Here is a 55,884-nt window from a genome sequence, read left to right as displayed (position 1 = left end):
GCACGATCTGCACTCCAACGATCGCACGCATCAGTGTGCTCTTGCCGCATCCGCTCGGACCGAGCAATCCGATCACGCCCCCGCGCGGAATATGCAGCGTCAGGCCATGCAGCACCCCCCTCTTGCCGCGTCGCACGCGCAGGTCATCGACGACGATTGCCGCATCCTCGGTGTGCACCATGGGATGAACTATTCGCTGCAGACCGCGCCGCTGTCAAGTATGGAACGGCTTCGTGACGTCGGCGAAGTGGGAGGCTCCCTCGACTTAGCTTTGAGTGTGGTGGGAAGCGGTTGGGAGCCCGAAGGCCACCGATAGGATGGCTTTTGCACCATCAATGGGCCTGTCCGCCCGCACACATCACAAGGAGTCACTGCCATGAATTGGCTCATCCCAGTTCTCATCGTCGTTGTAATTGCCCTCATCATCGGCATCTACTTCTGGGCGACGTACAACTCTCTCGTCACGCTGAAGGTTCGCGTTGACGAAGCGTGGAGCGACATCACGGTTCAGCTCAAGCGTCGTGCCGACCTCATCCCCAACCTGATCGAATCGGTCAAGGGCTATGCGGCACACGAGCGTGGTGTGTTTGAAAGCGTGACGAAGGCCCGCGCAGAGTCTCTGACAGCACAGAGCCCCGCCGAGGCATCCGCCGCAGAAGGTCACATGCAGAGTGCTCTGAAGAGCATCTTCGCCGTGGCAGAGGCCTATCCGCAGCTGCAGGCGAGCCAGAACTACCTGCAGTTGCAGGGCGAACTGGTCGACACCGAAGACAAGATCCAGGCCTCGCGTCGCTTCTACAACGGTGGAGTGCGTGAATTCAACACCAAGCTTCAGGTGTTCCCGAACAACATGATCGCCAAGAACCTCGGCTTCAGCCAGCGCGACTTCTTCGAGGTCGCTGACTCCGCAGCAATTGCGGAGCCACCGCGCGTTCAGTTCTAACGGCAGGCCACGATGTACAGCGCGATTGCACGAAACAAGCGCAACACGGTCTTCATCATCATTCTGTTCCTGGCCATCATTGCGGGTCTGGGCTGGTTGGCTAATGCGGTCTACGGTCGAGGCGGCTACGGCATCCTGATCACGACCCTGGTGATCGCCGCCCTCTACGCCTCGGTGCAGTACTTTATGGCGGGCCGCCAAGCCATCGCGATGAGCGGTGGTACCAAGCTCGAGAGTAAGGCTGATAACCCGCGCCTCTGGCGCACCGTCGAGAACCTGTCGATCACGACCGGCACGCCGATGCCTGAGATCTACATCATCAATGACCCGGCGCCCAACGCATTCGCCACGGGGCGAGACCCGAAACACGCGATGGTCGCGGCCACTACAGGCCTTCTCGACATCATGGATGACGCCGAACTCGAGGGCGTGATGGCGCACGAACTCGGCCATGTGCGCAACTACGACATTCGAGTGTCGATGATCGTCTTCGGTCTGGTTGTGGCGGTCGGCTTCATCTCGGACATGTTCCTGCGGATGGCATTTTTCGGGCGCAATAACAACAACAACGGCAATCCGGTTGTGATGGTGTTTGGTCTCGCGGCCATGCTCATCGCCCCGCTGGTCGCGAGCATGGTGCAGCTTGCGGTGTCCCGTCAGCGCGAATACCTGGCCGATGCGACGAGTGCTATGACGACGCGTCACCCGGATGCCCTGGCTAGCGCGCTTGCCAAGCTTGAGACCTACGGGCGACCGATGCAGCGACAGAACTCGTCGATGTCGCACCTGTGGATCTCGAACCCGCTGAAGCCGGGCCTGATGAACAGGCTCTTCAGCACCCACCCGCCGATTCCCGAACGTATCGAGCGTCTGCACACCATGGGGCGCACCTTCTAGACGTACCCGGTGCCGGCGAGTGGTCGACCCCAGTACCGTTAGTCGAGCATGTCGAGAGCCCCCGACGTGAGCTCGACACGGTCGATCAGCGATGCACGAGAGTTTCGGCACCCTCCGACGTTCCTGGGCGTTGGTCGCCGCGGGAGCGTCGGCGCGGTGACGGTGTGTCGGGCCGTTCTAGACTGAGTCCGTGACTGAACCAATGGGCAGGACCGGGCGGGGTGCTCTGTTCGGTGGCCGAAAACGAGCACCTCGCACCGTGGCTACACCGCTGACCTCACCACCGTCGATCGAGGATTCAATTCCTCCGGGCATCCGACTGGCCGGAGCCTGGTCGTGGCGTTTGCTTGCCCTGTCCGCTGCGATCGCAGTGTTCATCTTTCTCATCATGCAGCTGCGACTCATCGTGATCCCCCTCTTGATCGCGGTGCTGATTTCGGCCCTCTTGCTTCCGATTGTTTCTTTTCTCAGTCGCCACCGGTGGCCGCGCGGGCTCGCCGTTGCAGTGGCCATGGTGGGATCCATCGCGGTCATCGGCGGACTGATCACGCTCGCGGCGATGCAGATCAGCCGCGGGTCGGCCGGATTGAGCGACAGGTTGGCCGCCTCGATTGCGTCCCTGAAAGACTTTCTTCTCACGTCTCCGCTGCAGTTGACCGAGGAGCAACTCAACTCATACGTTCAGGATATTTTCAAGGCGCTGCAGTCCGATAGCGCGATCTTCGTCAGCGGTGCGCTCTCGGTCGGCAGCTCACTCGGGCACCTGGTCACCGGATTGCTGCTGACTCTGTTCAGCCTGCTGTTCATTTTGATCGACGGCAAGGGCATCTGGTCGTGGATCGTGCGCATCTTCCCGCGCCGCGCCCGCCCGGCCATTGATGGCGCCGGTCGCGCCGGTTGGGTGACCCTCGGGAACTTCGTCAAGGTTCAAATTCTCGTCGCCACGATCGATGCGATCGGAATCGGAGCCGGCGCCGCGTTGCTTGGGGTGCCCATGGCTATCCCGATCGCCGTTCTGGTGTTCCTGGGTTCGTTCATTCCGATCGTCGGCGCCGTTGCAACTGGCGCCGTGGCCATCGTGATTGCCCTGCTCTTCAACGGACCGATCATCGCCGTGATCATGCTCGGTGTGGTGCTCCTGGTGCAACAGATAGAGGGCCATGTTCTGCAGCCGCTCATCATGGGCACGGCCGTGAAAGTGCATCCGCTCGCCGTTGTGCTTGTCGTTGCCGCTGGCTCGTTGCTGGCCGGAATCCCCGGCGCACTGTTCGCCGTGCCGATCGCGGCAGTGCTGAATGTGATGACCAACTATATTTCGAGTGGGCGCTGGCGCAGTGAGAGTCCGTCCGCCGGTCTAGTGCCCGGGTCCCCGCTCTGGCAGACAGTGCCCAGCCGCCCCGGTTTTCGCCGCACGATGGAAGAGTAGAAAAGAATGACAGAAACCACCCTCATCGGTCCGGCCCTGGCCGAGTTCGAAGCCGCCCGTTCGGTCGTCGCCCGTGTCGCGTCGATCACCCCGATGGAGACCTCCCGATACCTGACCGATTTGCTCGGCCAACCCGTGCATCTCAAGTGCGAGAATCTGCAGCGCACAGGCTCCTACAAGATCCGGGGTGCGTACAATCGGCTCTCCCAACTGACGGAAGCAGAGAAGGCGCGGGGCGTCGTAGCGGCCTCGGCCGGCAACCACGCACAGGGAGTCGCCTATGCGGCGCGGGAACTCGGTATCCGGGCCACCATCTTCATGCCTGTCGGCGTGGCGCTGCCCAAATTGCAGGCGACGCGGGATTACGGAGCCGACGTGGTGCTGCGTGGGCACACCGTCACGGAGCCGCTGCTGGCTGCCGCCGAGTTCGCTGCGCAGACCGGCGCGGTGCTGATCCCCCCGTTCGACCACGCCGATGTCATCATCGGCCAGGGAACACTCGGCCTCGAGATCGCCGATCAGGTTCCGGATGTTCAGACCGTCGTCGTTCCGATCGGTGGCGGCGGCCTCATCTCGGGTGTCGCCGGTGCGCTCAAGCAGTTGGCCGAACGTGAGGGTCGTCAGATCAGAATCATCGGGGTTCAGGCCGAGAATGCGGCGGCCTACCCGCCGTCGCTGGCCGCCGGCGAAGTCACCGCCATCACCATTCAGCCGACAATCGCCGACGGCATCGCGGTGGCCCAGCCGGGCCTGTTGAACTTTGAGATCATCAAACACCTCGTTGACGAGGTCGTGACGGTCTCTGAAGACGACATCGCACGTGCACTCTTGGTGTTGCTGGAACGGGGCAAGCTCGTCGTCGAACCGGCCGGCGCCGTCTCGGTCGCGGCGATCCTCGCCGGAAAGGTCAGAAGCGACGGCCCGACCGTCGCCATTCTCTCCGGCGGCAACATCGATCCTTTGTTGATGCAGCGTGTGATCAGCCATGGGTTGGCGGCATCCGGGCGTTATCTCACGCTTCGAATCATGCTGCCCGACCGTCCCGGCCAGCTGGCACGCATCTCTGAACTGCTCGCCGAGGCCCACGCCAACGTGATCGAGGTGCTGCACACTCGGCACGGTGTCGGGCTGCAGATTAGCGAGGTTGAACTCGATGTCAGCGTCGAGACGCGCGGGCCGGAGCACCGTCAACAGGTCGTCGACGTGCTGCGTGCCGCGGGCTACGATCCGCAGCTGCGCTAGAACGGCGTCGGTACTGTTTCAACGCCAACGCCCTCCCGTCGATGACGGGAGGGCGTTGAAGCGATGCGAACGCGGGGCGTGATTTATGCGCCGGTGAATGTCTCCACATTCGAAATCGACACGGTGATCTCTTTGCCGTTCGGGGCCGTGTAGCTGGTCGAAGCGCCCACCGCGAGACCGATGATCGCCGCACCGAGCGGGCTCTGCTCGCTGTACACGTCGAGATCGCTGTTGCCGGCGATCTCGCGGCTGCCGAGCAGGAAGCGGCTCTCATCACCGGCAATGGCGGCGGTGATCACGGTTCCGGGCTGCACGATGCCGTGGCTTTCGGGTGCGCTGCCGACTTCGGCGGTGCGCAGAAGCTGGGTGAGCGTGCGGATGCGCGCCTCCATCTTGCCCTGTTCGTCTTTGGCGGCGTGGTAGCCGCTGTTCTCCTTGAGGTCGCCTTCTTCACGAGCCGACTCGATCTTTTTCGTGATGTCCTCACGGCCAGTCGTGCTGAGGGTGTCCAGCTCCGTCGTGAGGCGGTCGAACGCCTCCTGGGTCAACCAGGTGACCGTGGTGTCGGTAGTCATGGGTGCTCTCCTCTATTGCGTCAGTTGTTTGCCCAACTGTCCCGCAGATATAGTCGACGCCTCGGCGGGAACCGAGGCGAATATGCCAGTTTAGGTCAGCCAGCAGCGGTAAATCAATCCCGTGTTCGCGAGTTCCGTGGTTCGGATGACCTCGGTGAACGAACGGGTGTAGCTTTCCGAGGCGGGAAGGTCGATGACCTTCCAGCCCACAACGGTGAAACCCTCGTTCAACGCCTCGACGGCGCAGCTCACGGGAGTGTTCTGGGCCACCGAGACTTCAAACGTGACGCTCACGCTGCGTGAGTCAATGATTGTGTGTCGGGTATCGCGCGCATCGATCTGCGTTCCCGGCGAGTCGAGTCCGGCCCACACCACCCAGGCGACAAGGACGACACCGAAGATTCCGGCAAGGGCCCAGAGCAGTCGCCGGTCGCGCACGATTCGGCCGCGGGTTCGCCCATAGCGTTCGTCCAGTCCGGGTTTCTCGGGCACGGGGCGACTCCACACTTCAGATTGAACGATTAGGCTTACCCCTACAGGTTATCGGGCATTCTGGAGGAGTTTCGTGACACGGCGACTACTGGCGGTGCACGCGCATCCCGACGACGAGTCGAGCAAAGGTGCTGCCACCTATGCGTACTACAGCAGCTTGGGCGACGAGGTTCTCGTTGTCAGCTGTACGGGCGGCGAACTGGGCAGCATTTTGAACGACGAACTGGCCGACATCGCTCTGGCTCACCGCGATCTCGCCGGGCTGCGTCGGCGTGAAATGGCGAAGGCTCAAGGTCACCTGGGAATCGACCACCGGTGGCTCGGTTACCGAGATTCGGGCATGAATGAAGACGGTTCGGTGCCGCCGAACTCATTCGCGGATATCCCGGTCGAGATCTCGGCCGAACCTCTCGTGCGCATCATCCGTGAGTTTCGACCCCACGTGCTGGTGACCTACGACGAAAACGGTGGCTACCCGCATCCGGATCACATTCGCACCCATGAGGTGTCGCTGGCGGCCTATCGCGCCGCCGCGGATGCGGAGCGGTACCCGGATGCCGGCACGCCCTGGCAGGTCGACAAGCTGTACTACGACCGCATCTTCAACCTTCAACGGGTCGATGCGATGTACCTCGAGCTGAGCGTGACCGAGCCGGATTCTGAGCTGCTCGAACCGCTGGGCGAGGCCCGCGAATGGATGAAGAACTACCCGGCGCTGGCGACGACGCACGTTCCGGTCGGCGATTTTCTGGAGGCGCGGGATGCCGCGCTGCGCGCCCACGCCAGTCAGGTCGCACCCACCAGCAGTTTCTTCTTCTGGCCGAATGAGCTCATTCGCAAGGCGTGGCCGTTTGAAGATTTTCAGCTCGTCGAATCGAAAGTGAACTCAGTTATGCCTGAATCAGACCTCTTTGCCGGCGTGGAGGAGAACCGATGAACGTTCTCTTCAGCGTGCTGGCCGCAGCAGGTGACCAGACCCCGCCGCCGGACGACCTGGTCACCCCCGGAGTGGTCGGCTTCTTCGCGATTTTCTTCGTGGCCGTCGCCGTCGTACTACTGGGCATCGACATGGTGCGTCGCATCCGTCGCACGACCTACCGCGCAGAGATCAGCGCACGACTCGAAGCCGAAATAGCTGAGGTTGCTGCTGCGAACGCGGCCGACGAGGCCGACACGAAGTAGCGTTCTCGCATCCTGGTCCGTGTGCGTCTACGGGTAGAGCGGATGCGTGGCGATCAGCAGGATCGCAACCCAATGGCAGAGGAACGCCACAGCTGTGAGTGCGTGGAAGATCTCGTGGAATCCGAACACTCCGGGAATCGGGTTGGGCTTCTTCAGGGCATAGATGACGGCACCGACGGAATAGCACAGCCCGCCGACCATGATGAGTGTCATCATCGTGGCGTTGGCCTGGAAGAAGTCGACGATGAACATCAGCGCGCCCCAGCCGAGTAACAGATAGAGCGGCACGTAGAGCCAGCGTGGGGCATTGATCCAGAACACGCGGAATGCGATGCCCAGCAGCGCACCGCTCCAGACGAGGGACATCAGCAGCACCGCCTTCTGCGGCGGCAGGGCCAGCACCGTGATCGGCGTGTACGAGCCGGCGATCAACAGAAAGATATTCGCGTGGTCGATGCGCTTGAGCAGCAATTTGGTGCGTGGCTGCCAATTGAAACGGTGGTAGAGGGCCGAGTTGCCAAAGAGCAGCATCGAGGTGGCCACGAAGACGGCCGAACTCCAGCGCGCGGCGGGGCCATCGGCCAGGATCAGTAAAATGATGCCGGCCACGACCGTCACGGGGAAGATTCCGGCGTGAATCCAACCCCGCCAGGTGGGCTTCAGATCTTCCGGGGAGGGCGAATCAGCCTCAAGCAAAGGAAGGTTGTGGATGTCGTGCTCGGAAGCCATGCTGCAACCCTACGGCAGGGCGCACCGCCCGGCTGATCAAATTCACCCGGGGAAGTGGACTAGCGTGAACACGTGCAGAAACAGCAGGCAGCGTCGGGGCGCGGCATCCTTTATCGGGTGTACGAGCGCCGACTGCGGCGCGGGCTGACGCCCGACGTCGTGCCGAAGCATGTCGCGATGATCATCGACGGGAATCGGCGCTGGGCCAAGCAGCTCGGTTATGACTCGGCCGCGCACGGCCACCGCGCCGGGGCAGCGAAGATGCGCGAGTTCCTGGAATGGTGTGACGACCTCGGCATCTCGGTCGTCACCCTGTACCTGCTCTCGTCGGACAATCTGACGCAGCGTCAGACCGAGGAGCTTTCAGCTTTGTTCGAGATCATTGCCGATCTCGCCGAAGAGCTGTCGCACTACCGGGACTGGGTTGTGCAGCAGGTGGGCTCGAAGGCCGGCTTGCCCGGTCCCCTCGTTGGTGCGCTGGATGCCGCCGAGGCACGTACCGCGGGAAAGAAGGGTCTGCACGTCAACCTGGCCGTCGGCTACGGCGGGCGCACCGAAATCACCGACGCCATGCGCAGCATCGTGGCCTCCCACCACGAGCACGGTGGCACGCTCGACGATCTCGCCGAGACGCTCACCCCCGAACTGATCGGCCAGCACCTCTACACGGGCGGACAGCCCGACCCCGACCTCGTGATTCGTACCTCGGGGGAACAGCGGCTGAGCGACTTCATGCTCTGGCAGAGCGCTCACAGTGAGTTCTACTTCGTCGAGGCTCTCGGCCCGGATCTGCGACCGGTCGACTTTTTGCGTGCCCTGCGTGACTTCGCCAAGCGTCAGCGCCGCTTCGGCGGTTAGCCGCCAACGCGGGTGGAGTGACCCGCATCCGGTGCGGCTCGCGGGGTCTCGACAGGCTCGACCAGCGGGAGCGGTGACGGAGTCCGCAGGCCTCCGCGGATTCAGCGCGCCCCGTTGATCGAGCTCGTCGAGATCTGCTGACGGGGTCTCGACAGGCTCGACCAACGGTTCGGTGACGGAGTCCGCACCCTTCCGCAAATCCAGCCCGCCCCGTTGATCGAGCTCGTCGAGATCTGGTGACGGGGTCTCTGCGGGCTCGACCAGCGGGAGCGGTGCTCTTCGACGGAAATTGACCTCAACCTGGCGATGTCTTGAGGGTGGGGGATAATCAGACGGTGGCGGCCCCTCCGCGGTGCGCCTGCGTTCGATGAAAGGCACACCCGATGGCATCCATGGAGCAGTTCGCTGCCGGCTTTCTTGAGGAACCCGGCTACCTCGACTACGCGCGGGTCGGCCCGATGTCTGCCGCCGTCACTCACGAGGCCGCGGCACAGATCGAGCTTCTGTCGCGGGCGCGCTTCGGCAGCTTGGCGACTCTGTTCACCCAGACCGAGCGCTTTCAGCAGGCTGCCGCGCTCACCACAGGATTTCGCCACGACCAAATCGTCTTTCAGCCCAACACGACAACCGGGCTGATGCATGCCATGTTCGGTCTCACCGGCGGCGGTGTGCTGCTCTCGGCCGGCGACTTTCCGAGTGGTCCATTTGCAGCCGTACGCGCGTCTGAGGCCCTGCATGTGGTTTCGCCCCTCTGGCTCGAGACCGATCACGGCCGGGTCACCCCGAATCAGGTGAAGCAGCAACTCACCGCGACGACCGCTGCGGTGGCCGTCTGCCTGGTCGACGCCCGCACTGGGTACGTCGCCGACCTCGAGGGAATCCGACAGGTCATCGGCGACCGGTTACTGATCGTCGACGCCATCCAGGGCTTCGGGGTGATTGACGCACCCTACGAACTGGCGGATGTCGTGGCATCCGGCGGTCAGAAATGGGCGCGGGCTGGCTGGGGCACGGGGTTCCTGGCGCTCAGCGACCGCGCTTTGGAACGGCTCACCCCCGTGTTCTCAGGGTTCGCCGGCACGGACGAGGACGAGGTCTGGGACGAGGTGGTGCCACCGAGCGACTCGGCCCGCGCATTCCAAGTGAGTAACCCCGACGCCATCGCGCTGGCACGGTTCTCGGCGGCCCTGGAAGAAATCAACGAGGTGGGTGTCGCAGCGATCGCCACCCAGGTGTCCGAGAACGTGACCCGATTGATCGACCTGGCGGACGAATTCACCGTGCCCGTCACCTCGTCGCGCGACGAGCGTGAGCGGGCCGGAATTGTCGTGCTGGAGCCGGTTCCCGAGCAGCTCACGCTGCTGACGGCGTCGCTGCACAACCACGGGGTCAGCACGACGACACGCCAGGGTACCGTTCGGCTGAGTGTGCACGCCCGGCTCGACGCCGAAACCGTTGAGATGCTGCGGGGTGCATTCACATCATTTTCGAGCGCTGCCACCTACTGAAGGCCAGGAAAATCTCGAATCTCTGGTGAACACGCGCGTGTCGTGAGCGAACTCGGATGTTCGAGTCGTAGCGTCGCAGTATCAGGTACAGCGCCTGATCGAGACGGCCACATAAGTACGGCTCGATATTCGCTTGTGGCCAGCTCGCCAACCAAATCCGTACCTCCGGGTACGGGGTGGGAGCGGTTGTGAATCAGACCAGTTCACGTGCAACGTCACAGGCCAGTTCAGGCGCCAGCCAGCTGGAACGCACCTATGTGCTCGATACTTCGGTGCTTCTGTCAGATCCCAAGGCGCTGTTTCGGTTCGCCGAACATGCCGTGGTGCTTCCGGTGGTCGTCATCGCAGAACTCGAGGCCAAGCGGAACGACCCGGAGATCGGCTATTTCGCGCGTCAGGCGTTGCGGATACTCGACGAATTACGCATCGAACACGAGCGGTTGGACTTTCCGATTCCGGTCGGCGAGGGTGGCACCCTGCGGGTCGAGTTGAATCATTCGAATATGAGCGTGTTGCCGTCGGGTTTGCAGCTGGGCGACAACGACTCACGCATCTTGGCTGTTGCGATGAACCTGGCGAGCGACGGGCTCAACGTGACCGTCGTGTCGAAAGACCTTCCTCTGCGGGTGAAGGCGGCGTCGATCGGGCTGGCCGCGGACGAGTACCGGCACGAACTTGCCGTCGACTCCGGCTGGACCGGTCTCGACGAGATCAGCCTGAGTTCCGAGCAGATCAACGAGCTCTACGACGCCGACAGGCTGCAGAGCCGGCTGGTGCAAGACATGCCGATCAATACGGGCCTGGTCATCCACTCGGAGCGCGGCTCGGCGCTCGGGCGGGTCACGGCACGGGGTGAATTCAAGCTGGTTCGTGGCGACCTCGAGGTCTTCGGGCTGCACGGGCGCTCCGCCGAACAGCGTCTGGCGATCGACATGCTGCTCGACCCCGAGATCGGAATTCTGTCGCTGGGAGGTCGAGCCGGCACGGGAAAGTCCGCGCTCGCCCTCTGCGCAGGTCTCGAGGCGGTGTTGGAGCGTGGCCAGCATCGCAAGATCATGGTGTTCCGCCCGCTCTACGCGGTGGGCGGTCAGGAGCTCGGCTACTTGCCCGGCGATCAGGGCGAGAAGATGAACCCCTGGGCGCAGGCGGTGTTTGACACGCTCGGCTCGGTCGTGTCGCCCAATGTGATCGAGGAGGTTCTCGATCGCGGCATTCTCGAGGTGCTGCCACTCACCCACATTCGGGGTCGCTCACTGCATGACGCGTTCGTGATCGTCGACGAGGCGCAGTCGCTGGAACGCAATGTGCTGCTCACCGTGCTCAGCCGGATCGGGCAGAACTCGAGGGTCGTACTGACCCACGACGTCGCGCAACGCGACAACCTGCGGGTCGGGCGCTATGACGGGGTCGCGTCGGTGATCGAGACGTTGAAGGGGCATCCGCTCTTCGCCCACATCACGCTGACGCGGTCGGAACGCAGCGCGATCGCCGCGCTCGTTAGCGAGGTCTTGGACGGTAACGAGCTGGCGTAGAGCGGATGCCGCAGGTACGCGGCCGCGTCGGCGTAGCGAAAACAGGCTGGATTGCTCGCTCTTCGAGGAGCGTACCTGTTTTCGCTACACGACCGACCCGTGGGGCCGGGCTACTTCGCGTGCGGCGGACGCGTCATGCTCAGCACGTCAAGCGCTGTGTCGAGCTGCTCGAGGGTGACCTCGCCACGCTCGACGAAACCGAGGTCGATCACGGCCTCACGCACGGTCATGCTCTGCTTCACGGAGTGCTTGGCTACCTTCGCTGCGGCCTCATAGCCGATCACGCGGTTGAGCGGCGTCACGATCGACGGCGACGACTCGGCCAGGGCACGAGCGCGGTCGATGTTGGCCTCGAGGCCATCGACGGTCTTGTCGGCAAGCACACGCGACGCGTTGGTGAGCAGACGGATCGACTCGAGCAGCGCGGTGCCCATCACCGGGATGGCCACGTTGAGCTCGAATGAACCCGACGCACCAGACCACGCGATGGTGGCATCGTTGCCGATCACACGCGAGGCGACCATGAGCACGGCCTCGGGAATGACCGGGTTGACCTTGCCAGGCATGATTGAGGATCCGGGCTGCAGATCGGGGATCGCGATTTCGCCGAGGCCGGTGTTTGGGCCGGAACCCATCCAGCGCAGATCGTTGCAGATCTTGGTCATGCTCACGGCGATGGTGCGCAGCGCACCGGATGCGTCGACGAGGCCGTCGCGGTTGGCCTGAGCCTCGAAGTGGTCCTTGGCCTCGGTGATCGGCAGCTCGGTCTCGGTGACGAGCAACTCGATCACAAGCTGCGGGAATCCGGCCGGGGTGTTGATGCCGGTGCCCACGGCGGTTCCGCCGAGCGGCACCTCGGCAACGCGGGGGAGCGCGGACTGCACACGCTCGATGCCGAGGCGAATCTGGCGGGCGTAGCCGCCGAACTCCTGTCCGAGCGTGACGGGTGTGGCATCCATCAGGTGGGTACGGCCGGCCTTGACGACCTCGGCCCAGAGCGTGGACTTGGTTTCGAGCGAGACGGCGAGGTGATCGAGTGCCGGAATCAGATCGTCGATGAGCGCACTCGTCACGGCGATGTGCACCGAGGTGGGGAAGACGTCGTTCGAGGACTGCGAGGCGTTCACGTGGTCGTTCGGGTGAACCGTCGAGCCGAGGCTCGCTGTGGCAAGGGTGGCCAGAACCTCGTTCATGTTCATGTTCGACGAGGTGCCACTGCCGGTCTGGTAGACGTCGATCGGGAACTGGTCGTCGTGCTTGCCCGAGATGACCTCGTCGGCAGCAGCAGAGATCGCATTGGCGATGGCGCCGTCGAGCACGCCGAGACGGGCGTTGGCCAGTGCGGCAGACTTCTTGATTCGAGCCAGCGCGGCGATCTGAGCCGACTCCAGCACACTGCCCGAGATCGGGAAGTTCTCGACGGCACGCTGGGTCTGAGCGCCATAGAGCGCATCGATCGGAACACGAACCTGACCCATCGTGTCGTGTTCGATCCGGTAACCGGTCTCTGCGGAGTTGTCCAGCACTGTATTTTCCCTCTCGGTTCTCTCTGCACGCTCTGCGCGTAGAGCCTTAAAAAACTAAATCGTGCCGACGACGATGTCGGCCTCGGCACGCCCCTCAAGCAATTTGTAATTCGCGCCGACGATAGCCAATGTACCGGCTGCCACGGCCTCACTGATCATCTCGGAACGTTCGAGCATCTCGGTGACGGTGTCGCGCAGGTGCTCGCGGCCCACGAGTCCCGCGTCGACGGTTTGCGAGTCGACCGGAGCGGCATCCGTTTGCCCGCTCACCCGGCGCACTGCCGGCACGATCTTCGAGATCAGCCGGGCGATATGGGGCGGCAGCGGGGTGGCGTCAGTTGCCTGCGAGTCGATCGCGGCGCGTACTGCCCCGCAGGAGTCATGGCCGAGCACGACGATGAGTGGAACGTGCAGCACGCCCACGGCGTATTCGAGCGAGCCGAGCACCGACGAGGAGATGACCTGGCCGGCGTTGCGGATGACGAACAGATCGCCCAGGCCCTTGTCAAAGATGATCTCGGCGGCGAGACGTGAGTCGCTGCAGCCGAACAGCGCCGCGTGCGGGGTCTGGTAGACCGCCAATTCTTCGCGCCGGTCCACATCTTGGCGGGGGTGATTAGGGGTTCCGTCGACGAAACGTTCATTGCCGCGCACCATTTCGCGCCACGCTTTGGCGGGGGTGGGCTGCACGTCGTTGGAGCTGCTACTGGGGGTCACCGGGTTCCGTTCGCTTGGATGTCGGGGGCGAGCACACTCGCCAACTCCCTGAATTCATCAGGTGTGGCCGTACCGACCAGCAGATAGGTGCTGGAGCCGGCCTCGGTGGTGAGGGCATAGTCGAAGTTACCGCGGTCTTTCGCTGCGGCAGTGTTGATGTAGACGTCCCACTTCACGCCGTCGACGGTCACGACATCACTCGCAGCCTGCTTCGACAGGGCGTTGGCCAGCCAGGTGGGGTTGGCATCGATCGCCTGAGTGAGACCGATGAACTGGTCTCTCGGGGTGAGTAGGCCGATATACCAGGATGCGACGTCATCGCTGCCTGAGCCGTGCCAGGTCGCTGCGTTCGCGCGCCAGCCGTCGGGCAGCGTCGGGTTCACGATGTGCTCGCTCTGGCCGGACTGCACCGAAGCAGCAATCTGGCTCACGTCGATGTCGCGCTCAATCGGGGTGTCGCTGCGCGGCACGATCAACACAATGACAAGCACTGTGACGACCGTGGCGATCAGCGAGAGCACCAGATTGTTCACGGTTTTGTGGGCTCGGTACTTGCGGGAGTTCTCCGTCAACCGGCTCGCCGTTTCGTCGGGAGTTTCGGGACGGCCGAGTTCGGCGACGACGCGCGGAGCCTTGGGTGCGCGACTCATTCGGCGCTGGCCGCCTGGTCGGCGCGCGCGGCCTGACCGGCCCGGGCCGCATCAAGACGAGCCTTGGCGCCGATCAGCCATTCCTCACAGCGGCTGGCGAGGGCCTCGCCGCGTTCCCAGAGGGCGAGGGACTCTTCGAGGGTGGACGCACCCTGCTCAAGTTCGTTGACGACGCGCACGAGCTCGTCGCGCGCCTGTTCGTAGCTGAGGGCGCCGATGGAGTCTGCAGACGTGGTCATGGTGTCCATTCTATTTCGAGCGTGAGGGGTCGGATGCCGCGGCCGCGGATGTGGGGCCGGCTGCGTCGCCGGCCGTGCTCCCCACCGAGGTCGCGTTCAGGCGTCCGTCGGCCAGATGCAGCAGGAACGCGGTGCCGTCGGGGGCCTGCTCCGGGGAGCGGAGCACCTGGCCGTCGGCACGCTGGGCGATGGCGTAGCCGCGGTCGAGCGTGCCCTGCGGTGACAGGGCGCGAAGTGCCCCCCGCAGCTCGCTGACCTGCGAACCGGCCCGTTCCAACAACCGGCCGGTGAGTTCGACTCCGCGGGCGACGTAGCGGGTGAGGTCTTCCGACCGGGAGTCGATGATCCAGTCGGCGCCGGCGAGCACCGGGCGGGTCCTCAGCTGGCCGATGCGATCGACTTCGTGCGAAATCAAGCCGGTCAAACGGCTGCCGAGGCGCGCACGGGCCTGCTGCACCCGATTGAGCTCGTCGGAGACGTCGGGAACGACGCGCTTGGCGGCATCCGTGGGGGTTGACGCGCGCAGATCGGCCACGTCGTCGAGCAGCGGGCGGTCGGCCTCATGGCCGATGGCGCTGACCAGGGGAGTGGTGCAGGCGGCTGCCGCGCGCACGAGAGTCTCGTCACTGAACGCGAGCAGATTCTGAAAGTCACCCCCGCCGCGGGCGACGATGATCACGTCGACCTCGGGATCGGCGTCGAGGCGTTGGATGGCCGCGGTCACTTCGCCGACGGCACGGTCGCCCTGCACGGCGGCGTAGGCGAGACGAAATTCGACGGCCGGCCAGCGCAGCTGGGCATTGCGGATGACGTCTTTCTCGGCATCGGAATCTTTGCCGGTGACCAGGCCGATGCAGTGGGGCAGAAACGGAAGCGGTTTTTTGCGGGAGGTATCGAAGAGTCCCTCTCCGGCGAGTTGTGTGCGCAGGCGCTCGAGTCGTTCGAGGAGGTCGCCGAGGCCGACATGGCGCAGCTCGAACACCTGCATGGTGAGCGTGCCGCCCTTGACCCAATAGTTGGGCTTCACGAGAGCAATCACCCGATCACCCTGCTTGAAATCGGCGCTGAGGCGCGACTTGACCGACGACCAGACGGTGAAGCTCACCGTGGCATCCTCGTTCAGGTCTTTGAGTTTGCCGTAGACGTTGCCGCCGCTGACCCCCCATTGCGTGATCTCGCCTTCGACCCAGGCGGTGCCGAGCCGTTCGATGTAACCGCGGATCTTCGCCGACAGCAGGCCGACTGGCCAGGGGGTGTCAACGGTGGGTGCGGCATCCGTTGTAACGGCCTCGCTCATCACAGCCTCCTTCTGGGGGACTCTCAGGTGTGCGCAACATAGACTGAGGGCGTGACCATTAGCTCTCATTCGCCTGTCATCGGCCTCGGTATGCCTCGGATTCCGAGCCGGCGCAACAGGCTCAAGGATACCCCCGTCGTCGGACTCAAAAAGGTGCTGCTCGCGGCGCCGCGCGGATACTGCGCTGGAGTCGACCGGGCGGTGATCGCTGTCGAAAAGGCACTTGAGCATTACGGTGCCCCGGTCTATGTGCGTAAGCAGATCGTGCACAACATTCATGTGGTCACCGAGCTCGAGGCGAAGGGCGCCATCTTCGTCGAGGAGGTCGATGAGGTTCCCACCGGCTCGCACCTGGTCTTCAGCGCCCACGGAGTCTCTCCCGCCGTCGTGAACGCGGCCGCGGAGCGTGGCCTCCAAGCCATCGATGCCACCTGCCCGCTGGTCACGAAGGTGCACCGCGAGGCCGTGCGTTTCGCGCGCGACGACTACGAAATCTTGTTGATCGGCCACGAGGGCCATGAAGAAGTCGAAGGCACCGCCGGGGAAGCACCCGAGCACACCACGATTGTCGGCAGCCCCGACGAAGCAGACACCATCGTCGTTCGTAACCCAAACCGAGTCGTCTGGCTCTCACAGACCACGCTCAGCGTGGACGAAACCATGGAGACTGTGCGGCGTCTCCGCGCTCGGTTCCCGAACCTGCAGGATCCGCCCAGCGACGACATTTGCTACGCCACTCAGAATCGCCAGGTGGCGATCAAGAAGGTCGCGAGAGATTCCGACCTCGTGATCGTCGTCGGCTCGGCGAACTCCTCGAACTCGGTGCGCCTGGTCGAGGTGGCGCTTGAATATGGCGCCAAGGCGGCCTACCGGGTGGATTACTCCAGCGAGGTCAAACAGGAGTGGCTCGACGGCGTGAACACGGTTGGCGTGACGAGTGGGGCATCTGTGCCGGACGAACTCGTGCAAGAACTGCTCGCCGACCTCGCCGACGCCGGGTATCGAGATGTGCAGGAGGTCAAAACCGCCGAGGAAGACCTGATCTTCTCGCTGCCGAAGGAACTCCGGACGGGGCGTTCTGGCAAGCAGGATCCGCGGGCTCTCGGGGGCCGTACCAGCGCCGAGCCTGCGGGCACCGGCTGCAACGACTAACTCGACCCATTCTTGATTCTTTGATTCTTTGATTCTTTGATTCTTTGATTCTTTGATTCTTTGATTCTTTGATTCTTGATCGCGAGAGTGCAATTGTTGTTGCTTCACGCTTCGTGAGGCAACAACAACTGCACTCTCGCGGTGGGTTAAGAGTGAGTTGAGACGGTCGGATGAGGCGGCGAGGGCACCGATGACGGGCACCGGGGGACGGCGGCGCCTACGGGCGGCTGTAGAACTGGAGCAGCGTCGGATCCGTCGTCAAAATGATCGACAGAAACACGAAGACCACAACGAATGACACGAAGCCCCCGATGATGGGGAGGTAGAACGCCCGGCGGTGACGGGTGAGCAGCAGCACCGTGAACCCGATGGTGAGCACCCAGACAGCCCACACCGCGATGATTCCCGCGGTGATCAATTCCGGCACGACCGCGGCGGCCTGATAGGTGCCGAGTCCTTCCTGCGTATAGAGCATCTGCACCGCGTCGGGCACCGCCTGCAGGATACCCACCGTCATGAACGTGCCGACCAGACCGAGCAGGAGCAGTCCGTAGGTGACCGGACGGTCCCAGGTCGGCAGTGCCTTCTTCGATCCAGTGCGGCCCACCGGCACCAGCGGAGGTGCCGGCACTGGTGGCTGCTGCCGGGCCGCACCGTGCGGATGGGTCGACTCCGCACGCTGGCTCGAACCCGTGATGTCGCTTCCAGCGTGCGGGTTCGCCCCCGGGGGCGGAGTCCAACTCCACCCCTCAGGGGCAAGCTCGCCGTATTGCGGACGAGGCCGCTGGGGTCGTGGCGCAGCAGTCGCGTCGTCGCCAGCCGGCGGGGTTGCCGGGTTGTCGGCCATCGTCATCCTTGGTTCTAGCTGTTCGAGTGCCCGGCGGAGCCGAGCTGGCGGGTGGATTCGACGACGCGTGCGGCCATCGCCGACTCGGCGACCTTGCCCCAGGCGCGCGGGTCGTAGAGCTTCTTGTTGCCCACTTCACCGTCGACCTTGAGCACGCCGTCGTAGTTCTTCAGCATGTAGTCGGCGACCGCACGCGTGAAGGCGTACTGCGTGTCGGTGTCGATGTTCATCTTCACGACGCCGTTGGCGACGGCTTCGGCGATCTCGGCATCCGTCGAGCCGGATCCGCCATGGAAGACGAGGTCGAGCGGCTTGACGCTGGTGCCGTACTTCGCGGCAAGTCCGTCCTGGATGTCCTTGAGGAGTTCCGGGCGCAGCTTCACATTGCCGGGCTTGTACACACCGTGCACGTTGCCGAAGGTGAGCGCGGCCATGTAGCGGCCGTTGTCGCCGAGGCCCAGGGCCTCAACCATCGCGATTGCATCGTCGAGGGTCGTATAGAGGTTGTCGTTGATGTCGTGGCTGACACCGTCTTCTTCGCCGCCGACGACGCCGATTTCGACCTCAAGGATGGCGTTGATGGCGCGGGTGCGCTTGAGCATCTCGGTGGCGATCTCAAGGTTCTCAGCCAGCGGCACCGACGAGCCATCCCACATGTGCGACTGGAAGATCGGGTTACGGCCCGCCTTCACCTCGTCTTCGGATGCAGCGATCAGGGGCATGACGAAGTCATCGAGCGCGCCCTTGGGGCAGTGGTCGGTGTGCAGGGCGACGGTGATCGGGTAGTTGTCGGCAACGGAGTGCACGAAGCGGGCGAATGCGAGCGCACCAGAGGCGCGGTTCTTCACGGTGTGGCCGGCAAAGTAGTCGGCGCCACCGGTGGTGACCTGGATGATGCCATCGGAGCCAGCCTCCGTCAGCCCCTGCAGCACCGCATTGATTGACTGGGACGAGGACACGTTGAAAGCCGGGTAGGCGAATCCCTTGTCTTTGGCCTTGTTCAGCATCTCGGCGTACTGGTCTGGGGTTGCGATGGGCATTGCTTCTCCTCTGAAATGCGGGCTGGGCTGCCTGATCAGGCTAGATGCCTCAAGTCTATTGACTGTGTGAGTCCCCTGCCTGCCGCTGTGCGTCAGGATGGAGAGATGCAACGACTCTTCCTGGACAATGCGGCTGTTCATAGCCTGCTTGCGGTGACCACGGATGCCGCACTCGCGGCCCACGGTCATGTCGGGCGCGGCGACAAGATTGCCGTCGACGGCGCAGCCGTGCAGGCTATGCGAACTGCGTTTGACCGCGTCGATGTGGCTGCTGTTGTCGTGATCGGCGAGGGGGAGAAGGACGAGGCTCCCCTGCTGTTTGCGGGGGAGCGGCTCGGAACCGGTCGGGGGCCCGCCCTCGACGTGGCGGTCGACCCCGTCGACGGAACTCGGCTGGCCGCGCAGAATCTGCCGGATGCGGTTGCCGTTCTGGCCGTTGCGCCGGCCGGCGCCTTCTTCGATCCGGGCCCGGTGTTTTACCTGGAGAAGCTCGTCACGAGCGGGAACGCAGGACGACTGTCTCTGAGCCGTCCGCTCACCGAGAACCTGCACGAGCTCGCCCGAGCGCTCGACAAGCCGCTCGCCGAGGTGCGCGTCGCCGTACAGTCCCGGCCGCGCAATCAGCGCTACATCGACGAAGCCACGGCCGTCGGCGCCCGAGTGCTCCAGTTCGCCGACGGGGACGTGGCCGTGGCGTTGCGTGCCGCACGCGTCGACGGCGACATCGACCTGCTGATCGGCATCGGCGGATCGCCCGAGGGGGTGCTCACCTCCGCAGCCGTGCGGGCCGTGAACGGTCACATGGAGGCGCGACTGGCGCCGCAGCATCCGGCAGAAATTGCACGTGCTCGGTCGGCTGGATTATCGACGGAACGCATCCTCGACCTCGACGACCTGATCGATGGCGACGGGTACTTTTTTCTCACCGCAATCACGGATGGTGACGTGCTCGCGGGAGTCTCAGTCGTCGATTCGGCGGGGCGCGGGACGACGGCGACGACGGATTCCTGGGTTATCGACCCGCACCGGGGAATCCGACGCTTCACGCTTACCCGGCAGAGGGGGTAAGCGCGCGGACGGGTAGGCTGGCCGTGGCGGCACTGGGAATCCAGCGTCGGCCCAGCGTCGGGTTCTGCCACTGCGCTCGGTCTCGCCGCTCTGCCACACGACTCGTCCGGGAAGGACCATTTAGTGACCAGCATCGATTCAGCCAACCTGTTCGAACACCCCGATCGCAACCTGGCGATGGAGTTGGTGCGCGCAACGGAGGCCGCAGCCATACGCGCAGTTCCGTTCATTGGCCGGGGTGATAAAAATGCCGCGGACGGTGCTGCCGTCGACGCGATGCGCAAGTTTCTGGGCACCGTCAACTTTGACGGTGTCATCGTCATCGGTGAGGGCGAGAAGGACGACGCCCCGATGCTCTTCAACGGTGAGCGGGTTGGCAACGGCCGAGGCCCGGCCTGTGACATCGCCGTCGACCCGATTGACGGAACGAGCCTGACCGCGACCGGACGCCAGAACGCGATTTCCGTGATCGCGGTTTCAGACCGTGGCACCATGCTCGACGCATCCTCGGTCTTCTACATGGACAAGATCGTCACCGGCAGCGCCGGTCACGGCGTGGTCAGCCTTGATCAGCCGATCGGCGACAACATTCGTGAACTCGCCAAGGCCCTCGGTAAGTCGGTCGGTGATTTGAGCATCGCGGTTCTGGACCGCCCCCGCCACGAAGGTCTGATCGACGAGATTCGCTCCGCCGGAGCCGGAACGCGACTGCTGCTTGACGGCGATGTCGCCGGCGGCATCAACGCCGCCCGCTATGAGTCACGCATCGACATGTGCGTGGGCATCGGTGGCAGCCCCGAGGGAATCACCACCGCCTGCGCATTGAAGGCACTGGGCGGCTTCATGCAGGGTCGTCTGGCACCGGGCAGCGACGTCGAGCGGACTAACGCGCTGGCGGCCGGACTCGACGTGAACAAGCTTCTCGAGATCGACGATCTGGTCAGCGGAAACAACACGTTCTTCGTGGCGACCGGTGTGACGGATGGCGGACTCGTCGACGGTGTGCGTCGCAAGGGCCCGATGATTCGCACCGAGAGCATCGTGCTGCGTTCGCACTCCGGTACCGTGCGCCGCGTCGTGGCCGAGCACCTCGCGTCGAAGTGGCTGTAGCGGCCTGAAGATCCGTTCTCAGACTCGTTGATCGGGCGACTCGTTGATCGGGCGACTCGTTGATCGGGCGACTCGTTGATCGAGCGACCCGTTGATCGAGCGTGTCGAGATCAGATCGCCCGGTCTCGACAGGCTCGACCAGCGGAACGTGGTGACCTGCTGATCGAGCTCGTCGAGATCATGTGGTGTGTCGGTTGGCTCGATTAGTGGGAGATCCGCTGATCGAGCTCGTCGAGATCACCCTGCGTGGCCTCGAGCTCAGCGCTGAGCTCTGGGTCGACAAAGCCCGGGTCGACGAAGCCCGGGTCGACAAAGCCCGGGTCGACAAACTCTGGGGCGACGAGGAGACGCGGTGTGTCTTCGATGCCCACGAGCGGCGCGAGCACCTTCGACTCGTCGAGCGCGTTGAGCTTGCGCGCCGTCGGCAGCACTTGGCGTTCCATGGAACCGACGAAACCGTTGTAGTCCTTCACCGTGCGCTCGATGGAGCGGCCGAGTTTTTCGATGTGCGTGGCCGTTGTCGCCAGGCGCGAATAGAGCTCGCGGCTGAGGTCGAACAACACCTGGGCGTCGTGGGTGAGTACGTCTTGTTGCCAGCTGAAGGCCACGGTCTTCAGCACCGACCAGAGAGTGACGGGCGACGACAGGGCCACCCGCTTGCTGAATGCGAACTCCATGATCGAGGGGTCGGCCTCCAATGCTGACGACACCAGCGACTCGCTCGGGATGAACGCAATCACGAGTTCGGGGGAGGCATCGAGCCCCTGCCAGTAGGCCTTGCTGCCGAGCGTGGTGATGTGGTCGCGCACCGCCTTCACATGAGCCTTCATGAGTTCGGCGCGTTTGACGCCCTCCAGCCCGGTCGCCGAAGCCGGAATCTGGCTGGCTTCGAGGTAAGCGTTGAACGGAACCTTCGCATCGACGGCAATGTTCTTGCCCCCGGGCAGGTGCACGACCATGTCGGGGCGTCCCGCACCGGCATCCGACGTGATGCTCGACTGCAGGTCGAAGTCGACCCGCTCGATCAACCCGGCGGCCTCGACCACGCTGCGAAGCTGGGTCTCACCCCACACTCCGCGGGTGCTGTTCGAGCGCAGGGCGGAAGCGAGCGACTCGGCCGTGCTGCGCAGGCGTTCCTCCGATTCGGTGGCCGAACGCAGCTGCTGACTCAGCTCACCGTGCTGCACGCTGCGCTGCGCCTCAAGCTCGGTGACCTTCTTCTGCATGTCGTGCAAGCTCTCTCTCACCGGGGCGAGTGCCTGCAGCACCTTGCTCTCGGTGCGCTCCTGCTCGGTGCGGGCCTCCTGCTCGGCGCGCTGACGCTCGGCGAGTTCGCGATACTGCTGCTGGGCAACCTGCACCTGCTGGCGCAGCGCATCGGAGGTGGCCTGCACCGAGGCGAGTTCTTCACGCAGCACCGAGGAGACGGCGGTCTCGCGGGCGTGCAGTTCGGCGAGGGCAAGCTGATGCCGCGACTCGATCACAGCCGGGTCGTCGACGAACGAATGCGCGGCGCCGCGGCGCTGCAGAATGACGACGGCCACGAGCGCTCCAACGAGCGCGCCGATGAGAAGACCAAGAAAGAGGCTGAGCAATGGATCCATGAAGTTATCCTTGCAGCGGCCACCGACAGAGCTGCCGCGGCGGCACCGCGAGTTACCGCAGATTGCCCCATAACCCGTGGGCGAGGGGCGAATTGTGGCAATTCACGATCGATCCGGGCGCAGATACGTACTCAGCGCGCGGATGCGTGGGGCGGGTGCGTGGCACGGGTGCGTGGGGCGGGTGCGACGCGCTTCCGGAGATACCCGGGCGGGTCAGTTCAGCGCCATCGGGCCGTGCGTCGAGGCCTGTTCTTTGGTGGCGATCGGCCCGATCGCGCCGACCTTGACCCGGGTAATGTGAGCGAGCTGCTCCAGATTCAAGGCCGAGTGCCGCTTGGCCGCGTCGATCATGATCGCCGCGCAGGCCTCCGCGTCGGCGAGGGCGTCGTGGTGCGCGAAGTCTTCGAATCCCGCGGCCATCGCGGCCACCGGCAGGCGGTAGGAGTCGAGGTGGTAGGTGCGGCGGGCTACCTGCAAGCTGCAGACGTAGTTGAAGTTGGGCACCTCGAGGCCGACGACCTGGGTCGCCTTCGAAATCACGCCGAGGTCGAAGCCCGCGTTGTGGGCGACGAGGTGGTCCCCGCCGGCAAAGGCCACCAAGTACGGCAGCTGTTTCGCCCAGGTGGGCGCCTTCTCAACGTCTTCAGGACGGATGCCGTGAATCTTAATATTCCATTCCTGGAATGCATCGTGGCCGGCCGGCGGCCGGATCAGCCAGTTCGCCGTGTCGACGACTTTGCCGTCGCGCACCTTCACCAGGCCGACCGAGCACGCCGACGCGCTCGAGGAGTTGGCGGTTTCAAAGTCAATGGCGGTGAAGTTCAAAGGCACGTCTTCATGTTCTCACGCATGGCTGACAGTGTTCTTACCGATCCGGCCACCTCCGGGCGGCGAAGCCGGTACGATTGACCCTCGTGGCTCTCACTATTGCAATCGTCGGTCTGCCCAATGTCGGCAAGTCCACCCTCTTCAACGCTCTCACCAAGAACAACGTGCTCGCGGCGAACTACCCGTTCGCCACGATCGAGCCGAACGTCGGTGTGGTGAACCTGCCCGACAAGCGCCTGGGCGCCCTCGCCGAAGTTTTCGGCAGCGAGCGTCTGCTGCCCGCCCCGGTGTCGTTCGTCGACATCGCCGGCATCGTGCGCGGCGCCAGCGAGGGCGAAGGCTTGGGTAACAAGTTCCTAGCGAACATCCGTGAGGCGGATGCAATCGCCCAGGTCATCCGGGGATTCGCCGACCCTGACGTGGTGCACGTTGACGGCGCGGTCAACCCGGCCAGTGACATGGAGACCATCAACACCGAGCTGATCCTCGCCGACCTGCAGACCCTCGAGAAGGCCGTCGCGCGCTTCGAGAAAGAGGTCAAGGGGCGCAAGGCCGAACCGATCGTGCTCGAGACCGCCAAGAAGGCGCAGGAGTTCCTCGACGCCGGTAAGCCGCTATCTGCTTCGACCATCGACCTGGAGCCCATCAAGGAACTCGGTCTGCTGACCGTCAAACCGTTCATCTACGTGTTCAACGTCGACGAGGCCGTGCTGCAGGATGCCGAGAAGCTCGCAACCCTGTCGGCTCTCGTCGCGCCGGCCCACGCCGTCTTCCTCGATGCCAAGCTCGAGTCGGAGCTCGCCGAGCTCGACGACGAGGATGCTGCCGAGATGCTCGCCTCCACCGGCCAGTCCGAGAGCGGTCTCGATCAGCTCGCCCGCATCGGCTTCGATACCCTCGGCCTGCAGACCTACCTGACCGCCGGTCCGAAAGAGACCCGCGCCTGGACGATCCCGAAGGGTGCCACCGCGCCGCAGGCTGCCGGTGTCATTCACACCGACTTCCAGAAGGGCTTCATCAAGGCCGAGATCATCTCGTTCGAGGACCTGATCGAGACCGGTTCGGTTGCCGAGGCCCGGGCCAAGGGCAAGGCCCGCATGGAGGGCAAGGAATACGTCATGCAGGATGGCGACGTGGTTGAGTTCCGCTTCAACGTATAGCCACTCGCGCTTCTCAACCGGCCCCGTCTGCTTCGGCAGACGGGGCCGGTTCTGCGTGTGTCGGTTGTTCGCGTTGTGGGGGCAGTGAGTTCGGTGGTATCCGACTCCCCGCACTCGACGTGATGTTCCGTGTCGGTGGTGCGCGGCACAGTGTGAATATGGATACGAAGACTATTACTGAAGAAGCCGAGCAGATTCTCCGCGATGCGGCAGAAACGATGTCTGCTCCTCGAGGCGGCGAATGCCTCGTCTGTTTTGTCATTCGTCAACTCGATGAATTTGGGTGCGATAACAGCCATCGATTCGTTCTGCGCTACCGCGAACGTTGTGCGCCGCGAGCCTCCTCGCTTCTGACGCGATTGTCTGACATGGGAGCCTGCTGTTGCGATTGCGAGCTCACTCTCAACGCTTACGATCTGCACGACTCGCTGTGGAAGCCGAGGCAGGGGAACCTCGATTCCGACGGCGATGATGAGGTGCGCGATCGTGAATGGCCTGAGGAGATGCCTCCCTGCCAGGGTGTGCGCCGCGGATCCACTCAACCGTGCGCTAACTGGGTTCGGCGCCGCCGCTGGTGACGAACGTGATGTTCACTGAACGACCATGATTCACGCTGAGGTCGAATAGCGACTTTGTAGACAACGAGCGGGGCTCGCGTTCCTCTGGCGGTAGCGCCTTGAGAGTGACGCAGGACTAACTGGGAAGTTTTGCACAATGGCCAATTCCAGCGAGTTCTCGACCTCCTGCAACGCGCTGTAGAGTTCGTGACGAACGCGGCGGCGTCCAATCGCGGGTTCGCGTACATGATCGGTGAGGACCGCGTTGACTGTCTCCGTGCGAAGCTCTTACAGACACGGTCCGTGGGCGAGCTAGATCCGTTTGCAGGGCTCGTTGGGGCGTCGCGCAGTCGTCGAATGACCGTGCCCGCGCCGGCGACTGGAGCGCGTCCCGGTAGGCTTTCGAGCGACCCTACCCGCCGTCATCACCGCTGAAGGAACTCACAATGCCCGTCATCGCAATCATCGGAGCTGGACCGGGACTCGGAGCAGCGGTTGCTCGTAAGTTCGGACGCGAGGGGTTCGCGGTCGCCCTGGTTTCGAGGGACCAACCGAAGCTCGACGCTCTAGCCGCGGAGCTCGAAGCGGATGGCGTGACCGCCCGTGGTTACGCTGCCGACGTGCTAGAACCGGCTGAGCTCGAGGCCGCGCTCGCGCGTGCCGCAGCCGAGTTGGGTCCGATCACGACGCTGCAGTACAGCCCTCTGCCGTCGCGCGACTACCTGAAGCCGGTGCTCGATTTGGTTCCCGAGCTGGCACTGGAAGCGCTGCAGTTCTCAGCGCTCGGTCTCATCCATGCAGTGCGCACCGTGCTGCCGGCAATGCGTGAGACAGGGGACGGCAGCATCATCCTGATTAACGGCGGGACCTCGGTGAAGGCACGCGCCGGTTTCGCCGGAACATCGCTTGCCTTTCCGGCCGAAAGCGCCTACGGCGAGATGCTTCACGAAGCGCTCGAGGATGAGGGTGTCCGCGTCCGTCAGCTCGTCATTCCGGGAGGCATTCCCAAGCTTCAGCTGCCCAACGGCATCGACGATGTCGCCGCTCGCATCTGGGAGATCCACGCCACCGCTGGTCCCTTTCGCACGATGCTCATTCCGCTCGAGGACGGCAGGGAGTAGCGAGCGTCTGCGCCTCACCACGCTGCTGGCTCGACTGGCTGCGGGTCGGTGGCTGCGGGTCGGTTGCTGCGGGTCGGTGGCAGCGAGCACTGCGGCGGCCCGAGCGAGGCTGGACCCGTCAGCCTCACAATCGCAACCGAGGAACGCCGGAATTGATAGCCGCCAGATGGTTATCTGGGACGAAACCCCTGGATTTCCGTTTCAACGGTTAGCGTGCTGAGTCTCTAGGCGCTGGGCTACCTGCCCGCAAGTCATCTACGATCGACCCATGACGAATCTTCAGGGCGCGGTTGTTCTGGTCGTCGGCGCGACCGGCGGGCTCGGCTCGCGGATCGCCGCTCAGCTGGAGAGCAACGGCGCCATCGTTGTCCGGTCATCACAGTCTGCGGGGCATGACCTCCGCGCACCCTCCGTGATTCGAGAGGTGCTCGATGCCACGAATTCGCAGCACGGGCGTCTCGACGGGCTCGTGGTCGCGTCGGGGGTCGTCGCCTTCGGCGCCGCATCCGACCTTGATTCTGCCACCGTGGAAGAACTCTTCGCGGTCAACACGATGAGCGCGATCCAGCTCATCACCCAGAGCGAGCCCTACCTCGCGGCCTCGGCACGTGATGGCCGAGAGCCCTTCGTCGTCACTCTCAGCGGTGTTGTCGCTGAGACACCCGTCGCCGGTCTGGCAGCATATTCGGCGTCGAAAGCGGCGCTCGCCGCCTTCGTTGTTGCCGCGGCGCGCGAGTATCGTCGCGCGGGCATCCGAATCGTGGATGCTCGCCCCGGCCACACGGCCACCGCACTATCCGAGCACCCGATCGCCGGGTCGGCGCCGCGATTCGGAGCGGCTCTGGACCCAGACCTCGTGGCAGCGCGGATCATCACTGCGATCGTCGAGGGCGAAAAGGATCTGCCCAGCTCTGCTTTCTAGGTGCGGTCGAGATGCTGAGACTGATCGCTGAACGGTAAAGAAGCACAACGCTGAGGAGCCAGATGGATACCGACGTGATCGTGATCGGAGCAGGTCTTGCGGGCCTCCAATGCGCACGTCGTGCCGAGCGTTCAGGGCACAGCGTCATCGTCCTCGAGTCGGAAGCAACCATCGGAGGCCGTGTGCGGACCGACAGCGTGGATGGCTTCTTGTGCGATCGCGGCTTTCAGCTGCTGAACCCGGCGTACCCGGCGGTGCGTGACTGGATCGACGTGCCGGCGCTCGGGCTGCAGAAGTTCGGTGTTGGAGTTGTGGTTCGCACGGGCGAGACAAGCACCACTCTCGCGCATCCACTCCGGCATCCACGATTCGCCCTCGAAACCCTGCGCAGCGAGCTCACCCCGAGGTCTGACCTGGTCGCTCTTGCACGGTGGCTTGGGCCGACTCTGCTGCGACCGTCGAGGGCATCCCACGCCGCGCGCGACCAGACGCTCCACGAGTCGCTCGACGAGGCCGGGCTCACCGGTCGGTTCCGACGCGACGTGCTTGACACTTTCCTGGCCGGGGTCCTTGCCGACAGCACCGGCACGAGCTCCGCGAATTATGTGCGCCTGCTGATGCGCTATTTTGCTCTCGGCGCCCCCGGGCTCCCGCGCGCCGGAATGCAGGCGTTGCCCGAGCAGATGGCTGCCTCGCTTGCCGAACCGGTGCGGCTGGGCGCCGCGGCCCGAACCGTGCGGGAAGCGCCCGGCGGCATCGAGGTTACGACGGATCATGAGACGATCCGCGGACGCATCGCGGTGGTGGCCGTCGGCCCTGCGGATGTCGCTGAACTCACCGACCTCCCCGCGCCGGCCACTCACGGCCTGACTACCTGGTGGTTCCGGGCCACGGACAGGCCGCAGGCGCAGCCGCCGGGCGTGCTGTCGGGCGGACCGTTTTTGATGCTGGACGCCACCCGACCCGGAGGTGGGCCCGCCGGGTCGATCTGGAACGCTGCCGTGATCTCTGACGTCGCTCCGTCGTACGCACCGCCCGGAGAGACACTCGTTCAGGCGACGACGTTGCTGGACCGGCCCGATGGTCTTGCGGGAGAGGGCGATGTGCGCCGTGACCTCGAGCGCCTCTACCGGACCTCCACTCGGCACTGGGAGGTGCTCGTCCACCACGTCGTGCCCCACGCGCTTCCGGCCCAGCCACCACCCTTGGGGGATCGCCGCCCGCGATGGACGGGCGATCGGGTGCTCGTGACGGGCGACCACCGGGGGACCGGCTCCATTCAGGGTGCGCTCGTCGCCGGCGACCGCGCAGCCCGGGCGGTCATTGATCTCCTCGCTCAGCTGTGACAGGTTATGACGGATGCCGCCCGGCTCCTCCCAGTTCAGGTATCACCCCTCCGGAACCGTTCCCACCTGGTTCGCCGGCGCCCCCACCACGATTGCCCCCGCCGCGGCATCCTTCGTGACGACCGCTCCCGCGCCCACCACCGTACCCGCGCCGATCGTCACACCGGGCAACACCCTCACGTTTGCCGCCCACCACACACCCCGGCCGATTACGACGCGAGCCGGATGCATGTCGGCCCGTCGATCGACGGCCTCAATGACGTGGACAGATGGGCGCTGCTCACCGGGTGGTATCGCGTGCGCCGTGACGCGGCCACACCTCTCGATATGCTCGACATGCTCGACTTTCGGTCGGCGTGCAAGATTTACCGCACACGTGACACATTCAGGGTGTGACAATCGACAGCACCACAGCAGCCGCCGATGCGAGCGAGGAGAGTGCGATGCCTGAGGGCACCGATCTTCCTCTGACGCACCCCGCCCCCGACGCGCGCGCAGAAGCCGCCTGGTTCACCGCCGCGGTGCATGAGCATTCGACCGCTCTCGTGCGCTATTTCGCTCGCCGCGGGCCACGCCAGGATGCGGAGGATCTCGCCGCCGAGGTGTTCGCCGTCGCGTGGCGCCGACGCGACGACGTTCCGCGCGAGGCCGTTCTACCGTGGCTCTATCGCACCGCCGGGTTCACGCTCGCAAACCACCGACGCAAACTCGTCGACCTGCCCGTCGACGCGGTTCCGGAGACGGGCTTGGTGCGGGTGCGCGAGCATCCTGAACTAAGCGCGTTGTTCGACGCCGAGCTGCGCGGGGCACTCGCCAGCGTCGGAGAGCGTGACCGCCAGATTCTTCTCCTGCACGCGTGGGAGGGCCTCGACGGCGCAGAACTCGCCGACGCGCTCGGGATCTCCCGTTCCGGGGCGGATGCCGCACTCTCACGTGCGCGCAAACGGCTGCGAGACGCGTGGCACGAGCGCCTGACGTTCTAACGGCGCGTGCAAGATTCGCGCCGCACCAGACATATCCGTAGAAGAACAGCACTGACGGAGGGAAATCGCCATGAACGACGATAAGAACCACGACGACGTGAACCACGACCTGAGCAGCGACGAGAACGTCGACATGACAAGCGACCCGGTCGCTCGACTGCGCGCGGCAGACCCGGCGGCAGCAGTCGAGCCCCGCGCCGGGTTCGCGGAGGACGTGGTCGCCGGAACGCTCCGGTATGCCTCGGATGAGTCTGCACCCGCATCTGCACGCGAGTTCGCATCCGTGTCTGCACCCGACTCGGTGACGGAGCTGGCGTCGATCACCGATCTGAGCGCCGAACGTGCACGCCGGCGCCCGCGCTGGTTGCCGTTGGTGGCGGTCGCCGCATCACTCGCCCTCGTGGGTGGTGCCGGCTTCGGTCTGGGTGCCGCTCGGGGAGCGGCGACGAACACCGCAGACGGCGCTGCCCCGCCCATCTCGATGCAGGGTCTCGCCGCCCAGAGCGGTTCGGGCCCCGGCGGTTCGGGCCCCAACGGTGCCGGGTTCAACGGCGCAATGCGGGGCGACGGTGCCAACGTCGCCGGCTCGGCCGGTTCATCGGCCAAAATGATGGCGGGCGGGGTGTCAGACATGATGTATCCGTGGGCATCCGGCCGCAACACGTTCAGTGCATCGGGACTCTCCACGACCGCCGGCACGGCGCGCGGGTACGCCTTCGATGCGCGCTCGGCCTCGACCGCTGACAGGGTGGCGGCGCTCGCCGCAGGCTTCGGGATCGAGGGCACGCCGGAGTTGAAGGACGGCGCCTGGACGGTGGGGTCGAACGACGGCACCGCGCCTTTCCTCTCGGTCAACCTCGATGGACTGCTCAGCTTCTACTACACAAACCCCCTGATCAACCCGTGGGACTGCCCGACCGATGACACAGGGAACACTCCGTGCGAGCCGCCGGCCACATTGCCGGCCAGCGACGCGGCGATCGCTGCTCTGCGCACGATCGTTACCTCGGCGGGCAGCGATGCGGGCGCGTTCGAGTTCGGCTCTGAGACGTACGAGGGCTCATTCACCCGCACGGCCCAGGCCTGGCCGGTCGTGAACGGACAGCGCATCGACCAGTCCTGGAATCTCGATCTGACCGAGGCTGGAATCTACAGCGTCTCCGGGGCGCTCGCCGATATCGTGAGCCTGGGCGACTACGCCCTCGTCAGTGAACAGCAGGGCTTCGAGCGGCTGTCCGATCCCCGATTCGGCGCCCAGATGACGGCCTGGCCGGCTGTCATGCGCGCCCAGACCGACACCGAACCTGCCCCGTGGGTACCTCCGACCGAAGCACCCGCGACGCCGGTGGCCGGCACGCAGCTCTCGTGGCCCGTGAACGCCGTGCACATCGTCAGCGCCCGGCTCGGCCTCACGACCCAGTGGCAGCCCGACGGCAGCATCCTCGTCGTTCCCGCGTACGAATTCACGGATGCCGATGGCGGCACCTGGTCGGTCATCGCCGTGGCCGACGCCAAGCTCGACTTCGCCACGAAGTAGAACGCGGCATCCGTGTCGTTCGCGGCATCCGTGTCGCTCGCGGCCCACGTTGAGGAAGCCGGACCATGAGTAATCATGGTCCGCCGTCTCAAACAGGGGCCGCGAGTGGTTTGACGACCGGTAGCGCAGCGCCGGTTACCGCACGTGGTCGATGAAGGCACGTACCTCGTTGATCACGAGATTCGCGACGCCGTCAGCAGTGAGCGGCGACGACTTCAGAACTGCCAGCGAATGATCGGCACCGGGAATGCTCACCACACGGATGCTGCGGTCCGGCTCGCCGCTCTCGGTTGCCAGCCCGGCGGCCGCGACCCCGGCGGCCGCGACCGCAGCGGTGACGTCGCCCGCAGCGCCGAACGGGTCTCGCTCACCCTGTAGCACCAGCACGGGCACCGTCGGAAGCAAGAGTTCCTCGATGCGTGACTTTTCAGGGGTGCGCGGCGGGGCCAGCGGAAACGCGAGGCAGAGTACGGCGGCGGCGCCGACGGCATCCGCTGTGCGACACGCGACGCGCGCTCCGGCGCTACGCCCGCCGACGATGACCGGGCTGCCCGCGGCGATCTCGGCGACGAGCGCGGAGGCCGCCAGCCAGCCTGCGTCGAGCGCGGCGGGACGCGGCGCAACTTTCTTGCCCGCGACGCGCCAGGGCTGCTCGTAAAGCGCGACCATGATGCCCCGACCGGGGAGCGATTCGGCCAGCGCCGCCAGGTCGGCCGCGTCGATACCGCCGCCCGCGCCGTGCCCGAGCCAGAGCACCGCGCGCTGCTCGGTAGTGCCCTCGGCCGTGCGTGCGAGAGTATGTGCGACCGTGAGGCGGCCGGATCCCGCAGGGGTCGGTACGTCGATGTGCATGACTACGACGGTACCGGGAGCCGCTTCCCTTCGACAGTCGACCGGTACCGACTCACGTCAGGGCTAGTGCGTTTTGAGCGTGTACTCGAGTACCGGGTTGCCCAGAGTGCCACTGACATGGCAACTCACGGCGACGACCTGGGTTTCACCGGCCGGGGCGCTTCCCACCACTGCGCCCGTGAGTGCGATGCCCAGCTCCCAGCACAACTAATATGCGAATCTTTCATGTGAGGTGTGAAACCTATCCTTGATAGCGTCGACTCAGTCGACACACCGTCGTCGAACATCGCAATCCGGCGGCTGAATTGGCCGCCGCACACCGAGGAGCCCCGATGGCCCGAGTCGCCGCTATTGACTGTGGAACGAACACGATCCGCCTGCTCATTGCCGACATCGCGGGGCGAGAGCGGCACGAGGGGCACGACGGGCACGGTGGGCAGGGTGGCCTCCGCGACGTCGTGCGTACTCTGGAGGTGGTGCGGCTGGGGGAGGGCGTCGATCGCACCGGGCGCTTCGCCGACGCCGCGCTGGAGCGCACTCTCGCGGTGACCCGCCGCTACGCCGAAATTTGCCGCGAACACGAGGTGGAGCGGATCCGTTTCGTCGCGACCTCGGCGACCCGGGATGCCGCCAACCGCGCCGATTTCACCGACGCTGTGCTGGACATCCTCGGGGTACCCGCCGAGGTCATCCCCGGCACCGAAGAGGCTGCTCTCTCCTTTCGCGGTGCTCTCACCGCGTTGCCTCACCCGGATGCCGCAGCCCGCCACCTCATCGTCGATCTCGGCGGCGGCTCGACCGAGCTCGTGCTCGGCGGCAGCGCGCCCGACGCGGCATATTCGATGGACATCGGTTGCGTGCGTTTGACCGAACGTAGTGTGCACTCCGACCCGCCTATCGAAACCGAGCTGGCGGGCATCCGTCGTGATGTCACGGCGGCCCTCGACGTGGCGGCCGGCATCGTGGATCTCTCACAGACAACGGATGTGATCGGTGTGGCCGGAACCATCACCACCATCACCGCGCACGCGCTCGGCCTCACCCGCTACGACCCGCAGACCATCAACGGTAGCCGCCTGCCGCTGCACACCGTGCTTGCCGCCTGCGAATCTCTCGCCGGCCTGCCCCGGGCCGAACGAGCGGCGCTGCCCTACATGCATCCGGGCCGGGTTGACGTGATCGCAGCCGGCGCGACGATCTGGTCGACGATCCTGCGCCGGGTCGCGGAGGCCACGTCCGCGGTCGGTCGGCCCCTCGAGTTCGTGACCACGAGCGAGCACGACATTCTCGACGGCGTCGCACTGTCGCTCGTGCCGTAGAGCGGGGAGTTGTTACGTCTGCGGCATCTCGCCGGGCCACTCAGCTCGAGCGGCGACGCCCACCCACGAAGTATGCAATTGGGCCGATGAAGTTGACCGCGATGAGGACGCCCCACAGGCCCTTGGGTCCGTTGACCTCGTCAGCCGGACGCTGAGCAAGGTCAACCCAGGCCGAAAGCGCCAAGGCGATCTGAATTGTTCCAGCGACGACCGTCGCGACTTTCTGCGACGGGCTCAGGTCTTCCCAGCGCTGCTTCTTCTTCATCTGCTTCTTCACAATGATCCACCTCCGAAAACCGAGCGTACTCGCCGGAGAGCGTGCCCGCCTAGGCTGTCGAGCATGAGCATCCGTTATCGGGCGACCGACCTGAGCATGAAACTGATGAGCGCGTCGCATCGCGCGTTGCTGGCGGTCACCGGCGGTCGACTCGGCTGGAAAATCGGCGCGATGCCGGCCGTCGAACTGCACACCATCGGTCGTTCGACGGGACACCGCCGCTCGATAATGCTCACCGCACCCCTGCACGACGAGGAGAGGTACATCCTGGTCGCGTCCAAGGGTGGTGACGATCGGCAACCGCAGTGGTATTTGAACCTGGTTGCACATCCCGACATCGAGTTGACCGTACGCGGGCAGACGATGCGCATGCATGCGCGCACCGCGACGGCCGCCGAGCGGGCTGACCTCTGGCCTCAAATTGTCGCGGTGTACGGCGGTTACGCGGGATATCAAGTGAAAACCGAGCGCGAGATTCCCGTGGTCATCTGCGAGCCAGTCGTCGACTGAGCCGTGCACTTCACGCCCGACGCCGCGAGCTGAACGCGTCGAAAACGGTGCGTGGGCAGGAACGATTGCCCGCGTTGCAACCCGCTACTCTAGCCAGATGGGGACTCGTCGACGCGTCATCCGACTCATCGGAATCTGGCTGCTCGTCGTCGGCGCAGTCGCATTCGTTGTGGTCGTCGGCGAGACCTGGGCCGGTGCGGTTAACAAGGGTGTCGACTACAAGTGCCGAGTCGAGGGGCCGCACCCGACGGTGCCTGCGCTCGCGCTGGTCTCTGAGGCCGTTCACGTGCACGGCTACTTCTCCTGGCTGCCACTGGGGAGGGCCTGTACGTGGGAACGCGCGGATGGCCTCGGCTTCGTGACGGCCGGCCCCGATTGGCAGGACACACTCACCGCCGCAGGCTCTGCGCTGGTCGCCGTCGTCGGCATCGCGTGTGTCGTGACAGTTGACCGTTCTTGCCGACGCGCTCGCCGCGGCGGTTGACGGATGCGACACCGTTGCGCATTGCGCGGGCGTCAACCGTGAGAACGGTGCCCAGACGAATCAGCGTGGGCACATCGATGGCACGGCCGCCGTGATCGAGGCGGCGAAGCGCGCAGGGGTGAAGAACATCGTGAAGCTCAGCATCCTGCGTGCTCGGCCGGACTGCGGATCGGCCTACCTCAGGCTGCACTCTCCCGTTAGAGTCGCCCGAGAATTTCGGTGCGTTTCGCCTCATGCTCGGCATCGGAAATCAGGCCTTCGGCGCGCAGCTCTGCGAGTTTCTGCAGCTGAACTGTCGGATCCGCTGACGGCACCGGCCGCGAACCGAGAGGGACCTGAAGCGAGTGCACCGGCGGCGCCGCCGACTTTCGGACGGCACGTACGACAGCCACGATGATCATGACGATGACGAATGCGACGACGGCGAGCACGCCCAGACTGATCAGCAGATGCCACCACGTGAGATTCGACAGCATGGTTCCCCCTCTGAACGTCGGTCGGCGTCAGCCGCGTTGCACCCGAGGGTATCAGCGCAGGTACGCAGGCCGACGCAGAACACGGCACGGCCGTCAGGCGTCGCTCGGCTACCCTGGGGAGGTGAATGAGACGCTCCCGCCCTGCCCCGAATGCTCCAGCGAACACGCCTACGAGGGGGGCGCATTGCTCGTCTGTCCGATGTGTGGTCACGAATGGGCGGCCGTGCAGGCTGGCGACGATGTGGCCGGCGAGTCCGGCGAGCAGTCGGCCCGCGTGATCACGGATGCCGTGGGCAACGTGCTCAGCGACGGCGACACCGTCACGGTGCTGAAAGACCTGAAGGTCAAGGGCAGCGGGGGTGGGGTGATCAAGGTCGGCACGAAGGTGCGCGGCATCCGTCTGATCGATGGTGTCGGCGACCACGACATTGACTGCAAGGTCGACGGGGTTGGCCAGATGCAACTGAAGTCCAGCGTGGTGAAAAAGGTCTAACAGTGCAGTGCGGCCGCATGCACGTCGTCGTCGGTCGCGGCCGGCTCGAAGTTGTGAAGGGCATGGATGCTTCGGCACATACGTCAAGGCGAGCCAGCGCGTTCCGATCAGGGTAGAGGAAGCCGTGTGCGCTCACTGGTGGTCGACGGCGAGGGCGTCACGCCGCGCGGCGAGTGTTTCCTCCGGTCGTGTCACGGGTCCGGGCACCGTCGACGAACGTCGGCGTTTGATTGACCGTGCGACGGGCACGCGGAGACTGACGTGGCTCCAGCCCTGCGAGAATTGACGGATGACCGCAACACTCGTGGCCCAGGGCCTGGCCGGCGGCTACGGCCACCGCACACTGTTTGATTCGCTCGACCTCACTGTCGCGCCCGGCGACGTCGTCGGGGTCGTCGGAGCGAACGGCGCCGGCAAGTCCACCCTGCTGCGCATTCTGGCCGGCCTCGACGAACCGCAGGGCGGCACCGTGAGCCTGTCGCCGTCCGACGCCTTCGTCGGCGCTCTGCCGCAGGAACACGAACGCGTGACCGGCGAGACGGTCGCCGGCTACATCGCCCGCCGCACCGGGTGCGCTGAGGCGACGGCCGACATGGATGCCGCGGCCGAGGCGCTCGGTGAACTGAATCCGACCCCACGCCCCGATGGCCGCGACCCCGCCGACGTCTACTCGAGCGCACTCGACCGCTGGCTGGCCAGTGGGGCCGCCGACCTCGACGAGCGCCTCCCGGTCGTTCTCGCCGAACTCGGCCTCGACCTTGGTGCCGCGCAGACTGATCAGACGCTCATGACGTCGCTCTCGGGTGGCCAAGCCGCCCGCGTCGGCCTCGCTGCCCTGCTGCTGTCTCGCTTCGACATTGTGTTGCTCGACGAGCCGACGAACGACCTCGATCTCGACGGCCTCGAACGGCTGGAAGCCTTCGTGCAGGGCCTGCGCGGCGGCGTCATCCTGGTCAGCCACGACCGCGAGTTTCTGGCACGCTGCGTCACGCGCGTGCTCGAACTCGATAGTGCGCAGAACACAAACCGCGTCTTCGGCGGTGGCTACGACTCGTATCTCGAGGAGCGTGCCACGGCGCGAAAGCACCAGCGGGAGAAATACGACGAGTTCGCTGAGAAGAAGGCCGACCTCGTGGGCCGCGCCCGCACCCAGCGCGAATGGTCGAGCCAAGGCGTGCGCAACGCCATGAAGAAGGCGCCAGACAACGACAAGATCAGGCGTAAGGCATCCGCCGAATCGAGCGAGAAGCAGGCCCAGAAGGTGCGACAGATGGAGAGCCGAATCGCCCGGCTCGACGAGGTGGAGGAACCACGCAAGGAGTGGCAACTCGAGTTCACGATTGGCTCGGCGCCGCGGTCGAGCACCGTCGTGTCCACGCTCAGCAACGCCGTGTTCACACAGGGTTCCTTCACCCTCGGCCCGGTTTCGCTGCAGGTGAATGCAGGCGAGCGCATCGGTATCACCGGACCGAACGGGGCCGGCAAGTCCACGCTGCTGCGTGCGTTGCTCGGCCAGCAGCATCCCGACGACGGAACGGCGAGCCTGGGCGCGAGCGTGCACATCGGCGAGATCGACCAGGCGCGATCGCTGCTGGTGGGCGGCCGTCCCCTGGCCGACAGCTTCGAAGACCTTGTTCCCGATATGGCCAGCGGCGAGGTGCGCACGCTACTGGCCAAGTTCGGACTTAAAGCCGACCACGTGAATCGTGGGGTCGACGAACTGTCACCGGGGGAGCGCACGCGCGCCGGTCTGGCCTTGCTGCAGGCGCGCGGCATCAACCTGCTCGTGCTCGACGAGCCGACGAACCACCTCGACCTGGCCGCGATTGAGCAGCTTGAGCAGGCTCTCGAAACCTATGAGGGCACTTTGCTGCTGGTGACACACGATCGACGGATGCTCCAAGCCGTGCAGACAGACCGGCACTGGCGGGTGGACGCCGGGCAAGTCTCAGAACTCTAGCTGGAGCGTCCGATGCCGATTGCCGCGGCATAACTCCTGCTCCCTCACTCGGCCGGGAACCCGGGCCGCGCCGGGCCGGGGGCACGTTGCCCAGCCTCCGCGAGGTGCAGGAGTTATGCAGAAGGCTGGCGCGGGTCAGCGGCCCTGACGATTCTTGTACGGCTTCGGTTCGCCCTTCACCGCGGGGGCACGGCCTTTGCCCTTCGAGGCCTTGGCCTTGCCACCCGTGTTCGCCGGCTTCTTCACGGGCGGCGGAGCGGCGGCGACCTCGGCCCGGGCATCCACCAGCAGAGCCGCCCCGACCTTCGTCAGTCGCGTCCCCTCGCTCGTGCGCGTGAACAGTGGCTGGCCGACTTCGGCTTCGAGCTTCGCGATCGACGAATTCATCATCGCCAACGGAATATTGATCTTGATGGCGGCACGCGGAAAATGCAGTTCCTCGGCGGCTGCAACGAAATGCCGAAGCAGGGTGATGTTCACGGGAAAGCCTTTCCTCGGTCCGCGCGAATCGCGGTCCATCTCCTAGGCTACGCGGTGTTTGCCGGTGGCCAGTGGCAGGATGAGGCTATGGTCGAGATTTCTGAAACCGACTTTGAGCAGATGGTCAACGACGTTTTCGACGCGCTGCCTGTTGCGATGGTGCGCGGAGTCGAGAACGTCGCGATCCTGATCGAGAACCAGCCGCCCGCGGATCGTCCGCGTCTGTACGGGCTGTACAGCGGACATCCGCTCACCGCGCGCTCGCGCTACGGCTTCGGCGAACTGCCCGACCGCATCACGCTCTATAAGAACAACATGCAAGAGCGCTGCGCCACACTCGACGAACTGCGTGCTCGGGTGCGCATCACGCTCGTGCATGAGATCGGGCACTACTTCGGACTCGACGATGCCAGACTCGGCGAACTGGGCTGGGCCTAAGCGCCAGCCACCCGTTTGCTAAGCTTTGTAGCTGCTCTTTCGACACTCTGGACTTTTCAGGCCCGCGTGGCTGTCCCGGTCGGCCGAGTCATGTCTAATTTTCTCGGCCCGGCTCAGAAACCACAGGCCGTTCATTGCTCGCACCGTTCATCACCTGGAGTTTGACCATGGCCTCTCGTGCCACGACCTTTGGCTTCGCAGCCACCATGACGGCCGCCCTCGGCCTCGGCCTCCTCGGCTGCTCTGCCGAGGCGCCGAGCGCCCCGTCCGGTGACGGCCTTACCGCCGCGCCGCCAGCCGCAGCGGGCACCGCGCTGCCAACCCCCCGAGCATCGGCCACGGCTACGCAGGAGGTGCCAGAAACGGGCAACGCGACACTGCCCGCTGACTTCCCGAGGTCTGTCCCGGTGGTGTCGGGGACGGTCGAACGCAGCGAGAGTCACGGCAACGAGAGTCACGGCAACGACGGTCACGGTGCGTGGCTGGTCTGGATGACCGTGGATGACGTCTCGGCAGCGGCCGTCACCGCTCGCGATCAGCTGACCGTTGCCGGCTTTGTCGAGGAATCGTGGCACGCTGACGACCGAAAGTCCACCGGTGTCTTCACGTCGGCCGACCACCGCGTCGTGGTGGTGGCCGTCGATAACCCGAACCATCGCGAATTCCTGTACAAGGTATTCACGTCGTAGGCCGCGGCGTCAGGTCTCGGTAGCGCGGATATCCACTAGCCAGCACAGAACCGCGTCCCTTCGCTGTCTGCACTCGGCACGGCTGCCGGATGCCGCGCGAGGAACTTCGTCGTCAGCACGCAGAGGGCGGGGCCGCACGTCTCGGCGAGAACGTGCGGCCCCGCCCGGGTACTGCGAGGTCAGGCTCGTGAGCGGCGGCGGATACCGGCCATCAGTCCCAGCCCCAACACCAGCAAGCCGAGGCCGGGCAGCAGCATCGAACCTAGAGAAAAACCGGTCGAGGCGAGTGCCGGGGTGACCGGGGTCGCAGCGGGAGTCGTGACGACGGGGGTGTCGCTGGGCTCGTCGCTGGGCGTCGGCACCACATCCACGAGGATGCTGGCGGTGATGTCCCCGAGCGTTGCAGTGATCACGTGCGGTGACGCGTGTGGGAACGTGATCGTGTTCCCGCTGATGATGTCGGTCGGCTGATCGCTGGCGAACGTGACCTGGTTGCTCAGGTCCCCCAGACTGTTGTCGAAGGCGTCAGCTCCCGCAACGCGGAGTGTGAGTGAGCCACCCTGAGAAACGGTCGTGGCGTTCGGGATCAACGTCATCGTGGCCAGCGTGGTGGCGTGCACAGTCACGGGGACTGAGACGCTGAACCCACCGATCGCCAGGGTGACGGTGTGGGTTCCGGCCTGGTAGAAGGTGACGGTGTCGCCGTCGATCAGATCGGTGGTCGCGTCGTCGTCCTGGGCTGTGGCCAGGGTCGGGACGAGCCCTGCGATGGTGTTTCCATGCGCATCCTGGCCGGTGGCCGTGAAGGTCAACGGTTCACCAGCGGCCACCGCATATGTGGTGGAGCCCGGCGATTGCGGAGCGACCACGACTGCTGCAAGCGCACCGGGCCCGACAACGACGGTGTGTTCGTCGCCTTCCGCATCCGGGTCCACGTCGTTGCTCGCGTTGACCGAGAACGTGAACGAACCCACCGTGGTCGGGGTACCGGAGAGCACTCCTCCTGCCGAGAGAGTGAGGCCCCCCGGCACGTCTCCGACGACGCTGAACGTCGGAGCCGGGTAGCCGGATGCGGTGAACGTGTATTCATAGTCGGCGTCGACGGCCGTGGCCAGCGGGGGAAGATCCGCGGTGAACGACGGCGCTGACGACACGACCAGGGTGTGCGACTGCCCGACGACAGCCGGACCGACGCCGTTGCTGGCGCTGACCGTGTAGGAGAATTCGCCGCCAGCGGTCGGAGTGCCAGAGAGCACGCCGGTGGCTGAATCCACGTTCATTCCCGCCGGCAGCGTGCCGGACGAGACCGTGAAGGTCGGGGCCGGGAAGCCGGATGCGGCGAACGTGTACGACGTCGACGCTGTCCCGGTTTGACCGGTCGTCGGCGGGCTGTCGGCGAGGAACGCCGGTGCCTGGGAGATGGTCACGGTGCGATCAGGGGTGGTGGCCCCGCCTGCACTATTGCTGGCGCGCACTCGGAAGGTGAACTCGCCCCCGGCCGTGGGGGTGCCCGAGAGCAGCCCGCTTGCAGCATCCAGGGTGAGACCGGCGGGCAGCACACCACTGCTGACAGCGAAGATCGGGGCCGGAAAGCCCGTAGCGGTGAAGGCATACGAGTCAGAGGCCGTCCCGACACGGCCGGAGTTCGGCGGAGTGCTATCGACCAGCGCGGGGATACTGTTCACCTGCAACGTCTTCGGCAGTGACACCGCGTCGGCCCCGTAGCCGTTGCTGGCCACAACCGTATAGCTGAAGTCTCCGGTCTCGGTCGGTGTGCCGGACAGCACGCCAAACGGTGAGAGTGACATGCCGTCGGGCAGTTGGGACTCCGCAGTCACCGCGAACGTCGGGACGGGGGTGCCCCCAGCGGTGAACGTGTAGGGGGCGTAGGCAACGCTGATTCGGGTGCTGGTCGCCGGGCTCTGGTTGGCAAAAGCCGGACCGGACACAATCGTCAGCGTGTACTCCGAGCTGTAGCCATCCTGAATGCCGCCGTTGGCGGCTCGAACGACATAGCGGAACGTGCCGCCGGTCGTGGGGGTTCCGCTGAGCAGCCCTGTGGTGGAGATCGTGACGCCGCTCGGCAGCGACCCGGACGCCAGGTTATACGTCGCAGCAGGAACCGCCCCGGTCGTGAATTGGTAGCTTGCCAGAGCCGTGTTGATGGAACCGTTGGCTGGCGGGGTGTTTCCGAAGGCGAACACCGGATGCATCTGAACAGAGAGGCCGTGCGGGCCGCTTTCAACGGACGAGCCGTTGTTAGTAGCAACAACCGTGTACGAGAACGTGCCACCCGCTGAGGGCACTCCGGAGAGCACGCCAGCAGATGAGAGCGAGACTCCACTGGGCAATGTCGACCCCGCCTTGAGGGTATACGTCGGCAGGGGCGCACCCGTCGCTACGAACGTGTAGCTGAAGTTCTGGGTTCCGATAGCGCTCGCCGGGGGGTCCTGGGCGACCCAATCCGGGTGAGCTGAGCGGAGTGCCATGGAGTGCGAACGCCCTGCAGCGATCGCGGTGATCCCGGTCAGACCAGCTGGCGGTGTGGCAGCGGCGGGGTCGTAGGTTCCCCAGCCGACAACGGTTCCATCACTTTTCAACGCGAGGGCGTGGTGGAAGCCACCGGCCACTGCGGTCACACCAGACTGCGCTGCCAACGGAATCGTGGTCTCGCCAAAGTAGTTCCCGCCCCAGGCCACGACGCCTCCAGTTGCGTTCACCGCGTAGGAGTGTTCCCAGCCTGCGGCGATCGAGGTCACGCCCGTCAGGCCAGCCGGCACGGATTCTCCGCCACCGATGCCCCACGCAACGACGGTGCTGTCACTCTTCAACGCGAGTCCGTGCTGTTTTCCCGCGGCGATCGCGGTGATGCCGCTCAGACCGGAGAGTTCGGCTACCCATGTGGGCGTGCCATCGAGCTCCCAGGCGACAACCGTTCCGGTGGTTGTCAACGCCAGTGTGCGCGACCCGCCGGCGGCGATCGCTGTGGCGCGGAGCGTGGGAGGCACGGGGAGCTCGCCATTCTTGTTCCACGCCACGACCGTGCCGTCGCTCTTCAACGCCACCATGTGTGTGTCGGCGGCGGCGATGGCTGTCACTCCCGTAAGTCCAGCCGGAATAGCAGTGGCTGCGTTTGTTCCCTCGATCACTCCGCTCGCCGTGACTGTTCCGTCGGCGCGGAGCAGGAGTGACGACAGATCGCCGGCGGCAATGGCGATGAATTCACCCTCGGAGTGGAGGTAGTTGAGTTGTGCGTACGTGCTGTTACCCCAGCCGGCGGGGGCTCCAACGTTGCCTGTCTGAACACCCACGGACTGCGCGTTCGCAGTAACGGCGCCGAATCCCGCAACGGCGACGAGTACGGCGGCGGCACTGGAGGCGGCGATCAGGCGTCGCACATGACGACGCAATCCGCTGGGGGAGGCCGCAGAATCAGCGACAGTCGCTGACCGCGGGTGGAAACGCTTCTTCACAAAAAACTCCTCGGGGGCGCGTTCGCCCCGGTCACAATGGGTGGGTTCTCTGTGCAAGCTACTGAAAATAGTGCCCCCTCAACGAGGGAGCTAACTCCCCACTTTTGAGTTGAGTGCTGCAACTCGTGAAATTCTCGGGGCGCCCGTCGGCGCAATCCGGCGGGAGCTGCACCCTCGTGATGGAGGACTGGCGCACGGGGACGGTCTATGCTGTGAGCGCATGCTTTTTGCGTCAACGACAACTGAAAACCGGGCCAACATGGTCGATGCGGGAGAGTTCGACGTCAGACGACGAGCGAACACCGAAGGAGCAATCCTCCCCGACAATCTCTCAGGTACTCGTACCGCATCGAACTGGCCACTCTGAAAAGTAGATTGAGCGTAGCGAAATCTAGGTCGCGCTCGTCGAGACCCAGACTCTTTACGGCGTTAATCTCGCCCAAGGTGAAAGTCACGCCCGTCACGGGTGTGGTGAAGCTCTCAGGCCGGATGACAGAGGGGGAGTTCCCACGGGGCTCGACCGAGCCTCGGCAACTCTCACTGGCCCCGGCCGGTGACGACCGGAGAACTCATGACCTCGGCATCCGACAGCACCAGCACCCCAGAAAACGCGACTGAGCGTTTCTCGCCCCTGCACCAGGCTCATCTCGACGCGGGCGCCAGCTTCACCGACTTCGCCGGCTGGCAGATGCCCGTGCGGTACTCCAGTGATCTGGCCGAGCACCACGCTGTGCGCACCGCGGCCGGCCTATTCGACCTCTCCCACATGGCCGAAATCATGGTCGAAGGCCCGGATGCCGCGGCCTACCTCGACTACGCTCTCGCCGGCAAGATCTCGGCCGTGACGCTCGGCCAGGCCAAGTACAGCCTGCTGCTGAACGAATCCGGCGGCATCATTGACGACCTCGTGGTCTACCGCCTCGGTGACACGAGCTTCCTCGTCGTAGCCAACGCCGGCAACCGCTTCCCCGCGGCGTCCGCCCTGGCCGAGCGGGCAACCCGGTTCGACGTGACGGTCACTGACGAGAGCGACCAGTACGCCCTCATCGCCGTGCAGGGCCCCGTCTCCCGAGCCATTCTCGAATCGACACCCGGGCTCGACAACTTCAGTGCCGCTCTTGACCAGCTTGGCTACTACCGGGCCACCACCGCACTCTTCGCCGGCCAGCCGATTCTTGTCGCCCGCACCGGGTACACCGGTGAAGACGGCTTCGAAATTTACATCCAGACGGATGCCGCCCTCGCCCTCTGGAACGCACTCGCGTCAGCCGGTGCCGAGCACGGCCTCGTGCCGGCCGGTCTCGCGAGCCGTGACACGCTGCGACTCGAGGCCGGCATGCCGCTCTATGGTCATGAGCTCAGCACTACCATCTTTCCCGCCCAGGCCGGCCTTGGCCGGGTCGTGAACCTGGCCAAGGAGACTGATTTCATCGGTCGCGCCGCGAGCGAGGAAGGCCCGAGTGGCACGGCTCGTGTGCTCGTCGGACTCGTCGGCACCGGCAAGCGGGCGGGCCGCGCCGACTATGAGCTCTTCAGTTCGGCCGACGCCACACAGGCTGAGGGCGTGATCACGAGCGGTGCCCTGTCGCCAACCCTCGGGCATCCGATCATGATGGCCTACGTCGCTCCCGCGCTTGCGCAGCTCGGGACCGAACTGTTCGTCGACGTGCGCGGCACGCGCATTCCCGTCACCGTGACAAAGCTTCCGTTCTACAAACGCTCCCTCTAACTCAACGAACCTCGCTCACTCCCAAATCGCCACACCCCACATCCCCGATTGGATCTCTCATGGCTGACAAAACCGAACTCCACTACACCGCAGAGCACGAATGGCTTGACCTGGACGGCAGCGTCGCCACCGTCGGCATCACCGCCTACGCCGCTGAGAAGCTCGGCGACGTGGTCTTCGTGGAACTCCCCGCCGTCGGATCCGCTGTTGCCAGCGGCACCGTCGTGGGCGAGATCGAGTCGACGAAATCGGTCGGCGAACTTTTTGCGCCGGTCACCGGCACCGTCACCGAGATCAACGACGCCGTCGTCGACGCCCCTGAGCTGGTCAACAGCGACCCGTTCGGTACCGGCTGGCTGATCAAGGTGTCGTACACCGATCTGCCACCACTGCTCAGCTACGCCGAGTACACCGCCCTCGTCGGCGAATAGTCACCCTCGGCATCCCCGTACCCAGCCCCGTCCCGCCCAGATTCAGAAACGCGCAGGTTTCACTCCCATGTCACAGGCTTTCTCCCAACGCCACATCGGTACGGATGCTCCCGCTCAGGCACGCATGCTTGCCACGCTCGGCTATGACTCCGTCGAGGCACTCGTCACCGCGGCGGTTCCGACTTCGATCCAGGTCGAAGCCTTCCGCGCCGCAGAGGACAGCACACTGCCCCCCGCGGCAACCGAGCGGGAAGCTATCACCGAGCTGCGGGCTCTCGCGAACCGCAATACCGTGAAGCGATCGATGATCGGACTGGGCTACTACGACACGATCACGCCCGCCGTGATCAAGCGCAACGTGCTCGAGAACCCGAGTTGGTACACGGCCTACACGCCCTACCAGCCCGAGATCTCGCAGGGACGTCTGGAAGCGCTGATCAACTTCCAGACGATGATCGCCGACCTCACGGGACTGACCACCGCGAACGCGTCAATGCTCGACGAATCGACCGCAGTGGTCGAGGGCATGCTGCTCACCCGCCGCGCCTCGAAGTCGGCGTCACGCCGTTTCATCGTCGACGCCGACACCCTGCCGCAGACGAAGGCGCTGCTCTACAGCCGAGCGGATGCCGTGGGCATCGAAATCGTCGAGGTCGCTCTCGCCGCGCTGGTCGGGCCGACTCCGCCGGTCGGGCCGACTCCGCCGGTCGAGTCGACTCCGCCGGTCGAGTCGACCCCGCCGGTCGAGCCGACCCCGCCGGTCGAGCCGACCCCGCCGGTCGAGCCGACCCCGTTGGTCGGGCCGACTCCGTTGGTCGAGTCGACCCCGCTGGTCGAGCCGACTCCGTTGGTCGAGCCTGTCGAGACCCTCGCCGAGGCCCCCGTAGATACTCTCGCCACAGCCCTCGGCGAGCACTTCGGTATCTTCGTGCAGTACCCCGCCGCATCCGGCCGGGTCTGGAATCCCGCTGCCGTGATCGCGGCATCGAAGAACCAGGGCGCCCTCGCTGTCGTCGCCGCCGACCTGCTTGCACTGACCCTGATCACCTCTCCCGGCGAACTCGGCGCGGATGTCGCCGTGGGCACCAGCCAGCGCTTCGGCGTGCCAATGGGTTTCGGCGGGCCGCACGCCGGCTACATGGCCGTGCGCAAGGGGCTCGAGCGCCAGCTGCCCGGCCGCCTGGTCGGGGTGAGCGTCGACGCGGCCGGCCACCCCGCCTACCGGCTGTCGCTGCAGGTGCGCGAGCAGCACATCCGGCGGGACAAGGCCACGTCGAACATCTGCACCGCCCAGGTTCTGCTGGCCGTCATGGCCGGCATGTATGCCGTCTACCACGGTCCGACCGGGCTGAAAGAGATCGCCAGCCAGGTGCATGAGCGGGCCGGCCAGCTTGTCGCCGCCCTCCGTGGCGCCGGGGTCACCGTGACCAACGACACCTTCTTCGACACCGTGCAGGTGTCGGTTCCGGGTCGGGCGGCATCCGTGCTCGAAGTGGCTGCCGCTGCCGACCTCAACTTCTACCTGGTCGACGCCGATACCGTCAGCATCGCCGTTGATGAAACCACCACCACGAGCGATCTGATCACCGTGCTCGGCGTCTTTGCCGCACGGGATGCGTTCGGTCACGCCGACCTCGCTTGTGTCACACGGGGCCTCCCGGCGGAGCTGGACCGCACAAGCGAGTACCTCACGCATGCCGTGTTCAACACGCACCGCTCGGAGACGAGCATGATGCGCTACCTCAAGCGCCTGGCGGACAACGACTACGCACTCGACCGAGGCATGATCCCGCTCGGTTCGTGCACCATGAAGCTGAACGCGGCCACCGAGATGGAGGCCGTCACCTGGCCCGAGATCTCAAACATCCACCCCTTCGCGCCGCGCGCCGACGTCGAGGGGTACCTCACGCTGATCCACCAGCTCGAAAACTGGCTGAGCGATGTCACCGGCTACGACTCCGTGTCGCTGCAGCCGAATGCCGGCAGCCAGGGCGAGCTTGCCGGCCTGCTCGCCATCCGCGGCTTCCACCTCTCAAAAGGTGACAGCCAGCGCACCGTCTGCCTCATTCCGTCGAGTGCGCACGGCACCAACGCCGCCTCGGCCGTGCTGGCCGGCATGAAGGTTGTCGTCGTCGCCTGTGACGAGCTCGGCAACGTCGACCTGGGCGACCTGCGCGCGAAGATCGCCGAGCACGCCGAGAACCTGGCCGCACTCATGATCACCTACCCGTCGACACACGGCGTTTACGAGCACGAGGTCACAGCCATCACGCAGGCCGTGCACGAGGCCGGCGGCCAGGTCTATGTCGACGGCGCCAACCTCAATGCGCTGCTTGGTTTCGCGCGGTTCGGCGACTTCGGCGGCGATGTGTCGCACTTGAACCTGCACAAAACGTTCTGCATTCCGCACGGTGGCGGCGGACCGGGTGTCGGTCCGGTCGCGGCCAAGGCTCACCTTGCGCCGTTCCTGCCCGGCCACCCGCTCGCACAAAGCGCAGCTCACTATCTGGTTGACGGCACGCCGACGGGCAGCATGATCGAGCACCGTGGTGGACCGGTTTCGGCCGCGCCCTACGGCAGCCCGAGCATCCTGCCGATTTCGTGGGCCTACGTGCGCATGATGGGATCCGACGGGCTGAAGCGCGCGACCGGCGCCGCAGTGCTCGCCGCAAACTATGTCGCCACGCGCCTGAACGAGCACTACTCGGTGCTCTACTCCGGCGACAACGGGCTGGTCGCACACGAGTGCATTCTCGATCTGCGCCCGCTCACCGAGGCGACCGGTGTGACCGTCGACGATGTCGCCAAGCGTCTCGTCGACTATGGCTTCCACGCTCCAACGATGAGCTTCCCGGTCGCCGGCACCCTCATGGTCGAGCCGACCGAGAGCGAAGACCTCGGTGAGATCGACCGTTTCATCGACGCCATGATCGCGATCAAGGCCGAAGCGGATGCCGTCGCCGCGGGCGTCTGGCCCGCCGACGACAACCCGTTGCAGGGTGCCCCGCACACCGCGCAGTCGGTGATCGAGGGGGAGTGGGCTCATGCCTACACCCGTGAGACCGCGGTATACCCGGTGCACACGCTGGTGCGCAATAAGTATTGGCCGCCGGTGCGCCGCATCGACCAGGCCTACGGGGACCGCAACCTGGTCTGCGCCTGCCCGCCGCCGGAAGCCTTCGAAAGCTAACTCTCTCCTCGACGTCGCATCTCGCGAGATCGGAGTTGTGGTCGTTATCCGTCACGGATAACGACCACAACTCCGATTTCGTGCTTAAAAGCGGGCAATCAAGCAATAAAGCACCAAGCGACCTACCTTTTTTGTCACCACTCGGTAACGATTGCGCCAACCGCTACTTAATGAATCTTGCTCAGCTTATTCTCAGGTGTAATTGCGCGGCCGGGTGCAACGATGCACCCGGGCGTCGCCTCACTACAGGAGGACCCAGTGCAGATTAAGGGAAAACGAGCTCGAGGAGCGGTCGGCACGATCGCAGTGCTGAGTGCTGCGGCACTCGCATTGGCGGGGTGCACGACGACACCTCAAACGGAGCCAACGACTGCAGCCGGCGGAACAGTCACCGTGGCGGTCGTCAACGACCTCACGTCGCTCAACTCGCAGACGCCGCAGGGCAACCTTGACACCAATGGCCAGGTGGGCTATCTGAACGGCTCGTATGGCACGGGATTCCAATACATCGACAACAACTACGCGATCGTTCACGACGACAAGTTCGGCACCTTTGAGAAGACCTCCGACGATCCTCTGACGGTGAAGTACACCCTCAACCCCGACCTCAAATGGTCAGATGGTGAACCGATCACCGCCGACGACATGATTTTGGCCTGGGCCATCGGCTCCGGTCACTACGACGACGCGACAATCAACCCCGACACGGGCGAAGCCACCAGCGGAAACCAGTACTTCTCGATTGCAGCCAGCACGGCCGGTCTCGACACCACCGCCTACCCAGAAGTCAGCGATGACAACAAGACAATCACGCTGGTCTACTCGAAGCCGTATGTCGACTGGGAACTGATTAACCCCATTGCGCAGCCGGCACACATCGTCGCCAAGAAGGCAGGTCTCGCCTCGGCCGCAGACCTGACGAAACTGATCGCGAGCCTTCCGGCCGGTGACCCGGCGGCGCCCGTGGCACCCAACGCGGAGTTCAAGAAGGCCGCGGACTTCGTCAACACCGGGTATGACATGACCGCATTGCCGAACGACCCCGATCTTTTGGTCTCCAGCGGCCCGTTCATGGTCTCGGCCTGGACACCCGGACAGTCGCTCACGATGGTGCGCAACGACAAATACGTGGCCGGTCTGATGCCACAGGTCGACAAGGTCGTATTTCGCTTCATCGGGGACGCCAGCGCCCAGGTGACGGCACTCCAGAACGGTGAGGTTGACATCATCAGCCCCCAGGCCGATGCCAACACGATTCAAGCGCTCACTGCTGCAAAGGCGACGATTCTCACGGGTGACCAGGTGTCGTATGACCACCTCGACCTCACCTTCAGCGCAGCCGGCGTCTTCTCCGACAAGACCGTGCGTGAGGCCTTCCTGAAGACCGTCCCGCGCCAGCAGATCCTCGACTCGATCGTCACTCCGATCAATGACAAGGCCAAGGTGCTCGACTCGCAGATGTTCCTGCCCAACCAGCCGGAATATGCAGATGCGATCAAGATGAATGGGTCAGACGCCTACGACAAGGTCGACATCGACGGTGCGAAGGCCCTTCTCGCAGGAAAAACGCCTGAAGTGAAGCTGATGTACAACACGAAGAACCCCAACCGGGTCGACGAGTTCCAGGCCATCCAGGCGTCGGCCACGAAGGCCGGCTTCACAATCGTCGACGCAGGCAGCCCCGACTGGGGAACGAAGCTCGGCGACGGAACCTATGACGCGGTGCTGTTCGGTTGGATCGCTCCCGGCGCTGGAACGGCTGGAATCCCGCAGATCTTCGGGCCGGTCGGCAGCGGTGGAAACTACAACCAGTACCCGGGAACCGGCGACCTGGCCAACGAAACCCAGTCGACCCTCGACAAGTCGAAGCTCGTCGACCTGCAGATGCAAATCGACAAGCAGACCTTCGCTGACGCCTATGGACTGCCGCTGTTCCAGCTGCCGGGAGTCTTCGGGGTCGGCAGCAAGGTTGATGGCGTGAAGTTCATGGGTAACCAGAATGGGCCCTTCTGGAACTTCTGGGAGTGGAGCGTCAAGGCCACGAAGTAGCCTCGGCCCTCACCGGTCCCCGCGCGCCGTGCGCGGGGACCGGTTTCGTGGCCGTGGACCACGGCCACACGTTCCTCAGTCGCTTCTGGAGGTCTTCGTATGGTGAGTTTCATTCTGAGGCGCATCCTCGTCTCGGTGCTCATTCTTCTCGCAGCGTCGTTCATGATGTATATGCTCGTCGCGTATTCGGTCGATCCGCTCCAAGATCTGCGGGGTAGTAGCTCACCCAACCGGGCCGGACTGATCGCAGCACGCGTGGAGTTGCTTGACCTCAACGTGCCTCCACCGCTGCGCTGGGTGCTATGGCTCGGCGGGGCCGCGAAGTGCCTGATTCCTTTTGCAGGCACCTGCGACCTGGGGTCGACCATCTCGAATTCACCGGTTGTTGCCCTGCTGCCTCAGGCCTTGGGCTCGACCGTGCAGTTGGTGACACTGGCCTTGCTGCTCGCCGTCGTCTTCGGGATCACGATCGGAATCGTGACCGCACTGCGGCAGTACAGCGGCCTCGACAACACCATGACCTTTGTCAGCTTCTTCCTCTATTCGCTGCCGGCATTCCTCGTCGCCGTGCTGCTCAAAGAGTTCGTGGCGATCACCTTCAACAACTTTCTGGACGATCCCGTGATCGGCACCGTTTGGCTGATCATTATTGGCATCGGCGTCGGTGCCATCTGGCAGTCGCTGATCGGCGGTGATCGACAACGCCGCCTGATCGTCTTCGCCATCTCGGGGCTGAGCACCAGCGTGCTTCTCTGGGTGATGTCCGCCACCGGTTGGTTCATGAATCCCGGTATTGGCCCCGTGGGACTGGTGGTTCTGGTGGCCGCGATCGCCGTGGGGAGCACCGCTTTGATGGCGGGGGTGCGCCAGCGACGGGCGCTGCTCACCGCGGGCATCAACGCGGTCATCGCCGTCGTCAGCTATTTCCTGCTGCAGCCTTTGCTTGACATTTCAAGCATCGGAACGATTGCAATCCTCGGCCTGGCCACCATTGGGGTGGGGCTGCTGAGCGGTTTCCTGGTGGGTGGCTACGATCGCGGTCAGAACATGCGGGTCGGACTGGTGACTGCACTCGGGTCGGCCTCGCTCATTCTGATTGACCGGTACATGCAATCGTGGCCCGCCTATCTCGCCAACGACCAGATCGGTGGACGTCCGATTGCCACGGTCGGATCATCGACGCCGAACCTCGACGGCGACATCTGGATCAGCGGTATCGATAGCTTCACCCACCTCGTGTTGCCCACGATCGCACTGCTGCTCATCTCGTTTGCCGGATACACCCGCTATGCGCGTGCCGGAATGCTGGAAACGCTGGGCCAGGACTACATCCGCACGGCCCGAGCCAAGGGGCTTCCCGAACGCACGGTGATCGTGCGCCATGCGTTCCGCAACGTGCTGATCCCCATCACCACGCTGATCGCTTTCGATGTCGGAGCGCTCTTGGGTGGCGCCATCATCACCGAAACCGTGTTCGCAATCCCCGGCATGGGCGCACTTTTCAACACCGGGCTGAGCCGGGGAGACCTGAACCCGGTAATGGGTTACTTCCTGGTGATTGCCAGCATGGCCATTCTGTTCAACTTCCTGGCCGACCTCGCGTATGCCAGCCTTGATCCACGAGTGAGGGTTCGATAATGGCGACCAATCTTCCTCCGGATGCCGCGGGCGAACGCATCGTTCCGGCCAGCGTGGCATCCGAGAGTCAAGGGCGGCTGATTGCCCGCCGATTCTTGAATAACAAGCTGGCCGTGCTCTCGGGCGCGCTCGTTATCATCATCGTCGCCTTCGCGCTGGCCGCTATCGGAATCGGTCCGATCCCCGGCTGGTGGAAATACGGCTACCAGGGCCTGAACGATCAGGTCAATCAGGGTGCGCCAACACTGTCGCTGCTGCCCACCTGGCTCGGCGGATCCGGCATTCAGCTGGGGGAGCATCCGTTTGGGCAAAACCGCATCGGCAAGGACTACTTCGCCATGACGATGCGGGGCATTTTGAACTCCGCTCTCGTCATGGTGGTGCTGGGTGGAATCGCGAGCATCGTCGGCGTGATCATCGGCGCCATCGCCGGCTACTACCGAGGTACCGTCGATGCCGTGCTGATGCGCCTGACCGACGTGTTCATTGTCATTCCCGCTCTCGTGATCGGATCGGTCGTCGGCCACTTCGCCGGCGGGCTCGGAGCGCTCTTGCTGGCGATCATGCTCGGCTTCTTCTCCTGGATGGGCATCGCTCGACTGGTACGCGGCGAATTTCTGTCGCTGCGAGAACGACCATTCGTCGAGGCGGCACGCGTCGCCGGAGCCTCCGATCGGCGCATCATCTTCACGCATATCCTGCCGAATGCCATGGGAGTCGTGATCGTGTCGTCGACGCTCATCATGGCGTCGGCGATTCTGCTGGAGACCGCGCTGAGCTACCTGGGCTACGGCATTCGACCGCCCGACGTGTCGCTGGGCCTCTTGATCAGCTCGAACCAGACGGCATTTCAAACACGCCCATGGCTGTTTTGGTGGCCTGGCGCGTTCATCGTCTCGTTGGCGCTGTTGGTGAACTTTGTCGGGGACGGCCTGCGTGACGCGTTTGACCCCCGGCACCGGCGTTTCAAGCTCCGGGCAATGCAGGAGATGTTCCCCGAACCCGACGGACCTGACGAACCCGACGAGAGCGCGGAACCCAGTGACCCGGCGGGTGCGGTGATCCGGTGAGTGGCCTGCGCCGGTGCATCCGTCTACGTGAGCAGCGCAACCGCGAGCGAGCCTGCCGAGAGCAGCACGACGGCTGTCAGGGTGTACCAATGCACCGAGACCACGACCGGAGTGCGTTCGGCAACACCGACCTCGATCGCGTTGCGACCCTGCAGCTCCGCCCACCGGCGTCGAACCACGTGGGCGGCCTGGCCGGAATCGGTGCCGAGCAGGTCGCCGGGTCGCATGCCGCCGTCGGAGTGAGGGTGCGTGCCGCCAGCGGAGTGAGCGTCGTGCCGTGCAGCCCGCACGCTCGTCATGTGTCCGGGGGCCGGTGCGGCCCACGCCGAATAGCTGTGACCGGGGGTATACAGCGTCAGCGCATATTTCGTGTCGACGTGGATGAGCGCCGGCCACGGCACGGCAACCGTCTGAAAGACGTTGCGCAGTTCGACGCCGTCGTTGTCGACGCAGATGTTCGGCTGCCAGAGTGCGACCCAGGCCAGAACGCTGACCCATGCAGCAGGGATCACCGACACGAGCCAGGTGTCGGGTGTCGCGACGGCGAGGCCGGCCACGATCAGCGCAGCCAATGCCCAAACGACCAGAGCGAGTACGCGATTGAAACGCGAGGTGACGCACACCCGGTCGACCGGGGGAGCGGGACGCAGGGGGTGCCTGGAGTGCATGGGGCAATGGTCGCAGTATTCGCGGAAGGGAACAAGATTTCATGGACACTTCGATGAGCACCCAACAGCCGGTCTTGGAAGTCGTCGACCTGAGCGTTGACTTCGGCGTGGACGGAGTATGGATTCCAGCGGCCTCGAAACTCAACTATCGGATCGCCCCCGGCGAGGTGCTCGCGATCGTGGGGGAGTCGGGTTCAGGAAAAAGCGCGAGCTCGATGGCGATCCTTGATCTCCTACCCGAGAACAGCCGCATCGCCGGCAGCATCAAACTCGACGGGCGCGAGCTGAGCGGGCTGAAACCGGCCCAGATGAGGCATGTGCGCGGGCGTCAGGTCGCCGTCATCTTTCAGGAGCCGATGACGGCGTTGAACCCCGTCTACACGATCGGGTTCCAAATCGTCGAAACGGTGCGGCTGCACTTCGGGCTTTCGCCGCACGAGGCCAAGCAACGGGCGCTGGCCCTGCTGGCGATGGTGGAACTGCCCGATCCGATGAAGGCGTTCAACTCGTATCCGCACCAGTTGTCGGGGGGTCAGCTGCAGCGGGCCATGATCGCCCAGTCAATTGCGTGCGATCCGAAACTTCTCATCGCCGATGAGCCGACCACGGCCTTAGACGTGACAGTGCAGGCCGAGATTCTTGATCTGCTGCGTAGCCTGCGCGACCGTCTCGACAGTGCCATCCTGCTGATTACCCATGACATGGGGGTAGTCGCCGACCTGGCAGACCACATCGCGGTCATGCGTCGAGGCGTGATCGTCGAAGCGGGCACTGTTGAGCAGATCTTCCGCGCGCCGCAGCATCCGTATACGATTGCCCTTCTCGCCGCGGTTCCGCACCTCGGTCAACGCGGCGATGACGATATCGACATCACTGCGGCGCTCGCCGGAGGAATCGAGCTCGGCGGAGCACACGATGGTGATGTCGACACCGAACTCGCCGAACGCATCGAGCTGAATGAGCGCCTCGCCGAGGCCTCGTCGAAGCAGGCCGAGGCACGGGCTCGAGCGAACGGGCGTCCCGTCGTCGTCGAGTTCGACGATGTCTCCATCGAATATCCGAAGAGTGGCAGGGTTGCCGCTTTCCGCGCTGCGGATCATATCAATCTGACCATCTGTGAGGGCGAGGTGCTTGGCCTGGTCGGTGAGTCGGGGTCGGGGAAGACCACACTGGGCCGGGCAGCGATCGGTCTACTGCCCATCACCGAAGGCCGATTGGTCGTGGCGGGTGAGGACATCTCGAAGGCCCGCCGTGAGGACATCCGTCGGCTGCACAAGAATGTCGGAATCGTGTTTCAAGACCCCTCATCCTCGCTCAACCCGCGCAGGCAAGTCGGCGACAGCATTGGAGAGCCGCTGCTGTTGGCCGGACGCTTCGCGGGGGCCGCGCTCAGCGCGGAGGTCGAGAGGCTGCTCGACAGCGTCGAGCTGCCGCGCAACTACCGCAGCAGATATCCACACGAACTCTCGGGTGGACAGAAGCAGCGCGTTGGCATCGCGCGTGCGCTTGCACTCGGACCGCAGGTGCTCGTCGCCGACGAGCCGACGAGCGCACTCGACGTGTCGGTGCAGGCTCGTGTGTTGGTGCTCCTTCAGGAGCTCCAGAAAGAGATGAACTTCGCCTGCCTGTTCATCACCCACGACCTGGCGGTCATCGACGTGCTCGCTGACCGCATCGCGGTGATGCATCACGGCAAGCTCGTCGAGACGGGCACACGTGACGAGATTCTGCGGAACCCGCGTGAGGCGTACACGCAGCGTTTGCTCGCCGCCGTTCCACTGCCGGATCCCGACAAGCAGCGCGAGCGTCGCCTCGTGCGTCAGGAGTTGCGGGCCGCCGAAAACGGCGACGCCACTGCTGCTGGCTGAGGCGCAGTCCCGTTGGTTGGGCCGGTCGAGACTCGTCGGTCGATCCCATCCCGTTGGTCGTTCTCATTCCGTTGGTCGAGCGTGTCGAGACCCGTCGTCGTTCCGAACCCGTTGGTCGTTCCGATCCAATTGGTCGAGCGTGTCGAGACCGGTCGTCGTTCCGATTCCGTTGGTCGTTCTGAACCCGTTGGTCGAGCCTGTCGAGACCCGGTGGGCGGTCACGTCCCGCTGAGTGGTGGAGTTTCTCAACACCGTGCGGGTCAGTTGTTTTAGTTTAGGCGGCCTTCAGCTCGGGGAGTGCGGTCACCTGCTCGACGGTTTCGGGCCGGGCGTTCATGATCGTGAGTTCGAGCATGGACGCTTCGGAGAAGTAGCGCCGGTCGGCGGCTTCCCACTCGTCGTGCTGCTCGACCAGCACGGCCCCGGCGAGCCGGAGGAGCGCCGCAGGATTCGGGAACACGCCGACGACGTCGGTGCGGCGCTTTATCTCCTTGTTGACGCGTTCCAACGGGTTGGTGGACCAGATCTGCCGCCAGTGACGCTGCGGAAAGTCAGCGAACGCGAGCACGTCGTGTTGGGCGTCGACGAGCATCAGTGCGACCTTGGGGTGTGAACGCTGCAGCATCGTGGTGACCTCGCCGAACTGCTTCAGGATGTGTTCCTTGTCGGGCTGGGCAAAGATGGTGCGAATGATCGAGCCGA

At 64.8% G+C, this 55,884-nt stretch carries 56 protein-coding genes, 1 pseudogene and 1 riboswitch (2 of these 58 cut by a window edge); of the genes and pseudogenes, 34 read left to right on the top strand and 23 right to left on the bottom strand.

Annotation, left to right across the window (positions count from 1 at the left end; genetic code table 11):
* Positions 1 to 181, bottom strand: partial view of an ABC transporter ATP-binding protein gene (locus HNR05_RS08055; protein WP_179578535.1) — the 5' end (the start) only. The gene continues 596 nt to the left of window position 1, outside the view; 181 of the gene's 777 nt are visible here — the first part of the coding sequence; it begins with the start codon at positions 179 to 181; its stop codon lies off the left edge, out of view.
* Positions 182 to 376: 195 nt separating this feature from the next.
* Between HNR05_RS08055 and HNR05_RS08050 the strand changes: the two genes are divergently transcribed.
* From HNR05_RS08050 to ilvA, 4 genes are all read left to right on the top strand, one after another.
* On the top strand, positions 377 to 943 hold the full coding sequence (locus HNR05_RS08050; RefSeq protein WP_179578534.1) for a LemA family protein: 567 nt from the start codon (positions 377 to 379) through the stop codon (positions 941 to 943).
* A gap of 12 nt (positions 944 to 955) precedes the next feature.
* Positions 956 to 1,840 (top strand): M48 family metalloprotease, encoded by an 885-nt coding sequence (locus HNR05_RS08045; protein ID WP_179578533.1) that lies wholly within the window; start codon positions 956 to 958, stop codon positions 1,838 to 1,840.
* A 259-nt stretch (positions 1,841 to 2,099) separates the two neighbouring features.
* Positions 2,100 to 3,266, top strand: coding sequence for an AI-2E family transporter (locus tag HNR05_RS08040; protein ID WP_343062516.1), 1,167 nt, complete (start codon positions 2,100 to 2,102; stop codon positions 3,264 to 3,266).
* 6 nt (positions 3,267 to 3,272) lie between these two features.
* Entirely contained in the window at positions 3,273 to 4,508 is a 1,236-nt protein-coding gene (gene ilvA, locus HNR05_RS08035; RefSeq protein WP_179578532.1) for a threonine ammonia-lyase, read from the top strand.
* Positions 4,509 to 4,591: 83 nt separating this feature from the next.
* Here the strand turns inward: ilvA and greA are convergent, their stop codons facing one another.
* Both greA and HNR05_RS08025 read right to left on the bottom strand, forming a co-directional pair.
* Positions 4,592 to 5,083, bottom strand: a complete 492-nt coding sequence (gene greA, locus HNR05_RS08030; RefSeq protein WP_179578531.1) for a transcription elongation factor GreA — start codon at positions 5,081 to 5,083, stop codon at positions 4,592 to 4,594.
* 90 nt (positions 5,084 to 5,173) lie between these two features.
* A complete protein-coding gene (locus tag HNR05_RS08025) occupies positions 5,174 to 5,575 on the bottom strand; it encodes a DUF4307 domain-containing protein (RefSeq protein ID WP_179578530.1) in 402 nt (133 codons plus the stop codon).
* A gap of 73 nt (positions 5,576 to 5,648) precedes the next feature.
* On the opposite strand from HNR05_RS08025, the gene mca reads away from it, so the two are divergent.
* Together mca and HNR05_RS08015 are read left to right on the top strand one after the other, a co-directional pair.
* Positions 5,649 to 6,512 carry a mycothiol conjugate amidase Mca gene (mca, locus tag HNR05_RS08020; protein WP_179578529.1) on the top strand — a complete coding sequence of 288 codons (864 nt, stop codon included), beginning with the start codon at positions 5,649 to 5,651 and terminating at the stop codon, positions 6,510 to 6,512.
* Complete coding sequence (locus HNR05_RS08015) at positions 6,509 to 6,757, top strand: hypothetical protein (protein ID WP_179577140.1); 249 nt, start codon at positions 6,509 to 6,511, stop codon at positions 6,755 to 6,757. The genes mca and HNR05_RS08015 overlap by 4 nt, the downstream gene beginning before the upstream one ends.
* Before the next feature lie 27 nt (positions 6,758 to 6,784).
* On the opposite strand, the gene trhA is transcribed toward HNR05_RS08015, so the two are convergent.
* Positions 6,785 to 7,486: a PAQR family membrane homeostasis protein TrhA gene (trhA, locus tag HNR05_RS08010; protein WP_179578528.1), complete on the bottom strand. Its 702-nt coding sequence runs from the start codon at positions 7,484 to 7,486 to the stop codon at positions 6,785 to 6,787.
* A gap of 72 nt (positions 7,487 to 7,558) precedes the next feature.
* Here trhA and HNR05_RS08005 point away from each other — a divergent pair, with 72 nt between their 5' ends.
* The 3 genes from HNR05_RS08005 (at position 7,559) to phoH2 (ending at position 11,384) form a co-directional block, all read left to right on the top strand.
* Positions 7,559 to 8,344: an isoprenyl transferase gene (locus HNR05_RS08005; protein WP_179578527.1), complete on the top strand. Its 786-nt coding sequence runs from the start codon at positions 7,559 to 7,561 to the stop codon at positions 8,342 to 8,344.
* A gap of 383 nt (positions 8,345 to 8,727) precedes the next feature.
* Entirely contained in the window at positions 8,728 to 9,852 is a 1,125-nt protein-coding gene (locus tag HNR05_RS08000) for an aminotransferase class V-fold PLP-dependent enzyme (RefSeq protein ID WP_179578526.1), read from the top strand.
* A gap of 188 nt (positions 9,853 to 10,040) precedes the next feature.
* Positions 10,041 to 11,384 carry an RNA 5'-3' helicase PhoH2 gene (phoH2, locus tag HNR05_RS07995; protein ID WP_425485076.1) on the top strand — a complete coding sequence of 448 codons (1,344 nt, stop codon included), beginning with the start codon at positions 10,041 to 10,043 and terminating at the stop codon, positions 11,382 to 11,384.
* Between the two features lie 110 nt (positions 11,385 to 11,494).
* Here the strand turns inward: phoH2 and HNR05_RS07990 are convergent, their stop codons facing one another.
* From HNR05_RS07990 to xseA, 5 genes are read right to left on the bottom strand one after another with little or no spacing between them, the layout of a single operon-like run.
* Positions 11,495 to 12,910 carry an aspartate ammonia-lyase gene (locus tag HNR05_RS07990; RefSeq protein WP_179578525.1) on the bottom strand — a complete coding sequence of 472 codons (1,416 nt, stop codon included), beginning with the start codon at positions 12,908 to 12,910 and terminating at the stop codon, positions 11,495 to 11,497.
* Between the two features lie 54 nt (positions 12,911 to 12,964).
* Positions 12,965 to 13,567, bottom strand: a complete 603-nt coding sequence (locus HNR05_RS07985; RefSeq protein WP_179580699.1) for a carbonic anhydrase — start codon at positions 13,565 to 13,567, stop codon at positions 12,965 to 12,967.
* 56 nt (positions 13,568 to 13,623) lie between these two features.
* The gene (locus HNR05_RS07980; protein ID WP_179578524.1) at positions 13,624 to 14,277 is read right to left on the bottom strand and encodes a DUF4245 domain-containing protein; all 654 of its coding nucleotides are present in this window, start codon (positions 14,275 to 14,277) and stop codon (positions 13,624 to 13,626) included.
* Complete coding sequence (locus tag HNR05_RS07975) at positions 14,274 to 14,525, bottom strand: exodeoxyribonuclease VII small subunit (RefSeq protein ID WP_425485075.1); 252 nt, start codon at positions 14,523 to 14,525, stop codon at positions 14,274 to 14,276. The genes HNR05_RS07980 and HNR05_RS07975 overlap by 4 nt, the downstream gene beginning before the upstream one ends.
* A 1-nt stretch (position 14,526) precedes the next feature.
* A complete protein-coding gene (xseA, locus tag HNR05_RS07970) occupies positions 14,527 to 15,813 on the bottom strand; it encodes an exodeoxyribonuclease VII large subunit (protein WP_179578522.1) in 1,287 nt (428 codons plus the stop codon).
* A 90-nt stretch (positions 15,814 to 15,903) separates the two neighbouring features.
* On the opposite strand from xseA, the gene HNR05_RS07965 reads away from it, so the two are divergent.
* Entirely contained in the window at positions 15,904 to 16,965 is a 1,062-nt protein-coding gene (locus HNR05_RS07965) for a 4-hydroxy-3-methylbut-2-enyl diphosphate reductase (RefSeq protein WP_179580697.1), read from the top strand.
* A 217-nt stretch (positions 16,966 to 17,182) separates the two neighbouring features.
* Here HNR05_RS07965 and HNR05_RS07960 read toward each other — a convergent pair whose 3' ends face one another.
* Positions 17,183 to 17,812, bottom strand: coding sequence for a DUF6264 family protein (locus HNR05_RS07960; protein ID WP_179578521.1), 630 nt, complete (start codon positions 17,810 to 17,812; stop codon positions 17,183 to 17,185).
* A 14-nt stretch (positions 17,813 to 17,826) separates the two neighbouring features.
* Complete coding sequence (fbaA, locus tag HNR05_RS07955) at positions 17,827 to 18,852, bottom strand: class II fructose-bisphosphate aldolase (protein WP_179578520.1); 1,026 nt, start codon at positions 18,850 to 18,852, stop codon at positions 17,827 to 17,829.
* Positions 18,853 to 18,957: 105 nt separating this feature from the next.
* Here fbaA and glpX (HNR05_RS07950) point away from each other — a divergent pair, with 105 nt between their 5' ends.
* Together glpX (HNR05_RS07950) and glpX (HNR05_RS07945) are read left to right on the top strand one after the other, a co-directional pair.
* The gene (gene glpX, locus HNR05_RS07950; RefSeq protein ID WP_179578519.1) at positions 18,958 to 19,920 is read left to right on the top strand and encodes a class II fructose-bisphosphatase; all 963 of its coding nucleotides are present in this window, start codon (positions 18,958 to 18,960) and stop codon (positions 19,918 to 19,920) included.
* A gap of 177 nt (positions 19,921 to 20,097) precedes the next feature.
* Positions 20,098 to 21,030 (top strand): class II fructose-bisphosphatase, encoded by a 933-nt coding sequence (gene glpX, locus HNR05_RS07945; protein WP_179580695.1) that lies wholly within the window; start codon positions 20,098 to 20,100, stop codon positions 21,028 to 21,030.
* Between the two features lie 203 nt (positions 21,031 to 21,233).
* On the opposite strand, the gene HNR05_RS07940 is transcribed toward glpX (HNR05_RS07945), so the two are convergent.
* Together HNR05_RS07940 and HNR05_RS07935 are read right to left on the bottom strand one after the other, a co-directional pair.
* Positions 21,234 to 22,634, bottom strand: coding sequence for a DNA recombination protein RmuC (locus HNR05_RS07940; RefSeq protein WP_179578518.1), 1,401 nt, complete (start codon positions 22,632 to 22,634; stop codon positions 21,234 to 21,236).
* Between the two features lie 213 nt (positions 22,635 to 22,847).
* Positions 22,848 to 23,465, bottom strand: coding sequence for an exonuclease domain-containing protein (locus HNR05_RS07935; protein ID WP_179578517.1), 618 nt, complete (start codon positions 23,463 to 23,465; stop codon positions 22,848 to 22,850).
* An 83-nt stretch (positions 23,466 to 23,548) separates the two neighbouring features.
* On the opposite strand from HNR05_RS07935, the gene ychF reads away from it, so the two are divergent.
* From ychF to HNR05_RS07910, 5 genes are all read left to right on the top strand, one after another.
* A complete protein-coding gene (ychF, locus tag HNR05_RS07930; RefSeq protein WP_179578516.1) occupies positions 23,549 to 24,622 on the top strand; it encodes a redox-regulated ATPase YchF in 1,074 nt (357 codons plus the stop codon).
* A gap of 158 nt (positions 24,623 to 24,780) precedes the next feature.
* Positions 24,781 to 25,200, top strand: coding sequence for a DUF2695 domain-containing protein (locus HNR05_RS07925; RefSeq protein ID WP_179578515.1), 420 nt, complete (start codon positions 24,781 to 24,783; stop codon positions 25,198 to 25,200).
* A gap of 425 nt (positions 25,201 to 25,625) precedes the next feature.
* Entirely contained in the window at positions 25,626 to 26,300 is a 675-nt protein-coding gene (locus HNR05_RS07920) for an SDR family NAD(P)-dependent oxidoreductase (RefSeq protein WP_179578514.1), read from the top strand.
* Between the two features lie 268 nt (positions 26,301 to 26,568).
* Positions 26,569 to 27,222: an SDR family NAD(P)-dependent oxidoreductase gene (locus HNR05_RS07915; RefSeq protein ID WP_179578513.1), complete on the top strand. Its 654-nt coding sequence runs from the start codon at positions 26,569 to 26,571 to the stop codon at positions 27,220 to 27,222.
* A gap of 62 nt (positions 27,223 to 27,284) precedes the next feature.
* Positions 27,285 to 28,568 carry a flavin monoamine oxidase family protein gene (locus HNR05_RS07910; RefSeq protein WP_179578512.1) on the top strand — a complete coding sequence of 428 codons (1,284 nt, stop codon included), beginning with the start codon at positions 27,285 to 27,287 and terminating at the stop codon, positions 28,566 to 28,568.
* A gap of 42 nt (positions 28,569 to 28,610) precedes the next feature.
* On the opposite strand, the gene HNR05_RS07905 is transcribed toward HNR05_RS07910, so the two are convergent.
* Positions 28,611 to 28,799, bottom strand: coding sequence for an LbetaH domain-containing protein (locus HNR05_RS07905; protein ID WP_179578511.1), 189 nt, complete (start codon positions 28,797 to 28,799; stop codon positions 28,611 to 28,613).
* Between the two features lie 161 nt (positions 28,800 to 28,960).
* Between HNR05_RS07905 and HNR05_RS07900 the strand changes: the two genes are divergently transcribed.
* Positions 28,961 to 29,551 (top strand): RNA polymerase sigma factor, encoded by a 591-nt coding sequence (locus HNR05_RS07900; RefSeq protein WP_343062515.1) that lies wholly within the window; start codon positions 28,961 to 28,963, stop codon positions 29,549 to 29,551.
* A 70-nt stretch (positions 29,552 to 29,621) separates the two neighbouring features.
* Positions 29,622 to 31,088 carry a hypothetical protein gene (locus tag HNR05_RS07895; protein ID WP_179578510.1) on the top strand — a complete coding sequence of 489 codons (1,467 nt, stop codon included), beginning with the start codon at positions 29,622 to 29,624 and terminating at the stop codon, positions 31,086 to 31,088.
* Positions 31,089 to 31,223: 135 nt separating this feature from the next.
* Here HNR05_RS07895 and HNR05_RS07890 read toward each other — a convergent pair whose 3' ends face one another.
* Complete coding sequence (locus HNR05_RS07890; RefSeq protein ID WP_179578509.1) at positions 31,224 to 31,940, bottom strand: alpha/beta hydrolase family protein; 717 nt, start codon at positions 31,938 to 31,940, stop codon at positions 31,224 to 31,226.
* Between the two features lie 63 nt (positions 31,941 to 32,003).
* Positions 32,004 to 32,147 (bottom strand): hypothetical protein, encoded by a 144-nt coding sequence (locus tag HNR05_RS07885; protein ID WP_179578508.1) that lies wholly within the window; start codon positions 32,145 to 32,147, stop codon positions 32,004 to 32,006.
* A 125-nt stretch (positions 32,148 to 32,272) separates the two neighbouring features.
* On the opposite strand from HNR05_RS07885, the gene HNR05_RS07880 reads away from it, so the two are divergent.
* A complete protein-coding gene (locus HNR05_RS07880) occupies positions 32,273 to 33,259 on the top strand; it encodes a Ppx/GppA phosphatase family protein (RefSeq protein WP_179578507.1) in 987 nt (328 codons plus the stop codon).
* A gap of 40 nt (positions 33,260 to 33,299) precedes the next feature.
* Here HNR05_RS07880 and HNR05_RS07875 read toward each other — a convergent pair whose 3' ends face one another.
* On the bottom strand, positions 33,300 to 33,536 hold the full coding sequence (locus HNR05_RS07875; RefSeq protein ID WP_343062514.1) for a PLDc N-terminal domain-containing protein: 237 nt from the start codon (positions 33,534 to 33,536) through the stop codon (positions 33,300 to 33,302).
* 63 nt (positions 33,537 to 33,599) lie between these two features.
* Between HNR05_RS07875 and HNR05_RS07870 the strand changes: the two genes are divergently transcribed.
* From HNR05_RS07870 to HNR05_RS17565, 3 genes and pseudogenes are all read left to right on the top strand, one after another.
* Positions 33,600 to 34,046, top strand: coding sequence for a nitroreductase/quinone reductase family protein (locus tag HNR05_RS07870; RefSeq protein ID WP_179578506.1), 447 nt, complete (start codon positions 33,600 to 33,602; stop codon positions 34,044 to 34,046).
* 97 nt (positions 34,047 to 34,143) lie between these two features.
* Positions 34,144 to 34,530 carry a hypothetical protein gene (locus tag HNR05_RS07865; protein ID WP_179578505.1) on the top strand — a complete coding sequence of 129 codons (387 nt, stop codon included), beginning with the start codon at positions 34,144 to 34,146 and terminating at the stop codon, positions 34,528 to 34,530.
* Positions 34,493 to 34,627: pseudogene (locus HNR05_RS17565) on the top strand (hypothetical protein); the annotation flags it as partial. The gene HNR05_RS07865 and the pseudogene HNR05_RS17565, both read left to right, overlap by 38 nt.
* 100 nt (positions 34,628 to 34,727) lie before the next feature.
* Here the strand turns inward: HNR05_RS17565 and HNR05_RS07855 are convergent.
* The gene (locus HNR05_RS07855) at positions 34,728 to 35,006 is read right to left on the bottom strand and encodes an SHOCT domain-containing protein (RefSeq protein ID WP_179578504.1); all 279 of its coding nucleotides are present in this window, start codon (positions 35,004 to 35,006) and stop codon (positions 34,728 to 34,730) included.
* Positions 35,007 to 35,127: 121 nt separating this feature from the next.
* Here HNR05_RS07855 and HNR05_RS07850 point away from each other — a divergent pair, with 121 nt between their 5' ends.
* Positions 35,128 to 35,499: a zinc ribbon domain-containing protein YjdM gene (locus HNR05_RS07850; protein ID WP_343062513.1), complete on the top strand. Its 372-nt coding sequence runs from the start codon at positions 35,128 to 35,130 to the stop codon at positions 35,497 to 35,499.
* Here the strand turns inward: HNR05_RS07850 and HNR05_RS07845 are convergent.
* Positions 35,496 to 35,579 carry a DUF2277 family protein gene (locus HNR05_RS07845; protein ID WP_179580689.1) on the bottom strand — a complete coding sequence of 28 codons (84 nt, stop codon included), beginning with the start codon at positions 35,577 to 35,579 and terminating at the stop codon, positions 35,496 to 35,498. The two genes, HNR05_RS07850 and HNR05_RS07845, sit on opposite strands and share 4 nt — an antisense overlap.
* A 209-nt stretch (positions 35,580 to 35,788) precedes the next feature.
* Here HNR05_RS07845 and HNR05_RS07840 point away from each other — a divergent pair, with 209 nt between their 5' ends.
* Positions 35,789 to 37,459, top strand: a complete 1,671-nt coding sequence (locus HNR05_RS07840; protein ID WP_179578502.1) for an ABC-F family ATP-binding cassette domain-containing protein — start codon at positions 35,789 to 35,791, stop codon at positions 37,457 to 37,459.
* 135 nt (positions 37,460 to 37,594) lie between these two features.
* On the opposite strand, the gene HNR05_RS07835 is transcribed toward HNR05_RS07840, so the two are convergent.
* Positions 37,595 to 37,939 (bottom strand): LysR family transcriptional regulator, encoded by a 345-nt coding sequence (locus HNR05_RS07835; RefSeq protein ID WP_179578501.1) that lies wholly within the window; start codon positions 37,937 to 37,939, stop codon positions 37,595 to 37,597.
* Positions 37,940 to 38,026: 87 nt separating this feature from the next.
* Between HNR05_RS07835 and HNR05_RS07830 the strand changes: the two genes are divergently transcribed.
* Together HNR05_RS07830 and HNR05_RS07825 are read left to right on the top strand one after the other, a co-directional pair.
* Positions 38,027 to 38,377: a metallopeptidase family protein gene (locus HNR05_RS07830; RefSeq protein WP_179578500.1), complete on the top strand. Its 351-nt coding sequence runs from the start codon at positions 38,027 to 38,029 to the stop codon at positions 38,375 to 38,377.
* Positions 38,378 to 38,544: 167 nt separating this feature from the next.
* Entirely contained in the window at positions 38,545 to 39,066 is a 522-nt protein-coding gene (locus tag HNR05_RS07825) for a hypothetical protein (RefSeq protein ID WP_179578499.1), read from the top strand.
* Positions 39,067 to 39,245: 179 nt separating this feature from the next.
* On the opposite strand, the gene HNR05_RS07820 is transcribed toward HNR05_RS07825, so the two are convergent.
* Positions 39,246 to 42,539 (bottom strand): putative Ig domain-containing protein, encoded by a 3,294-nt coding sequence (locus tag HNR05_RS07820; protein ID WP_179578498.1) that lies wholly within the window; start codon positions 42,537 to 42,539, stop codon positions 39,246 to 39,248.
* A gap of 259 nt (positions 42,540 to 42,798) precedes the next feature.
* Positions 42,799 to 42,896, top strand: a riboswitch (glycine riboswitch).
* 214 nt (positions 42,897 to 43,110) lie between these two features.
* Here HNR05_RS07820 and gcvT point away from each other — a divergent pair.
* The 6 genes from gcvT to HNR05_RS07790 all read left to right on the top strand — a co-directional run bounded on the left by gcvT (position 43,111) and on the right by HNR05_RS07790 (position 52,646).
* Positions 43,111 to 44,268, top strand: a complete 1,158-nt coding sequence (gcvT, locus tag HNR05_RS07815; RefSeq protein ID WP_179578497.1) for a glycine cleavage system aminomethyltransferase GcvT — start codon at positions 43,111 to 43,113, stop codon at positions 44,266 to 44,268.
* Between the two features lie 59 nt (positions 44,269 to 44,327).
* Complete coding sequence (gene gcvH, locus HNR05_RS07810) at positions 44,328 to 44,699, top strand: glycine cleavage system protein GcvH (protein ID WP_179578496.1); 372 nt, start codon at positions 44,328 to 44,330, stop codon at positions 44,697 to 44,699.
* A 67-nt stretch (positions 44,700 to 44,766) separates the two neighbouring features.
* Positions 44,767 to 47,889: an aminomethyl-transferring glycine dehydrogenase gene (gene gcvP, locus HNR05_RS07805; RefSeq protein ID WP_179578495.1), complete on the top strand. Its 3,123-nt coding sequence runs from the start codon at positions 44,767 to 44,769 to the stop codon at positions 47,887 to 47,889.
* Positions 47,890 to 48,147: 258 nt separating this feature from the next.
* Entirely contained in the window at positions 48,148 to 49,938 is a 1,791-nt protein-coding gene (locus HNR05_RS07800) for an ABC transporter substrate-binding protein (RefSeq protein WP_179578494.1), read from the top strand.
* Positions 49,939 to 50,037: 99 nt separating this feature from the next.
* Complete coding sequence (locus HNR05_RS07795) at positions 50,038 to 51,576, top strand: ABC transporter permease (RefSeq protein WP_179578493.1); 1,539 nt, start codon at positions 50,038 to 50,040, stop codon at positions 51,574 to 51,576.
* Positions 51,576 to 52,646 carry an ABC transporter permease gene (locus tag HNR05_RS07790; protein WP_179578492.1) on the top strand — a complete coding sequence of 357 codons (1,071 nt, stop codon included), beginning with the start codon at positions 51,576 to 51,578 and terminating at the stop codon, positions 52,644 to 52,646. The genes HNR05_RS07795 and HNR05_RS07790 overlap by 1 nt, the downstream gene beginning before the upstream one ends.
* Before the next feature lie 23 nt (positions 52,647 to 52,669).
* Here the strand turns inward: HNR05_RS07790 and HNR05_RS07785 are convergent, their stop codons facing one another.
* The gene (locus tag HNR05_RS07785) at positions 52,670 to 53,314 is read right to left on the bottom strand and encodes a PH domain-containing protein (protein WP_179578491.1); all 645 of its coding nucleotides are present in this window, start codon (positions 53,312 to 53,314) and stop codon (positions 52,670 to 52,672) included.
* 53 nt (positions 53,315 to 53,367) lie between these two features.
* On the opposite strand from HNR05_RS07785, the gene HNR05_RS07780 reads away from it, so the two are divergent.
* On the top strand, positions 53,368 to 55,182 hold the full coding sequence (locus HNR05_RS07780) for a dipeptide ABC transporter ATP-binding protein (RefSeq protein WP_246318370.1): 1,815 nt from the start codon (positions 53,368 to 53,370) through the stop codon (positions 55,180 to 55,182).
* A 274-nt stretch (positions 55,183 to 55,456) separates the two neighbouring features.
* Here HNR05_RS07780 and HNR05_RS07775 read toward each other — a convergent pair whose 3' ends face one another.
* Positions 55,457 to 55,884, bottom strand: the 3' portion of a protein-coding gene (locus HNR05_RS07775) for an IS256 family transposase (protein ID WP_179577758.1). The gene runs 817 nt beyond the window's last position; only the last 428 of its 1,245 coding nucleotides appear in the window; its start codon lies beyond the right edge, outside the window; its stop codon occupies positions 55,457 to 55,459.

This window comes from Leifsonia psychrotolerans (genome assembly GCF_013410665.1).
GTDB lineage: Bacteria > Actinomycetota > Actinomycetes > Actinomycetales > Microbacteriaceae > Cryobacterium > Cryobacterium psychrotolerans_A.
The sequence above is the reverse complement of the archived record's forward strand: the minus strand, read 5'-3'. Positions and strand labels throughout refer to the sequence as shown.

Bases quoted from the DNA above. Each gene is read 5' to 3' on its own strand.
- HNR05_RS07980 (WP_179578524.1), bottom strand. From the start codon at position 14,277: ATGAGTCGCGCACCCAAGGCTCCGCGCGTCGTCGCCGAACTCGGCCGT.
- HNR05_RS07985 (WP_179580699.1), bottom strand. From the start codon at position 13,567: ATGGTGCGCGGCAATGAACGTTTCGTCGACGGAACCCCTAATCACCCC.
- HNR05_RS07890 (WP_179578509.1), bottom strand. From the start codon at position 31,940: ATGCACATCGACGTACCGACCCCTGCGGGATCCGGCCGCCTCACGGTC.
- HNR05_RS07785 (WP_179578491.1), bottom strand. From the start codon at position 53,314: ATGCACTCCAGGCACCCCCTGCGTCCCGCTCCCCCGGTCGACCGGGTG.
- trhA (WP_179578528.1), bottom strand. From the start codon at position 7,486: ATGGCTTCCGAGCACGACATCCACAACCTTCCTTTGCTTGAGGCTGAT.
- HNR05_RS07855 (WP_179578504.1), bottom strand. From the start codon at position 35,006: ATGCTGTCGAATCTCACGTGGTGGCATCTGCTGATCAGTCTGGGCGTG.
- HNR05_RS08015 (WP_179577140.1), top strand. From the start codon at position 6,509: ATGAACGTTCTCTTCAGCGTGCTGGCCGCAGCAGGTGACCAGACCCCG.
- glpX (WP_179580695.1), top strand. From the start codon at position 20,098: ATGGAGTTGGTGCGCGCAACGGAGGCCGCAGCCATACGCGCAGTTCCG.
- HNR05_RS07910 (WP_179578512.1), top strand. From the start codon at position 27,285: ATGGATACCGACGTGATCGTGATCGGAGCAGGTCTTGCGGGCCTCCAA.
- gcvP (WP_179578495.1), top strand. From the start codon at position 44,767: ATGTCACAGGCTTTCTCCCAACGCCACATCGGTACGGATGCTCCCGCT.
- HNR05_RS07790 (WP_179578492.1), top strand. From the start codon at position 51,576: ATGGCGACCAATCTTCCTCCGGATGCCGCGGGCGAACGCATCGTTCCG.
- HNR05_RS07920 (WP_179578514.1), top strand. From the start codon at position 25,626: ATGCCCGTCATCGCAATCATCGGAGCTGGACCGGGACTCGGAGCAGCG.
- HNR05_RS07870 (WP_179578506.1), top strand. From the start codon at position 33,600: ATGAGCATCCGTTATCGGGCGACCGACCTGAGCATGAAACTGATGAGC.
- HNR05_RS07830 (WP_179578500.1), top strand. From the start codon at position 38,027: ATGGTCGAGATTTCTGAAACCGACTTTGAGCAGATGGTCAACGACGTT.
- glpX (WP_179578519.1), top strand. From the start codon at position 18,958: ATGCAACGACTCTTCCTGGACAATGCGGCTGTTCATAGCCTGCTTGCG.
- HNR05_RS08050 (WP_179578534.1), top strand. From the start codon at position 377: ATGAATTGGCTCATCCCAGTTCTCATCGTCGTTGTAATTGCCCTCATC.
- HNR05_RS07845 (WP_179580689.1), bottom strand. From the start codon at position 35,579: ATGTGCCGAAGCATCCATGCCCTTCACAACTTCGAGCCGGCCGCGACC.
- HNR05_RS07925 (WP_179578515.1), top strand. From the start codon at position 24,781: ATGGATACGAAGACTATTACTGAAGAAGCCGAGCAGATTCTCCGCGAT.
- HNR05_RS07825 (WP_179578499.1), top strand. From the start codon at position 38,545: ATGGCCTCTCGTGCCACGACCTTTGGCTTCGCAGCCACCATGACGGCC.
- HNR05_RS07780 (WP_246318370.1), top strand. From the start codon at position 53,368: ATGAGCACCCAACAGCCGGTCTTGGAAGTCGTCGACCTGAGCGTTGAC.
- HNR05_RS07965 (WP_179580697.1), top strand. From the start codon at position 15,904: ATGCCTCGGATTCCGAGCCGGCGCAACAGGCTCAAGGATACCCCCGTC.
- HNR05_RS07905 (WP_179578511.1), bottom strand. From the start codon at position 28,799: ATGCATCCGGCTCGCGTCGTAATCGGCCGGGGTGTGTGGTGGGCGGCA.
- HNR05_RS07915 (WP_179578513.1), top strand. From the start codon at position 26,569: ATGACGAATCTTCAGGGCGCGGTTGTTCTGGTCGTCGGCGCGACCGGC.
- greA (WP_179578531.1), bottom strand. From the start codon at position 5,083: ATGACTACCGACACCACGGTCACCTGGTTGACCCAGGAGGCGTTCGAC.
- HNR05_RS07940 (WP_179578518.1), bottom strand. From the start codon at position 22,634: ATGGATCCATTGCTCAGCCTCTTTCTTGGTCTTCTCATCGGCGCGCTC.
- gcvT (WP_179578497.1), top strand. From the start codon at position 43,111: ATGACCTCGGCATCCGACAGCACCAGCACCCCAGAAAACGCGACTGAG.
- HNR05_RS07960 (WP_179578521.1), bottom strand. From the start codon at position 17,812: ATGGCCGACAACCCGGCAACCCCGCCGGCTGGCGACGACGCGACTGCT.
- HNR05_RS07795 (WP_179578493.1), top strand. From the start codon at position 50,038: ATGGTGAGTTTCATTCTGAGGCGCATCCTCGTCTCGGTGCTCATTCTT.
- ilvA (WP_179578532.1), top strand. From the start codon at position 3,273: ATGACAGAAACCACCCTCATCGGTCCGGCCCTGGCCGAGTTCGAAGCC.
- HNR05_RS08000 (WP_179578526.1), top strand. From the start codon at position 8,728: ATGGCATCCATGGAGCAGTTCGCTGCCGGCTTTCTTGAGGAACCCGGC.
- HNR05_RS07840 (WP_179578502.1), top strand. From the start codon at position 35,789: ATGACCGCAACACTCGTGGCCCAGGGCCTGGCCGGCGGCTACGGCCAC.
- HNR05_RS08045 (WP_179578533.1), top strand. From the start codon at position 956: ATGTACAGCGCGATTGCACGAAACAAGCGCAACACGGTCTTCATCATC.
- HNR05_RS07975 (WP_425485075.1), bottom strand. From the start codon at position 14,525: ATGGACACCATGACCACGTCTGCAGACTCCATCGGCGCCCTCAGCTAC.
- gcvH (WP_179578496.1), top strand. From the start codon at position 44,328: ATGGCTGACAAAACCGAACTCCACTACACCGCAGAGCACGAATGGCTT.
- HNR05_RS07880 (WP_179578507.1), top strand. From the start codon at position 32,273: ATGGCCCGAGTCGCCGCTATTGACTGTGGAACGAACACGATCCGCCTG.
- HNR05_RS07865 (WP_179578505.1), top strand. From the start codon at position 34,144: ATGGGGACTCGTCGACGCGTCATCCGACTCATCGGAATCTGGCTGCTC.
- xseA (WP_179578522.1), bottom strand. From the start codon at position 15,813: ATGAGCGAGGCCGTTACAACGGATGCCGCACCCACCGTTGACACCCCC.
- fbaA (WP_179578520.1), bottom strand. From the start codon at position 18,852: ATGCCCATCGCAACCCCAGACCAGTACGCCGAGATGCTGAACAAGGCC.
- HNR05_RS07895 (WP_179578510.1), top strand. From the start codon at position 29,622: ATGAACGACGATAAGAACCACGACGACGTGAACCACGACCTGAGCAGC.